The 55,373-nt window shown below is 67.0% G+C and carries 50 protein-coding genes, 7 tRNA genes and 2 pseudogenes (2 of these 59 only partly in view); 30 read left to right on the top strand and 29 right to left on the bottom strand.

The window, feature by feature from the left end:
- From ppsR to AC5P8J_RS06755, 5 genes are all read left to right on the top strand, one after another.
- A protein-coding gene (gene ppsR / locus AC5P8J_RS06775; protein WP_005417170.1) for a posphoenolpyruvate synthetase regulatory kinase/phosphorylase PpsR crosses the window boundary here: on the top strand, positions 1 to 776 show its 3' portion. Its footprint begins 46 nt before the window's first position; only the last 776 of its 822 coding nucleotides appear in the window; its start codon lies off the left edge, out of view; the stop codon is at positions 774 to 776.
- Between the two features lie 168 nt (positions 777 to 944).
- Positions 945 to 1,454, top strand: a complete 510-nt coding sequence (locus tag AC5P8J_RS06770) for a DUF1249 domain-containing protein (protein WP_134730765.1) — start codon at positions 945 to 947, stop codon at positions 1,452 to 1,454.
- A 41-nt stretch (positions 1,455 to 1,495) separates the two neighbouring features.
- The gene (locus AC5P8J_RS06765) at positions 1,496 to 1,984 is read left to right on the top strand and encodes an NUDIX hydrolase (RefSeq protein WP_005410095.1); all 489 of its coding nucleotides are present in this window, start codon (positions 1,496 to 1,498) and stop codon (positions 1,982 to 1,984) included.
- Between the two features lie 143 nt (positions 1,985 to 2,127).
- Positions 2,128 to 2,742 carry a DUF2239 family protein gene (locus tag AC5P8J_RS06760; RefSeq protein ID WP_021202814.1) on the top strand — a complete coding sequence of 205 codons (615 nt, stop codon included), beginning with the start codon at positions 2,128 to 2,130 and terminating at the stop codon, positions 2,740 to 2,742.
- A gap of 117 nt (positions 2,743 to 2,859) precedes the next feature.
- Entirely contained in the window at positions 2,860 to 4,227 is a 1,368-nt protein-coding gene (locus tag AC5P8J_RS06755) for an MATE family efflux transporter (protein WP_111099060.1), read from the top strand.
- Positions 4,228 to 4,346: 119 nt separating this feature from the next.
- Here AC5P8J_RS06755 and AC5P8J_RS06750 read toward each other — a convergent pair whose 3' ends face one another.
- On the bottom strand, positions 4,347 to 4,991 hold the full coding sequence (locus AC5P8J_RS06750; RefSeq protein ID WP_227844450.1) for a class I SAM-dependent methyltransferase: 645 nt from the start codon (positions 4,989 to 4,991) through the stop codon (positions 4,347 to 4,349).
- Positions 4,992 to 5,341: 350 nt separating this feature from the next.
- Here AC5P8J_RS06750 and AC5P8J_RS06745 point away from each other — a divergent pair, with 350 nt between their 5' ends.
- From AC5P8J_RS06745 to AC5P8J_RS06700, 10 genes are all read left to right on the top strand, one after another.
- A complete protein-coding gene (locus AC5P8J_RS06745; protein ID WP_019660264.1) occupies positions 5,342 to 5,956 on the top strand; it encodes a CDP-alcohol phosphatidyltransferase family protein in 615 nt (204 codons plus the stop codon).
- Between the two features lie 22 nt (positions 5,957 to 5,978).
- The gene (phaE, locus tag AC5P8J_RS06740; protein ID WP_058981418.1) at positions 5,979 to 7,043 is read left to right on the top strand and encodes a class III poly(R)-hydroxyalkanoic acid synthase subunit PhaE; all 1,065 of its coding nucleotides are present in this window, start codon (positions 5,979 to 5,981) and stop codon (positions 7,041 to 7,043) included.
- Entirely contained in the window at positions 7,040 to 8,107 is a 1,068-nt protein-coding gene (phaC, locus tag AC5P8J_RS06735; protein ID WP_021202818.1) for a class III poly(R)-hydroxyalkanoic acid synthase subunit PhaC, read from the top strand. Before phaE ends, phaC begins: the two co-directional genes overlap by 4 nt.
- A 33-nt stretch (positions 8,108 to 8,140) precedes the next feature.
- Positions 8,141 to 8,509, top strand: coding sequence for a YfeK family protein (locus AC5P8J_RS06730; protein WP_031269840.1), 369 nt, complete (start codon positions 8,141 to 8,143; stop codon positions 8,507 to 8,509).
- A 64-nt stretch (positions 8,510 to 8,573) separates the two neighbouring features.
- Positions 8,574 to 8,777: a PspC domain-containing protein gene (locus tag AC5P8J_RS06725; protein WP_021202820.1), complete on the top strand. Its 204-nt coding sequence runs from the start codon at positions 8,574 to 8,576 to the stop codon at positions 8,775 to 8,777.
- Entirely contained in the window at positions 8,774 to 9,226 is a 453-nt protein-coding gene (locus AC5P8J_RS06720) for a hypothetical protein (protein ID WP_197575817.1), read from the top strand. The genes AC5P8J_RS06725 and AC5P8J_RS06720 overlap by 4 nt, the downstream gene beginning before the upstream one ends.
- Before the next feature lie 750 nt (positions 9,227 to 9,976).
- Positions 9,977 to 10,192 carry a hypothetical protein gene (locus tag AC5P8J_RS06715; protein ID WP_005410085.1) on the top strand — a complete coding sequence of 72 codons (216 nt, stop codon included), beginning with the start codon at positions 9,977 to 9,979 and terminating at the stop codon, positions 10,190 to 10,192.
- A 207-nt stretch (positions 10,193 to 10,399) separates the two neighbouring features.
- The gene (locus AC5P8J_RS06710; RefSeq protein ID WP_494540147.1) at positions 10,400 to 12,787 is read left to right on the top strand and encodes a Tex family protein; all 2,388 of its coding nucleotides are present in this window, start codon (positions 10,400 to 10,402) and stop codon (positions 12,785 to 12,787) included.
- Between the two features lie 208 nt (positions 12,788 to 12,995).
- A complete protein-coding gene (locus tag AC5P8J_RS06705; RefSeq protein ID WP_111099252.1) occupies positions 12,996 to 15,185 on the top strand; it encodes a PAS domain S-box protein in 2,190 nt (729 codons plus the stop codon).
- A gap of 62 nt (positions 15,186 to 15,247) precedes the next feature.
- Complete coding sequence (locus tag AC5P8J_RS06700) at positions 15,248 to 15,478, top strand: hypothetical protein (protein ID WP_019660256.1); 231 nt, start codon at positions 15,248 to 15,250, stop codon at positions 15,476 to 15,478.
- A 39-nt stretch (positions 15,479 to 15,517) separates the two neighbouring features.
- On the opposite strand, the gene AC5P8J_RS06695 is transcribed toward AC5P8J_RS06700, so the two are convergent.
- Entirely contained in the window at positions 15,518 to 16,606 is a 1,089-nt protein-coding gene (locus AC5P8J_RS06695) for a DUF5694 domain-containing protein (protein WP_134730753.1), read from the bottom strand.
- A gap of 576 nt (positions 16,607 to 17,182) precedes the next feature.
- Between AC5P8J_RS06695 and AC5P8J_RS06690 the strand changes: the two genes are divergently transcribed.
- Entirely contained in the window at positions 17,183 to 19,009 is a 1,827-nt protein-coding gene (locus AC5P8J_RS06690; protein ID WP_495216718.1) for a methyl-accepting chemotaxis protein, read from the top strand.
- Here the strand turns inward: AC5P8J_RS06690 and AC5P8J_RS06685 are convergent.
- Together AC5P8J_RS06685 and AC5P8J_RS06680 are read right to left on the bottom strand one after the other, a co-directional pair.
- Positions 19,006 to 20,442, bottom strand: a complete 1,437-nt coding sequence (locus AC5P8J_RS06685) for a GGDEF domain-containing protein (RefSeq protein WP_495216717.1) — start codon at positions 20,440 to 20,442, stop codon at positions 19,006 to 19,008. The genes AC5P8J_RS06690 and AC5P8J_RS06685 overlap by 4 nt on opposite strands.
- Positions 20,443 to 20,826: 384 nt before the next feature.
- Positions 20,827 to 20,912: transfer RNA gene (locus AC5P8J_RS06680), tRNA-Leu, on the bottom strand.
- A gap of 132 nt (positions 20,913 to 21,044) precedes the next feature.
- Between AC5P8J_RS06680 and AC5P8J_RS06675 the strand changes: the two genes are divergently transcribed.
- A complete protein-coding gene (locus tag AC5P8J_RS06675) occupies positions 21,045 to 21,425 on the top strand; it encodes a response regulator (protein ID WP_021204524.1) in 381 nt (126 codons plus the stop codon).
- Between the two features lie 10 nt (positions 21,426 to 21,435).
- Here the strand turns inward: AC5P8J_RS06675 and AC5P8J_RS06670 are convergent, their stop codons facing one another.
- Positions 21,436 to 22,392, bottom strand: a complete 957-nt coding sequence (locus tag AC5P8J_RS06670; protein ID WP_227853791.1) for an SOS response-associated peptidase family protein — start codon at positions 22,390 to 22,392, stop codon at positions 21,436 to 21,438.
- A gap of 77 nt (positions 22,393 to 22,469) precedes the next feature.
- On the opposite strand from AC5P8J_RS06670, the gene AC5P8J_RS06665 reads away from it, so the two are divergent.
- Complete coding sequence (locus AC5P8J_RS06665; RefSeq protein WP_171952753.1) at positions 22,470 to 22,886, top strand: GNAT family N-acetyltransferase; 417 nt, start codon at positions 22,470 to 22,472, stop codon at positions 22,884 to 22,886.
- A gap of 140 nt (positions 22,887 to 23,026) precedes the next feature.
- Here AC5P8J_RS06665 and AC5P8J_RS06660 read toward each other — a convergent pair.
- The 7 genes from AC5P8J_RS06660 to AC5P8J_RS06630 form a co-directional block, all read right to left on the bottom strand.
- Positions 23,027 to 23,102 (bottom strand) — tRNA-Glu (locus AC5P8J_RS06660).
- 47 nt (positions 23,103 to 23,149) lie between these two features.
- Positions 23,150 to 23,225: transfer RNA gene (locus tag AC5P8J_RS06655), tRNA-Ala, on the bottom strand.
- 46 nt (positions 23,226 to 23,271) lie between these two features.
- Positions 23,272 to 23,347: transfer RNA gene (locus AC5P8J_RS06650), tRNA-Glu, on the bottom strand.
- A 48-nt stretch (positions 23,348 to 23,395) separates the two neighbouring features.
- Positions 23,396 to 23,471, bottom strand: a tRNA-Ala gene (locus AC5P8J_RS06645).
- A gap of 184 nt (positions 23,472 to 23,655) precedes the next feature.
- Positions 23,656 to 23,731: transfer RNA gene (locus tag AC5P8J_RS06640), tRNA-Glu, on the bottom strand.
- Between the two features lie 54 nt (positions 23,732 to 23,785).
- Positions 23,786 to 23,861 (bottom strand) — tRNA-Ala (locus tag AC5P8J_RS06635).
- Between the two features lie 89 nt (positions 23,862 to 23,950).
- Positions 23,951 to 24,364 (bottom strand): heavy metal-responsive transcriptional regulator, encoded by a 414-nt coding sequence (locus AC5P8J_RS06630; RefSeq protein WP_019660249.1) that lies wholly within the window; start codon positions 24,362 to 24,364, stop codon positions 23,951 to 23,953.
- A 183-nt stretch (positions 24,365 to 24,547) separates the two neighbouring features.
- Between AC5P8J_RS06630 and AC5P8J_RS06625 the strand changes: the two genes are divergently transcribed.
- From AC5P8J_RS06625 to AC5P8J_RS06590, 8 genes are all read left to right on the top strand, one after another.
- Positions 24,548 to 25,615: a GlxA family transcriptional regulator gene (locus AC5P8J_RS06625; RefSeq protein WP_019660248.1), complete on the top strand. Its 1,068-nt coding sequence runs from the start codon at positions 24,548 to 24,550 to the stop codon at positions 25,613 to 25,615.
- An 80-nt stretch (positions 25,616 to 25,695) separates the two neighbouring features.
- Positions 25,696 to 26,499, top strand: a complete 804-nt coding sequence (locus AC5P8J_RS06620) for a TlpA disulfide reductase family protein (protein ID WP_021204509.1) — start codon at positions 25,696 to 25,698, stop codon at positions 26,497 to 26,499.
- Between the two features lie 30 nt (positions 26,500 to 26,529).
- Entirely contained in the window at positions 26,530 to 27,372 is an 843-nt protein-coding gene (dsbG, locus tag AC5P8J_RS06615; protein WP_134730743.1) for a thiol:disulfide interchange protein DsbG, read from the top strand.
- A gap of 513 nt (positions 27,373 to 27,885) precedes the next feature.
- Positions 27,886 to 29,334 carry a DcaP family trimeric outer membrane transporter gene (locus AC5P8J_RS06610; protein ID WP_495216716.1) on the top strand — a complete coding sequence of 483 codons (1,449 nt, stop codon included), beginning with the start codon at positions 27,886 to 27,888 and terminating at the stop codon, positions 29,332 to 29,334.
- A gap of 76 nt (positions 29,335 to 29,410) precedes the next feature.
- Positions 29,411 to 30,763, top strand: a complete 1,353-nt coding sequence (gene adiC / locus AC5P8J_RS06605; RefSeq protein ID WP_021204506.1) for an arginine/agmatine antiporter — start codon at positions 29,411 to 29,413, stop codon at positions 30,761 to 30,763.
- A 20-nt stretch (positions 30,764 to 30,783) separates the two neighbouring features.
- A complete protein-coding gene (locus tag AC5P8J_RS06600) occupies positions 30,784 to 33,072 on the top strand; it encodes an Orn/Lys/Arg family decarboxylase (RefSeq protein ID WP_111102486.1) in 2,289 nt (762 codons plus the stop codon).
- A 28-nt stretch (positions 33,073 to 33,100) separates the two neighbouring features.
- The gene (locus tag AC5P8J_RS06595) at positions 33,101 to 34,003 is read left to right on the top strand and encodes a cation diffusion facilitator family transporter (protein ID WP_164145155.1); all 903 of its coding nucleotides are present in this window, start codon (positions 33,101 to 33,103) and stop codon (positions 34,001 to 34,003) included.
- 123 nt (positions 34,004 to 34,126) lie between these two features.
- Entirely contained in the window at positions 34,127 to 34,561 is a 435-nt protein-coding gene (locus tag AC5P8J_RS06590; RefSeq protein WP_019660241.1) for a RidA family protein, read from the top strand.
- Here AC5P8J_RS06590 and AC5P8J_RS06585 read toward each other — a convergent pair.
- The 7 genes and pseudogenes from AC5P8J_RS06585 to AC5P8J_RS06555 form a co-directional block, all read right to left on the bottom strand.
- Entirely contained in the window at positions 34,558 to 35,271 is a 714-nt protein-coding gene (locus tag AC5P8J_RS06585) for an energy transducer TonB family protein (protein ID WP_478405341.1), read from the bottom strand. The two genes, AC5P8J_RS06590 and AC5P8J_RS06585, sit on opposite strands and share 4 nt — an antisense overlap.
- 52 nt (positions 35,272 to 35,323) lie before the next feature.
- Positions 35,324 to 35,434: pseudogene (locus AC5P8J_RS06580) on the bottom strand (ChaN family lipoprotein); the annotation flags it as partial.
- Between the two features lies 1 nt (position 35,435).
- Positions 35,436 to 35,642: pseudogene (locus AC5P8J_RS06575) on the bottom strand (RNA polymerase sigma factor); the annotation flags it as partial.
- A gap of 125 nt (positions 35,643 to 35,767) precedes the next feature.
- Positions 35,768 to 36,274 (bottom strand): hypothetical protein, encoded by a 507-nt coding sequence (locus AC5P8J_RS06570; RefSeq protein ID WP_021204503.1) that lies wholly within the window; start codon positions 36,272 to 36,274, stop codon positions 35,768 to 35,770.
- Between the two features lie 108 nt (positions 36,275 to 36,382).
- Positions 36,383 to 36,607: a hypothetical protein gene (locus tag AC5P8J_RS06565; RefSeq protein WP_005417095.1), complete on the bottom strand. Its 225-nt coding sequence runs from the start codon at positions 36,605 to 36,607 to the stop codon at positions 36,383 to 36,385.
- Positions 36,604 to 37,305, bottom strand: a complete 702-nt coding sequence (locus AC5P8J_RS06560; RefSeq protein ID WP_495216713.1) for a glutamine amidotransferase — start codon at positions 37,303 to 37,305, stop codon at positions 36,604 to 36,606. Before AC5P8J_RS06560 ends, AC5P8J_RS06565 begins: the two co-directional genes overlap by 4 nt.
- On the bottom strand, positions 37,302 to 38,075 hold the full coding sequence (locus AC5P8J_RS06555; protein ID WP_010485014.1) for a YggS family pyridoxal phosphate-dependent enzyme: 774 nt from the start codon (positions 38,073 to 38,075) through the stop codon (positions 37,302 to 37,304). The genes AC5P8J_RS06560 and AC5P8J_RS06555 overlap by 4 nt, the downstream gene beginning before the upstream one ends.
- A 76-nt stretch (positions 38,076 to 38,151) precedes the next feature.
- Here AC5P8J_RS06555 and ptsJ point away from each other — a divergent pair, with 76 nt between their 5' ends.
- Positions 38,152 to 39,438, top strand: coding sequence for a MocR-like B6 salvage transcription factor PtsJ (gene ptsJ, locus AC5P8J_RS06550; RefSeq protein ID WP_134730721.1), 1,287 nt, complete (start codon positions 38,152 to 38,154; stop codon positions 39,436 to 39,438).
- A gap of 102 nt (positions 39,439 to 39,540) precedes the next feature.
- Here ptsJ and AC5P8J_RS06545 read toward each other — a convergent pair whose 3' ends face one another.
- From AC5P8J_RS06545 to AC5P8J_RS06515, 7 genes are all read right to left on the bottom strand, one after another.
- A complete protein-coding gene (locus AC5P8J_RS06545) occupies positions 39,541 to 40,047 on the bottom strand; it encodes a hypothetical protein (RefSeq protein WP_019336451.1) in 507 nt (168 codons plus the stop codon).
- A gap of 81 nt (positions 40,048 to 40,128) precedes the next feature.
- Complete coding sequence (locus AC5P8J_RS06540; RefSeq protein WP_134730719.1) at positions 40,129 to 43,239, bottom strand: error-prone DNA polymerase; 3,111 nt, start codon at positions 43,237 to 43,239, stop codon at positions 40,129 to 40,131.
- 6 nt (positions 43,240 to 43,245) lie between these two features.
- On the bottom strand, positions 43,246 to 44,655 hold the full coding sequence (locus tag AC5P8J_RS06535) for a Y-family DNA polymerase (RefSeq protein ID WP_019660230.1): 1,410 nt from the start codon (positions 44,653 to 44,655) through the stop codon (positions 43,246 to 43,248).
- A gap of 9 nt (positions 44,656 to 44,664) precedes the next feature.
- Positions 44,665 to 45,279: a translesion DNA synthesis-associated protein ImuA gene (imuA, locus tag AC5P8J_RS06530; RefSeq protein ID WP_495216711.1), complete on the bottom strand. Its 615-nt coding sequence runs from the start codon at positions 45,277 to 45,279 to the stop codon at positions 44,665 to 44,667.
- Positions 45,280 to 45,497: 218 nt separating this feature from the next.
- The gene (locus AC5P8J_RS06525; RefSeq protein ID WP_495216709.1) at positions 45,498 to 46,505 is read right to left on the bottom strand and encodes a cyclase family protein; all 1,008 of its coding nucleotides are present in this window, start codon (positions 46,503 to 46,505) and stop codon (positions 45,498 to 45,500) included.
- Entirely contained in the window at positions 46,502 to 47,191 is a 690-nt protein-coding gene (locus AC5P8J_RS06520) for a DsbA family oxidoreductase (protein WP_494540155.1), read from the bottom strand. Before AC5P8J_RS06520 ends, AC5P8J_RS06525 begins: the two co-directional genes overlap by 4 nt.
- 92 nt (positions 47,192 to 47,283) lie before the next feature.
- A complete protein-coding gene (locus AC5P8J_RS06515) occupies positions 47,284 to 48,234 on the bottom strand; it encodes a LysR family transcriptional regulator (protein WP_021204494.1) in 951 nt (316 codons plus the stop codon).
- A gap of 116 nt (positions 48,235 to 48,350) precedes the next feature.
- Between AC5P8J_RS06515 and AC5P8J_RS06510 the strand changes: the two genes are divergently transcribed.
- Positions 48,351 to 49,229 carry a sterol desaturase family protein gene (locus AC5P8J_RS06510; RefSeq protein WP_227844431.1) on the top strand — a complete coding sequence of 293 codons (879 nt, stop codon included), beginning with the start codon at positions 48,351 to 48,353 and terminating at the stop codon, positions 49,227 to 49,229.
- Positions 49,230 to 49,238: 9 nt separating this feature from the next.
- Here AC5P8J_RS06510 and AC5P8J_RS06505 read toward each other — a convergent pair whose 3' ends face one another.
- Both AC5P8J_RS06505 and AC5P8J_RS06500 read right to left on the bottom strand, forming a co-directional pair.
- The gene (locus AC5P8J_RS06505; protein ID WP_346470191.1) at positions 49,239 to 49,943 is read right to left on the bottom strand and encodes an AraC family transcriptional regulator; all 705 of its coding nucleotides are present in this window, start codon (positions 49,941 to 49,943) and stop codon (positions 49,239 to 49,241) included.
- A 370-nt stretch (positions 49,944 to 50,313) separates the two neighbouring features.
- Entirely contained in the window at positions 50,314 to 50,748 is a 435-nt protein-coding gene (locus AC5P8J_RS06500; protein ID WP_134731497.1) for a VOC family protein, read from the bottom strand.
- A 337-nt stretch (positions 50,749 to 51,085) separates the two neighbouring features.
- On the opposite strand from AC5P8J_RS06500, the gene AC5P8J_RS06495 reads away from it, so the two are divergent.
- On the top strand, positions 51,086 to 53,881 hold the full coding sequence (locus tag AC5P8J_RS06495) for a beta-glucosidase family protein (protein WP_164145356.1): 2,796 nt from the start codon (positions 51,086 to 51,088) through the stop codon (positions 53,879 to 53,881).
- Positions 53,882 to 54,013: 132 nt separating this feature from the next.
- Here the strand turns inward: AC5P8J_RS06495 and AC5P8J_RS06490 are convergent, their stop codons facing one another.
- Positions 54,014 to 54,919 carry a LysR family transcriptional regulator gene (locus AC5P8J_RS06490; protein ID WP_495216708.1) on the bottom strand — a complete coding sequence of 302 codons (906 nt, stop codon included), beginning with the start codon at positions 54,917 to 54,919 and terminating at the stop codon, positions 54,014 to 54,016.
- Positions 54,920 to 55,024: 105 nt separating this feature from the next.
- Here AC5P8J_RS06490 and AC5P8J_RS06485 point away from each other — a divergent pair, with 105 nt between their 5' ends.
- Positions 55,025 to 55,373, top strand: partial view of an MFS transporter gene (locus AC5P8J_RS06485; RefSeq protein ID WP_155029748.1) — the beginning only. The gene runs 1,010 nt beyond the window's last position; only the first 349 of its 1,359 coding nucleotides appear in the window; it begins with the start codon at positions 55,025 to 55,027; its stop codon lies off the right edge, out of view.

Here is a 55,373-nt window from a genome sequence, read left to right as displayed (position 1 = left end):
TCACCGCTGAAACCATTGGGCATAGCCTGCTGACCCAGTTCTCCGGATTCAGCTTCATTACCGACCGAATGTCGTTTGTCGACGACCCCGAAAAAGCGCGTGAAGCCTGCGCCCGGATCCAGGCGGCAGGTGAGCGCTACCAGGTCCGGCCGATCGTGGTGAACTCCTGCGTGGACCAGAGCCTGAGCCTGATCCTGGCCGACAGCGGGGCGCTGATGCTGGATGTGTTCGCGCCGTTCATCGAGCCCCTGGAGCGTGAACTGGCCAGCCCGCGCCTGGCCCGGGTCGGCCAGGCCCACGGCATGGTCGATTTCGATACCTACCACCGCCGCATCAACGCGATGAACTTCGCCCTGACCCATGACGATGGCATTGCGGTGAACTACGACGATGCCGACGTGATCCTGGTGGCGGTGTCGCGCGCCGGCAAGACGCCCACCTGCATCTACCTGGCCCTGCATTACGGGGTGCGCGCGGCCAACTACCCGTTGACCGACGAGGACCTGGAAAGCGACCGCCTGCCGCCGCGCCTGCGCAACTACCGGCGCAAGCTTTTCGGGTTGACCATCGACCCGGACCGCCTGCAGCAGATCCGCCAGGAGCGCCGCCCGAACTCGCGCTACGCCAACCTGGACACCTGCAAGCGCGAGGTGGCCGCGGCCGAGACCATGTTCCGGATGGAGCGGATTCCGACCCTGAGCACCACGCATACCTCGATCGAGGAGATTTCCAGCAAGGTGCTGGCCACATTGGGGCTGCAGCGCGAGCTGTATTGATCCGTGCGCCACGACCAACGGTCGTGGCCTACCTCCGGGGTGATGACCCTCCTGCGCTGGGGCATCGACCCTCCTGCACGGTGGGTATCGACCGTTGGTCGATACCGAGCCCCTTTGGTCGGGGTGATCCCGCCCCCACGTTGAAGCACCAACGTGTAGGATCGACCCATGGCCCGAGCCTTGCCCCGTACCGAACGCATTCCCCGCCTGAGCCGGCTGAGCTGGCTCATGGGCCTGTACGCGGAGAACTACCGCCATCTGGTGCGCCTGTTCGAACCGGCTGGACTGATGACGGGCAGCTACGTCTCCTCGGTCGGCGATGGCCTGGACGTTCGCCTGGACGTGATCGAGTGCCACCGCTACACGGTGGAACTGCGGCTGACCTACGACCTGGCCGACCCGGTCACTGGCGAGCCTGATCCATCGGCCTATGTTCGCCTGTACCGTGACGCGCGCCAGGCCGAGACCACCCACTGCTACGTCGGCCGCCGCTGGCAGGACACCATGGGGCTGTACCCGCCGCCGGCGGAGCTGATCAGCCACCGCATGCGGATGAACACCTTCCTCGGCAAGTGGCTGGAGTACCTGGCCGAGCGCGGCCACGGCGTGGCCACGCTGCGCCGCGATGCCGATGGCGTCGCGGCGCCCGCCGAACGCCGCCTGTCGCTGGTGCGCTGATCGGCCATAATCCACGGCTCACCTGCCGCTGGATGCTGCCCATGCCGTACACCCCGATCGTCGCCACCCTGGGCTACGTGCTGTCGCCCGATCGTCGCCAGGTGCTGATGATCCATCGCAATACCCGTCCCGGTGACCATCATCTGGGCAAGTACAACGGGCTGGGTGGCAAGATCGAACCGACTGAAGACGTCGCGGCAGGCATGCGTCGCGAGATCGCCGAGGAAGCCGGCATCGACTGCACCGGCATGCGCCTGCGCGGCACCATCAGCTGGCCGGGATTCGGCAAGCACGGTGAGGACTGGCTGGGCTTCGTGTTCGTCATCGACAGTTTCGAAGGCACCCCGCACGGCGGCAACCATGAGGGCACGCTGGAGTGGGTGGACCTGGACAAGCTGGACACGCTGCCGATGTGGGAGGGCGACCGCAACTTCCTGCCGCTGGTGTTCGACGCCGACCCGCGCCCGTTCCACGGGGTTATGCCGTACAAGGACGGGCGCATGGTCAGTTGGTCCTACAGCCGGCTGTGACCCGGTGAATCGGGGAGGTGGCAACCATTCCGGGGAGTGCCAATCTGGGTTGGCACGCTCTTTTGGTCGATTAATACCCGGGCAATATTGACAGCCATAAATTACCCGGGCAATATTCGCGCATCACCTCTGATGCCATTGCCATGCCTGCGTCCCGACTCCCTCCTTTCAGTTGTTTCGACGGCCATCGCCTTGTTGCCTGCGGCAGCCCGGAAGTGGCGGCACTGGCGCTCAAGCGGCTGCGCGCCGACAACGCTGCCGGACCATTGCTGGTGTTCGACAACGCCACCGGTCGCACCCGCGATTTCGATACGCGCGGCAGTGACGAGGAACTGCTGGCGCGGGTAACCGAAGCGTTTCCCCCCTCTGACGAGGCGGATGCCGAAATCACTGCCGAAGACGCTGCGACCCCGCGTGGCCGTGGCCGCCCCAAGCTGGGCGTGGTCGCCCGTGAAGTGACCTTGCTGCCGCGCCATTGGGCCTGGCTGGCCGAGCAGCCGGGCGGCGCCTCGGTGGCATTGCGAAAACTGGTGGAGACGGCCAGCCGCGCCGGTGCGGACAAGGACCGCCGGCGTCGCGATGCCGAACGCGCCTATCACTTCCTGCAGACCATCGCCGGCGACCTGCCGGGCTTCGAGGAGGCCATCCGCGTGCTGTTCGCGCACGACCGTGCGGGCCTGGAAGCGGTGCTGCATTCCTGGCCCAGGGATGTGCGCGACCACGCCCTGCGTCTGGCGTTCGACAGCGCTGACGGCTGATCCATCGCGCCGTCGTTGAGCGGTGGCGCCACCTGATCGCGGGCCACGGCCCGGTCCCTTGTGCTTGCTTTGCTGGTGGAAACGCCGGGCAGGGTAGCGCCTTGCCCAGAGAACCCCATGAACTCCCCTGTACATCCCACGCCCCTGGTCGCGCCGCCTCTGTGGCGCACCTACCTGGCCCTGCTGCTGCCGATGCTGCTGACCAATGCGCTGCAGCTGGCCGCAGGCACGCTGGACAACATCTACCTCGGCCATCTGCTCGGTACCCAGGCGGTGGCCGTGGCCGCTGCGTTCTTCCCGGTGTTCTTCCTGCTGCTGGCCCTGGTGATGGGCCTGGCGACCGGCGCGATGGTGCTGATCGGGCACGCCTGGGGCGCGGGTCGGCCGCAGCAGGTGCGCGCGGTGGCTGGCAGTGCGGTGGCGCTTGCCCTGCTGTTGTCGCTGCTGGTGATGGGCGTGGGCGGCGTGTTCGCGCCGCAGATGCTGGCGGCACTGGGGACGCCGGCGCCGGTCCTCGGCGAGGCCATCGTCTATGCGCGGGTGCTGCTGCTGAGTGCGCCGGTGTTCTTCCTGCTGTGGCTGGCAACGGCCGTGAGCCGCGCGGTGGGTGACGCAAAGACGCCGCTGCACGCGCTGCTGCTGGCGACCGTGCTCGGCCTGCTGTGCACGCCACTGCTGATCCTCGGCTGGGGCGGCCTGCCGCAGCTGGGCGCGGCCAGTGCCGCGGTGTCGGCAGCATTTGCCTCGCTGCTGGCGTTGGTCTGGTTGCTGTGGAGCTGGCATCGCCTGGGGCATCCGCTGGCACCCGGCCATGAGCTGCTGCGGGCCATCCGTTTCGATGGCGCGATCATTCGTTCGATGCTGCGCATCGGCGTGCCGTCCTCGCTGCAGATGCTCAGCCTGGCCATTGCCGAGATCGTGTTGCTCGGCTGGATCAACCGCTATGGCTACACCGCCACGGCGGCCTACGGTGCGGTCAACCAGTTGATGAGCTGGGTGCAGCTGCCGGCCATGTCGCTGGGCATCACCGCCACCATCCTCGCCGCGCATGCGATGGGGGCAGGACGTGCGGCACGATTGCCCGCCATTGCCCGCACCGGGGTGCTGCTGGGCCTGGCGATGCTGACGGTCGTGGTGCTGCTGGTGATGGCGCTGGCGCCGTGGCTGACCGGCCTGATCCTGGCGGCGCCGGAGGTGCGCGAACTGGCCGCACTTCAGCTGCGCACGGTGGTGTGGGGCGTGCTGGCGATGGGCGGCACCACGGTGCTGGTCGGCGTGATGCGCGGCAGCGGGACTGTGCTGCTGCCGGCGTTGCTGGGCATGACAGCGGTGTTGCTGCTGGAGCTGCCACTGGCGATGTGGCTGCAGGCGCGGCACGGGCTGACCGGCCTGTGGTGGGCGTGGCCGCTGGGACTGGTGGCGATGCTGGTGTTGCAGATGATGTGTTTCGCGAGGTGGCGCAGCCGGTTGCCGGCGGCGGCCTGACCGCAGCGCCATTGCCGGGGCAGCCGACCAGCGGCCGGCTCCACCGCTCGGTCGGATCGCATCCGGCGAAAATCCACGCCGATGCGGGTCGGGTAGCGCCGGGCCATGCCCGGCGGCAATCAGCGCCGATGCGCCAGCAGCAGGTGGAAATGCTTCTCCCGCGTCTGCCCGTCATTGCCGGCAGCAGTTTCGCGATGGCTGCGCCAGGCCGAGATGTTGAATCCCGACACGCGCATCGCCAGCTCAACTGCGTCCAGTTCGTGCAGCTGGAAATCGGCGGCAAACGGCAGGCTGCGCATGAAGGCCGCATCGCCGAACGCCAGGCACAGCCGCCCTCCCCGGCGCAGTACGCGCGCAAGCTCGTCCAGCACCGGGGCCAGGTTGGGCCAGAAGTACAGGGTGTTGACCGCCAGTGCGGCATCCACGGATGCCTCGTCCACCGGCAGCGCATGGGCATCGCCAAGCCGCATCGCGGCCCGGTCGCCCAGGCCGGCACTGGCCAGCCGCCGGTTGCCGGCCTCGACCATGGCGGCGGACAGTTCAACGCCCAGGTACTGGCTGCCCGGCGCTTGCAACAGCTGGGGCGCGAAGGCCGCATTGCCGGGGCCGATCTCCAGGATGCGTTCGCCGGCCGCCACCGCCAGCAGCCCGATCGCGGCCAGGTTCAGGGCGCTGTTGCTGCGGTTCATCGAGTCGGCCACCGCCAGTGCGGCGTCGCCATGGGGCTGCCGCAGCTGCGCGGCCAGGGTGGAAGCATCCAGCATCGTCGTCGTCCATCGAAGAGATTCGGACGTGGCGGCGGCGGGTCCGCCGATGACCATAGCGCTGACCTTGCGGCTTGGGAAGTAGGGAAACCCCGCGTCAGGGTGATGAGGAAATGTCCACCGTCGCAGTCGGTGAGATCTGGTTGTCCACAGGGGGTGTGGATTACGCGTGGGCAACTTTGTGGATAAGCCGCGACAGGCTCCACCCCCCTAGGCTGTCAAGATGGGTGGCGAAAAATTCACCGCCGGTGAGGGTGCGTGAGGGAGCAGTGAAGGCCGCGGCCTGCCGGCGCTGTCGCCGGCAGCGGCGCTCGCGGTAACCTGTGGGCCTCGATGCTCCGTGAGACCCCATGAAACGTCACTTCTCGATGCTGCGCGAATTCCAGCTGGCCGACTGGTTCACCTTGGCCAATGCTTTCTGCGGCACCGGTGCGGTGTTTGCCGCAATGCGCTTCCTGCAGGACGGCGAGCGCGGCTACCTGCTGTTCGGCATGGCGCTGATACCGCTGGCCTTCATCTTCGACGCCCTCGACGGCCGCATCGCGCGCTGGCGCAAGTCCAGCTCCACCCTGGGGCGCGAGCTGGATTCGCTGTCCGACGTGATCTCGTTCGGCGTCGCGCCGGCGGCGCTGGCCTATGCATGTGGCATGCAGGGCGGCTGGGACTGGCTGGTGCTGAGCTATTTCGTCTGCTGTGGCGTCAGCCGCCTGGCGCGCTACAACGTCACCGCCGAGGCAATGACCGGCGACGAGGGCAAGGTCACGTATTTTGAAGGCACCCCTATCCCGACCAGCCTGGTGCTGGTGATCGTGCTGGCGATCGCCGCCGGTACCGATGCCATCGGCCAGAACATCTGGTTCGGCCAGTGGCAGATCGGCCCGTGGCAGCTGCACCCGATGGTGCTGCTGTTCGCCCTGTCCGGGTCGCTGATGATCAGCAAGACCCTGCGCATTCCCAAGCCATGAGCCAGCCCTGCGGAGGCCTGCGATGACCAGCTCGGCCCACGACGCCGGCAGCAGTGATTTCGAGACCCTGGCCCGGCAGTACTTCGGCGCCTGGGGCGATGCCCTGCGCCACGCGGGCACGCCCAGCGCACCGGCGGGCGACGACCCGGGCAGCTGGCAGCGCCTGTTCGACTGGTGGGGCCAGCTGTTGCCGGAACAGGGCCCAGGCGCGCCGGAAGATGCCGTGCGCCGGTTCCGCGAACAGGCCGGGAGCTGGTACGGCACCATGCAGGAGGTCGCCGCTCGGTTTGCCGGCCGCGACGCCAGCAGTGCCGATGTGGCCCAGGCCTGGCGTGAGGCGGTGCAGGGGCAGGGCGATGGCATGCTGCAATGGATGCTGCAAGGGGCCCGTGGCAGCACCCACGCCGGCGCCGCCGTGCCCGAATTCGCCGCATGGCTGCAGCAGTTCCAGCTGCAGGCGGGCCCATGGCTGCAGAGCCCGGCATTCGGCCCCGGCCGCGAGCACCAGGCGCGCTGGCAGGCCCTGCTGCGTGCGCAGGAAGAATACCAGCAGCATTCGCGCGCCTATGTCGACCTGATCAAGCGGGCACTGGACGAGGCCTTTGCGTTGTTCGAGCAGCGCCTGGCCGAGCACGAACAGCCGGGCAGCCAGCTGACCAGCGCCCGCGCGATGTTCGACCTGTGGATCGAAGTGGCCGAGGAGGCCTACGCCAAGGTCGCCATGTCCGAACCGTTCCAGCAGGTGTACGCCTCGCTGGGCAACGCGCAGATGCGCCTGCGTGCCGGCCTGCAGCGCGAGGTGGAACAGATGAGTGAACGTATCGGCCTGCCGACCCGCAGCGAGATGGATGCCGCACACCGCCGTATCGCCGAGCTGGAGCGCAGCCTGCGCCGCCTGCAGGCACAGGTGGCGGCGCTGGCTGGAACTGCCGAGGTGGACCCAGTGGCGCAGCCGGCGCCGGCGAAGGTGAAGCCGGCCGTACGTAAGGCCGCGAAGAAGGCCGCGCCGGCAAAGAAGGCGGCTGCGAAAAAGGCGTCAGCGAAAAAGGCCGCACCTCGCACTTCCACTCGGACGCGTGACCGATGAAGGGGCCGCTGGGCTTCAACGCCGATGACCTGATGCAGGAAACCCTGGCCATGCAGCGCAAGCTGATGGAAGGGCTGAAGCTGCTGCCGCAGGTGGAAGACGTGGACTATGGCGTGACCGCGCGTGAGGAAGTCTGGCGCGACGGCAAGGTGGTGCTGTACCGCTTCGTCGGCGAACAGTCACCGACCCGGCGTACGCCGCTGCTGATCGTCTACGCGCTGGTCAACCGTCCGTACATGGTCGACCTGCAGGCCGACCGTTCGCTGGTGCAGAAGCTGCTGGCGCTGGGCCAGGACGTGTACGTGCTGGACTGGGGCTACCCGGATCGCTCGGAGCGCTTCCAGACCCTGGAGGACTACCTGCTGCGCTACATCGATGGTGCCGTCGATGCGCTGCGTGCGCGCAGTGGTGGCCCGGTCGACCTGCTGGGTATCTGCCAAGGCGGCGTGTTCGCACTCTGCTACGCCGCGTTGCGCCGGCAGAAGCTGGGCAAGCTGATCACCATGGTCACCCCGGTCGATTTCCAGACGGCCGACAACATGCTCTCGCACTGGGCGCGGCAGGTGGATGTGGACCTGCTGGTGGATACGCTGGGCAACATCCCGGCCGACCTGATGAATGCCAGTTACCTGATGCTCAAGCCGTTCCGCCTCAATGTGCAGAAGTACGTGGGCCTGCTCGACATCCTCGATGACAAGGCCGCGCTGGAGGACTTCCTGCGCATGGAGAAGTGGATCTTCGATTCACCGGATCTGGCGGGCGAGGCGTTCCGCGACTTCATCAAGCAGTTCTACCAGGGCAACGGATTGATGAACGGCACGGTGCGGATCGGCGAGGAAGCGGTGGATCTGTCGCAGGTGACGCTGCCGGTGCTGAACATCTATGCAGAACAGGACCATCTGGTGCCACCGGATGCTTCGCGCGCGATGCGTGGGCGCCTGGGTACGGATGACTACACCGAGTCCAGTTTCCGTGGTGGGCATATCGGCATCTACGTTTCCGGCCGTGCGCAGCGCGAAGTGCCGGCCACGATCGATGGCTGGTTGAAGGCGCGTGACCTGTAGAGTCGAGCCATGCTCGACTGACCTGGGGGGATGATGACGTACCGGATTCTGTTGATTCTTGCGGCACTGCTGGCAGCGCCGCTTGCCCACGCCGCACCCAGTGCGGATGCACGGCGGGAGATCGCCCAGCTGATCGCCAGCCTGGACGGCTCCCAATGCCGCTTCCAGCGCAATGGCAGCTGGCACGATGGCAGTGATGCGCGCGCGCACCTGCAGCGCAAGTACGACTACCTGCTGAAGAAGGACATGGTGGACAGCGCCGAGCAGTTCATCGAGCGCGCTGCCAGCCAGAGCAGCATGAGTGGCAAGCCCTACCGCATCCAGTGTCCAGGACAGCCTGAACAGACCGCAGCCGCTTGGTTCGGCGCACGCCTGCAGGCCCTGCGCCACCGCACGCCGTAGACATCGGGGCGGTGTAGAGTCCAGCCATGCTCGACTGCCTTGTCCGTTTCCCGGAGCCGCTGCCATGAACACCACGCCCAAGACGCTGTCGCGCTCATTGAACGATCGCATGATCGCCGGCGTGATGGGCGGCATCGCCCACCGCTTCGGCTGGAACCCCACGCTGGTGCGGATCGTGTTCGTGCTGATATCGATTGGCTCGGCCGCCTTCCCCGGCATCCTGGTCTACCTGATCCTGTGGCTGCTGATGCCGAACGAGGCCGATTGAAGACTGCCCCTGAGCCCTGGCCGATCTGGCTGCGCGCGCTGCAGGTACTGGGCGCGGTGTGGACGTCACCCAATTCCCTGATCGGCCTGATCGGCGGCCTGGCCGGCATGCTCGGCGGCGCGTCATTGCGTTGGAGCGCGCGCGACTGTGCGCTGGTGTTCGACCGCTGGCCGTGGGGGCCAGGCGGGGCGATCACGCTGGGGAACGTGATCCTGCATACCGGCCATGACCTGGGCATTTCCTGCCGCACCTATGCGCATCAGGCGGGGTGGGGCGTGGAACCGCTGATCCGGCTGGATGATCACGAACGTGCGCACGTGTACCAGTACATGGTGCTGGGGCCGCTGTACCTGCCGGTGTACCTGCTGTGCGGCGGGGTGAGTGCGCGCAACCCGTTTGAACGGGCGGCCGATCATTTCGCCCGGTTCGGGCGTGGCTGGTGGCCGTAGTTTCCAGCCAACGGCGCAGCCCCTCGTGGCTTGGTCGCGGAATGCCTGCTTCCTGGGGGCTGGCCGGGTGGGTGGGGCCGGCAGGGACGCCGCGAACCCATCCATGGGGGCTTAGCCGCGGCATCCATGCCGCAGATACCCCGCCAGCCCCACCCACCCGGCCGCTGACAGTTCCCGTGTGCGCCAAGCCACGGAAAAGAAAAAGAACAGCAGAAGCGGGTCGCGCGCTTCGCTTGCTCGTGTAGAGCCGAGCCTGCGCTCGGCTTCGCGGACTGGCCTGAAAGCAGCCGAGCATGGGCTCGGCTCTACAAAAAGCGAGCCGGCCAGGCCGCTTTTGCTTTTGGTCTTTTTTTTCTTTTCCGTGGTTGGACGCGCACGGAACCTGTCAGGGGCAGGGCGGGATGAGGTCGCGGGACCGTTGGCGCCATGGATGGCGCCATCGAGCCCCCATGGATGGGTTTACGGCGTGTCCCGCGACCCCATCCCGCCCTGACCAATCACATGAAACGCACTTCGCGACCAAGCCACGAGGGGCTGCGCCGTTGGCGGGAATCCCGTACTGATTCGTTAGCCGGAAGTTAAAGATCCGTAAGCATTCTGCTGCGATCCCGCCGTCATCTGCATGCAACCGATCGTCATTAGCCTTCGTGACGTTCCAGTCAGGTTCGACGCGGTAAGCTCTCCCTCGATGAGCTCGCAGCATCGCTCATCGAGTGCAGTACGCAGTAGCAATTTGGAGGAATACATCACATGGCAATCGTTCTTTATGTCGGTGGTAGCAAGGATGGCGAGAAGGGCGTGGTGCCCTACGGCTTCAGCAAATCCCGCGCCGACACCGCGCTGGGGCCGGAGTTCTACACGGAGCGGTTCATGGAACTGCAGGGTGTCGGCAAGGTCCGCCTGATGGCCCTGGAAGGCATGCGTGACGAGATCGTCATGCAGCGCGCCGCCCGCCACTACCGCTGACCTTCGTAACACGCGGCAGGGCGCGCCAACCATCGCGCGCCCGCGCCGGCATCCCAGCCCAGGGCCAGTCCGGGCCCGCGCTTTGCCAGGATGCCGGCGTCCAATCCGGCTACGCCGCTGAACCTTGCGCCCTGTCAATGCCTTGTCCGGCTCCGTCGCGGGTTGCCAGAATGGGGTCTTCCCGTAATGCGGCACAGACCTGAAGCAATGCACGACGCCAAGAACGCCCAGAGCGCGCTCGCCCAGCAGATCGCCCAGACCATCGCCGACGAGATCGGTGCCCAGTCCGCCCAGGTGCGCGCCGCCGTCGGCCTGCTCGACGAGGGCGCCAGCGTTCCGTTCATCGCGCGCTACCGCAAGGAAGTGACCGGCGGCCTGGACGACACCCAGCTGCGCAACCTGGAAGTGCGCCTGACCTACCTGCGCGAGCTGGAGGACCGTCGCGCAGCGGTGCTGGCCAGCATCGGCGAACAGGGCAAGCTCAGCGACGAACTGCGCAACGACATCCTGGCCGCCGATACCAAGAGCCGTCTGGAAGACCTGTACCTGCCGTACAAGCCCAAGCGCCGTACCCGCGCCCAGATCGCCCGCGAGGCGGGGCTGGAGCCGCTGGCCGATGGCCTGCTGGTCGACCCGACGCAGGACCCGCAGAGCTTTGCGGCCAGCTTCGTCAATGCTGACAAAGGCGTGGCCGACACCAAGGTTGCGCTGGAAGGTGCGCGCGCGATCCTGATGGAGCGCTGGGGTGAAGACGCCGCGCTGGTCGGCGAACTGCGCACCTGGCTGGGCGAAACCGGCGTGATCCGCGCGCGCGTGGCCGAGGGCAAGGAAACCGAAGGCGCCAAGTACCGCGATTACTTCGATCACGCCGAGTCGTTGGCGAAGATTCCCTCGCACCGGTTGCTGGCGCTGTTCCGTGCGCGCCGCGAGGAGATCCTGTTCCTGGAGCTGGACCCCGGCAGTGATGCCGAGGCCGGCCACCAGTACGCCGAAGGGCGCGTGGCGCGCAGGGCCGGCATCGCCGACCAGGGCCGCGCCGCCGACCGCTGGCTGCTGGACGCCTGCCGGCTCACCTGGCGCGCCAAGCTGCACACGCACCTGCTGCTGGACCTGTTCAACCAGGCCCGCGAGAAGGCCGAAGCCGAGGCCATCGCGGTGTTCGGCGACAACCTGAAGGACCTGTTGCTGGCGGCACCCGCCGGCCCGAAGACCGTGCTCGGACTGGACCCGGGCATCCGCACCGGCTGCAAGATCGCCGTGGTCGATGCCACCGGCAAGCTGGTGGCCACCGACACCATCTACCCGCACGAGCCGCGTCGCCAGTGGGAGCAGTCGCTGCAGACGATCAAGCAGCTGTGCGCCAAGCACAACGTGGAACTGATCGCGATCGGCAACGGCACCGCCAGCCGTGAAACCGACAAGCTGGCCGGCGAAGCGATCAAGGCCGCTGGCAACCCGAAGCTGCAGAAGGTGGTGGTCAGCGAGGCCGGCGCGTCGGTGTACTCGGCGTCCGAGTTCGCGGCCAGGGAGTTCCCGGAGCTGGACGTGTCGCTACGTGGGGCGGTGTCGATCGCCCGCCGCCTGCAGGACCCGCTGGCCGAACTGGTGAAGATCGAACCCAAGGCCATCGGTGTCGGCCAGTACCAGCACGATGTGGACCAGTACCGTCTGGCGCGCGCGCTGGATGCCCGCGTGGAGGACTGCGTGAACGCGGTGGGCGTGTACGTGAACACCGCTTCGGCTGCACTGTTGTCGCGGGTGTCCGGCCTGTCGGCCACGGTGGCCGAGAACATCGTGCGCCACCGTGACGCGAACGGCCCGTTCAAGCGCCGCAAGGACCTGCTGAAGGTGGCGCGCCTGGGCGAGAAGACCTTTGAACAGTGCGCGGGCTTCCTGCGCATTGCCGACGGTGATGAGCCGCTGGATGCTTCGGCGGTACACCCCGAAGCCTACCCGGTGGTCGAGCGCATTGTGGCCAGCACCGCGCGCCCGATCAAGGCGCTGATCGGTGATGGCAGCTTCCTGCGCGGCCTGAAGGCCGAGCAGTTCACCGATGCCACCTTTGGCGTGCCGACCGTGCGTGACATCCTCAAGGAACTGGAGAAGCCGGGCCGAGACCCACGCCCCGAGTTCAAGGCGGCACGCTTCGCCGAGGGCGTCGAGGACATCAAGGATCTGCGCGAGGGCATGGTGCTCGAGGGTGTGGTAAGCAACGTGGCGGCCTTTGGTGCCTTCGTCGATATCGGTGTGCACCAGGATGGCCTGATCCACATTTCGGCCCTGTCCGATACGTTCGTGAAGGACCCGCGCGACGTGGTCAAGGCCGGCGATATCGTCAAGGTGAAGGTGCTGGAGGTGGACGTGGCGCGCAAGCGCATCGCCCTGACCCGGCGCCTGGACGATACCCCCGGCCAAGCCACCAGCCGCCCGGGCCAGCGTGATGAGCGCGGCCATGGGCAGGGTCCGCGCCGCGACGCAGGCGGCCAGAACCGCGGGCCGAACCGGGGCCAGGGCAATGGCGGCCGTCCCGCCGCGTCCGCGCCCCCGGCCAACAACGCCCTGGCCGAGGCCTTCGCCCGCGCCAAGCGCAGTTGAGGACCGTGTTCCCCGTCACGCTTGATTCGTGGCGGGGGACTTGTCGATTTTCCCCGTGATTGCGCACACTTGCGCTTGAGGGGAGGCGTCCGGCCACCCCGCTGTTGCTGGGGAGGGCCATGACGCCAGCAGGACCCGTCGTCTTCGTTGAGGTCTGCAGCGTCGCGCTGCGGCCGCTGCCTCCCTGTGCGGGCCGGGGTACGGGTTGATGGCCGGCCAGGGAACCAACGGCAACGGGTTGCTGGAGCGGCGCCTGCAGGCGCTGGCCGAAGAGCGTCGTCGCCTGGCGATGATCATTGACGGCACCGCCGCCGGCACCTGGGAGTGGAACGTGCAGACCGGCGAGATGCGGGTCAATGCGCGCTGGGCGGAGATCGTCGGTTATCGCCTGGAAGAGCTGGAGCCGGTGTGCCAGAAGACGTTCCTGAAGCTGGTCCATCCCGATGACATCGTCCTGTCCGACGCGGCACTTGAGGATCATTTTGAAGGCCGCAGCGACAACTATGTCTGCCTGCTCCGCATGCGCCACAAGAACGGCCAGTGGATATGGATCCACGACCGTGGCCGCGTGTTCGAATGGGATGGGCAGGGACGACCGCTGTGGATGGCCGGTGCGCATGCCGACGTGACCGAGCTGCAGCAGGCGCGGCAGGACGCCGCCGAAAGCCGGCAGCGGCTGCAGGCCGTGGTCGATGCGTCCGACGAGGTGGCGGTGATCGCGACCGATACCGAAGGCACCATTACCCTGTTCAATACCGGTGCGCAACGTCTGCTGGGATACAGCGCGGAGGAAGTGGTCGGACAGCGGCGACTGGGTGATTTCCACGATCCGGACGAGTTGGCGGCATGGCTGCGCCCGCTGGCGGCTGCGGACGGACGCCTGCCGGGCGCGTTTGAAGCCCTCAGCGCCCGTGCCGATGCGCAGACCTATTCAAGGCAATGGACATTGCGGCGCAAGGACGGCCAGCCACGCCAGGTGCGCCTGTCGATCAGCCGCATGGATGGTGCCGGCGGCGCGCGCATCGGCTACGTCGGCATGTCCATCGACATCACCGAGATCCTGCAGGCACGTGCCGAAGCACGCCTGGCGGCGGAGAAATTCGCCGGTGCGTTCACGTCGGCGGCGCTGGGCATGGCGCTGGTGTCGCTGGAGGGGCGCTGGCTGGACGTCAATGACGCCCTGTGCCGGATCCTGGGCTACCCCCGCGAGGAACTGCTGCAGGTTGATTTCCAACGCCTGACCCACCCCGATGACCTGCAGGCCGACCTGGCCCTGGTGCAGGATCTGCTGGCCGGGCGGCGCAGTCACTATCACCTGGAAAAACGCTATCTCGATCGCGACGGCAAGGTGATCTGGGCGCGGCTATCGGTCTCGCTGGTGCGCAACGAGCATGGCGAGCCGTTGCATTTCGTGTCGCAGATCCAGGACATCAGCGCCCAGCGCAGCAGCGAACAGCGCCTGTTCGAGAGCGAGCAGCGCAGCCGCATCACCCTCGATGCCGTGGCCGATCTGGTGCTCAGCGTCAGTCTGGACGGTCGTATCGATTACGCCAACGCCGCTGCTGTCCGCACCCTCGCCGGTGATGGCGCGCTGTCGCTGGCAGGGCACAACGTGCAGGACGTACTGGCGCTGACCACCGAATACGCGCCCGGCTCGGTGCTTGATGTATCCGTGCTGCTGGACCCGGAAAGCAATGCGGTGGACCTGCATGCCGACCTTCTGCTGCGCCTGGGCACGGCCACGATCCCGGTCGATCTGACCCGCGCCTGGCTGCGCGATGACGAGGGCCATGTGCGCGGCGCGGTGTGGGTGCTGCGCGACGACACCCAGCAGCGGGCGCGGCAGCGCGAAGCCCGCCACCTGGCCGAGATCGATCCGCTGACCGAGCTGAGCAACCGTCGTGGCTTCGAGGTGCATCTGCAGCAGGCGATCACCCGCGTGGAGCGTACCGGCCAGGCCGCCTCGCTGATGTACATCGACCTGGACCGCTTCAAGCCGGTCAACGACACCTGGGGCCATCTGGCCGGTGACGCCGTGCTGTGGGCGGTGGCCAGCGTGCTGCGCCACGGCGTGCGGGATTCGGATGTGGTGGCGCGGCTGGGTGGCGATGAGTTCGCGGTGATCCTGTCCGGTTGCACGCCGCGTCGTGCAGCGCGCATTGGCGGCGAGCTGCTGCACACCCTTGCGTCACTGTCGATTCCGTGGGACCAGGACCGCCTGCATGTGGGCGCCAGCATCGGCATCGCACCCTTGACGGGCGGGATGAGCGTCGACCAGGCCGTGGCGGCGGCCGATGCCCAGTGCTACCGGGCCAAGGCAATGGGCCGAAACAACGTGCAGGTACAGGGCGAGGCGAGTGAGCTGCCGGGCGGCGACATCGATCCGACCGAGGGCTGATCTCAACCTGTGAGAGGGCGTGCGCGAATACTCCGCGCACTTCCCCTCCTACAGGTGGTCCCATGAATGTCTGCAACCCGGTGACGCTGCGTGCCTACGCCCCGGCAATGGTCGGCTGGTGCCTGGCCCTGGCCGCCTGCCTGCGTGCGGAACAGCTGCGCGGCGACCTGCACGCGCAGGCCCTGCTGCCGGTGCTGCAGGGCGGCGCGGTCGCCTTGCTGGTGTTCACGCTGTCCTGCATCGGTGCCGCCAGCATCATGCTGTGGCGGGCGGGCAGGAACGCGGTGGAGTGATGCGGCGGATGGTTACCGCATCCCCCATGCGCAGTTGCGTCAGCGCAGTACTTCATCCGAACTGACCAGCTGCACGTCATGCATCAGGTTGAGGTAAGCCTCGTAATAGCCCTTGTGTGACGCGCCGACGATGGTCAGCATGCGGGTGCCTGGATGCTGGCCGAGCACGTCGCGCATGTTGGCGACCATGCGCAGGTTACGGGTTTCCCAGTAGCCCAGGTAGTTGCGGCCGAAGCCTTCCGGTGAGGGTTCGACAAGTGTCGCGCCGAAGTCGCTGTTGAACGCCACCATCGCGGTCTCGGGTGCGTTGTAGGCGCGATACATCGCGAGCAATCCTTCCGGCTGAACAAGATTGGCTCCGAGCCGTTCATCAGCCGCCCTGCGTGCTTTGACGAAGGCGTTGTCCCAGGCGCCGCGTATGGCGGCAGCGTAGGCCTTCTGCTGCGATTCCGGTGTGGGCGAATCCGCAGTGTGGTCGTCCACCGACCACAGGCGCTCCAGTCCGAGGCGTGCGGCAAGCACGCCGGCCACCAGGACGGCCTCGTTGCGGCGGGTCATGCGCGTGTCGAGGAACTGCACCAGCTCCGGAGTCAGGCTGTCGGCCGCACGGCGCTCTTCCCGGGGCAGCCGCAGCCATTGGACGACTGCCGAGCTGCTCTCGCCCGCAGCCAGGAAGACTGCGGCCAAGCGACGTCGCTGGGCAGCGCTTGGCGCCTTGGGCCAATCTGCAAGCAGGCGTTCCATTTCCACGTTGGCGCTGGGCACGTCCAGACCGGTGGCGGCCTGCGCCGGTGCCGGATCGACGCAGTAGTCCGCGACGCTCTCCGCGTATCGGGCCGGATTGCGGCGCATGAAGTCACACTGCAGGCCGGACACGTTCTCCACGGCGATCGCGGTGGGCCGCCAGGCCTCCAGGCGCTGCAGCAGAGGTTCCAGCATTGCCGGCGTGAAGGCCTCCGGCAGGCTCGACAGGTGCGGGCTGCCCAGCACCAGTACCTGGTTGGGGCGTCCTGCGGGGGGGCCCTTCAGCTGGTCCGGGTGGAAGGCCGGTCGATAGGCGGTGCCGGTCGCCAGCGCATTGCTGCTGCATAGGGCCAGGAGAAGAAGGCTGGCAAAGCGAGGGAACATGCGATCTCCATGTAAATGAGCATCCTGCGGGACCTTCATGCTGGTCGTTTTCCCCTGCGGGCGAACCCCGCATCGGTCATGTAAACCTTTTTTCCTTGAGCTGCATCCTTCTGTCGGCGATGTGGTCGGCTGCCTCCCGGCGCCTGCGCTGTACAGCGTTCCGCCAACCGGTGGCGGAACGGATCCGGTCCAGCCGTTCATTGGCCCAATGCCTTGGTGTGAAGGCGGGGACACGTGAAAAAGGCGTGAAGTACACGGCAATCGTCCACCGCATTCCGCCTGCAATGGACGGAGTTGCGACGGACGTCGCGGAATGCCGCTAAAGCGGCCGACGGCATCGCCGATATCCCCTCTGGATCCCGCTCCAGTCACCCGCCGCAGGACCCCAGGCTGCCTTCGATGGGTGGTCCGCGCAGTGTGCTCCGCCGCCCCAGATGCCGATCGCACCCGCAGCAGACGTTCTTGGCAGTCGCTCGAGAGGTGCCGTGGGCACCTGTAGTCCCTGGCAACTGATGTTGCCGCCGGGCATCCCGCCCGGCGGGTCACAACCGCTTACCGGACACCGAGGATCAGACAATGCTCATTCCAGGCTTCATGGCAGGCGCGCAGGCGCCGGACGAGCTGCATACCCGATGGTCGCCGTGGCGTACGCTGCTTGGCGTGCTGGCGCCGCAGCAACGCACCGGCACAGCGAAGGCGATGACCGACCGCACCGAGCTGGAGGCGCAGGTGGCCGCGCTGCATCGCGTGCAGGCCGTCATCGAGTTCGCGCTCGACGGAACCATCCTGCAGGCCAATGACAATTTCCTGCAGGCGATGGGGTACCGGCTGGAGGAGATCCAGGGCAGGCATCATTCCCTGTTCGTCGACCCCGAGCAGGCGCGCAGCGCCGAGTACCGCGACTTCTGGGCGCGCTTGGGGCGCGGCGAATATGACGCCGGACAGTACCGCCGCTTCGGCAAGGGCCAGCGCGAGATCTGGATCCAGGCCTCGTACAACCCGGTGCTGGACCGCCAGGGGCGGCCGTACAAGGTGGTCAAGTTCGCGACCGCCATCACCGCGCAGAAGCTGCAGGCGGCCGACTCGGCGGGGCAACTGGCCGCGATCGCCAAGTCGCAGGCGGTGATCGAGTTCAGCATGGATGGCCGCATCCTGTCGGCCAACGACAATTTCCTCGCCGCCACCGGCTACAGCCTGGACGAGGTGCGCGGGCAGCACCATTCGTTGTTTGTCGAGCCCGGGCATCGCAGCAGCGTGGAATATCGCCAGTTCTGGGAGAAACTTGGGCGCGGCGAATATGATGCGGGCCAGTATCGGCGCCTGGGCAAGGACGGGCGCGAGGTCTGGATCCAGGCTTCCTACAACCCCATCCTGGACCTCAACGGAAAGCCGTTCAAGGTCGTGAAGTATGCCGCCGACATCACCGCGCAGGTGCACGAGAACCAGGCCATGCAGCGCGCCGTGGCGCAGACCCGAGAGGTGGTGGCTGCCGCCAAGCTGGGTGACTTGACCCAGCGCGTAGCCACCGCCGACAAGAGCGGGCCGATTGCCGAGTTGTGCGAAGGCGTGAATTCGCTGGTCGAGGCGATGGCCGCGATCATCGGCCAGATCAAGTTCGCGGCCGACACCATCGCCGTGGGTGCGACTGAAATCGCGCAGGGCAACAGCGACCTGTCGCAGCGCACCGAGCAGCAGGCGGCCTCGCTGGAGGAGACTGCGGTGTCGATGAAGGGTCTTGCCGAGACGGTGCAGCGCACCGCAACCAATGCCCGCCAGGCCAGCCAGCTGGCCGGTGGGGCAGCCGATGTCGCCGCGCGGGGCGGCAATGTGGTGCATGAGGTGGTCGAGACGATGGCGGTGATCAATGCCTCATCGCGGCGCATCGTCGACATCATCGGGGTGATCGACGGCATCGCCTTCCAGACCAACATTCTTGCGCTGAACGCAGCGGTGGAGGCCGCGCGCGCCGGTGAACATGGTCGTGGCTTCGCCGTGGTTGCCACCGAGATCCGTGAGCTGTCGCAGCGTTCGGCCAGCGCAGCCAAGGAGATCAAGCACCTGATCGATGCGTCGGTGGCCAATGTCGGCGCCGGTACCGCGCAGGTCGAGAGCGCGGGCCGCACCATGGATGAGATTGTGACAAACGTGCGCCGGGTCAGTGACCTGATGAGCGAAATCAGCACGGCCGCGCAGCAGCAGAGCGACGATATCCAGCAGATGAACCAGGCCGTCGATCTGATTGACCAGGGCACCCAGCAGAATGCCGCGTTGGTCGAGGAGGCATCGGCGGCGGCACGCAGCATGGAAGAACAGTCGGCGCAGCTGCTGCAGACCGTGGCCAGCTTCCGCGTGCAGGGCGCGGCAGGGCAGCGGCAGGGAGCGGCGGCGCTGCACGCCGTCTAGGCCCGGCGGTTGCATCTGTCTTCCGTAGTATCTGCGTCGCCATATACGCGGTTGCGCCCGGCGCGTTTGGCCCGATACAGGGCCTGGTCGGCGCGTTCGACCAGGTCGCGCGGATCGTGCTCTTCGCCCGGTGCCTGCCACGCCACGCCGACGCTGATGGTGACGGTGGCCTCGGGGGCGGGCAGGGCAGCCGCTTCGACCGAAGCGCGGACCCGCTCGCCCAGGGCCATGGCGTGGGCGGCATCGGGCGAGGGCAGGGCAGCGATGAACTCCTCGCCGCCATAGCGGGCCAGCAGATCGTCACCCCGTTGCAGGCAGCCATCAAGAATGGCGGCGACCGACTGCAGGCGCTGATCTCCTTCCGGGTGGCCATAGGTGTCATTGAGGCGCTTGAAGTGGTCGATATCGATCATGAGAACGGCCAGGCCCAGACCTTGGCGCCGCGCGCGGCGGTGGGCCGCGCCAAGCGATTCATCGAAGCTGCGTCGGTTGCCCAGGCCGGTCAGTGGATCACGCCGTGCCAGTTTTTCCAGCTCGTCGCGCTGGCGCTGGATCTCCACCTGGCTCAGCACGCTGCGCAGGGCATAGCCGAGCAGGGAGCCGATGAAGCCGACCGTGGCCAGGGTCGGCTGCAGGCGCGCGACCAGAAGCGCCACCAGCATCAGCAGCAATGGCAGCATCAATGGTACGCCGGCATCGATGATGCGCCGCAGGCTGCGGGATACCTCCACTGTCGGGTAGCGACGATGGCTGCCCGCCAGGGTGGCCAGCAGCACGAACAGTCCACTGATCAGCAGGTCGCCCCAACTGCCGTCGGGCACCTGCGGCTGATAGGTATTGATGTAGAAGGCCAGCAGGAAGTAGCCCAGCGCGTAGATCGTCAGCGTCCGGAAAAAATCGCGGCGGTCCGGATCGTCCTCGGCCAGGAAACGGATCAGTGCGAAGCAGAACACCAGGCTGTTCTGCATGCTGCTCATGGTGTTCAGGCACTGCGTCCACAAGGCGGTGTTGAAGTGCGTCATCGCCCGCGTGTGCCCGTAGTACAACAGCCACAGCAACGCGATGATCAGCAGGTCCACCGCGCGGATGCAGCGGTTGCCGCCTCCCGGGCTGGCGGCAACGTAGGTCAGGGGGATGCGGTAGAACACGTACAGGATCAGCGAAGACACGGCCGTCTGCGCGGGATCCAGGCCCGTCACATTGCGGTACAGCAGGGCCAGCAGGGCCAGCGAGAACAGGCCCACGGCCGCGCCCAGCGTCCGCCATTTGCAGGCGGCCTGGTGGCTGTCACGTGCACGCCGCACGCAGGCCAGTGCAGCCAGCAGCGGTGCGGTGATCAGCATCAGGTAGGAGCCGACCGGGTCCTGCGGGCCGATAAAGGCAATGACGAGCGCGTGCGTAACCAGAAAAAACAGCGCCGCACGCAACGTCATGCATTCCCCCACCCCCAGCTCCGGCTGGGATCACGATAGGCAGAAGCACGTGAGGCTTGCAAGAAAAGTGTGCGCTGTGTCTATTTAAATACTTGCCGGAAGTCGCAGTTGCGTTCCTCTGTGTTGGCGCGGAGCCTGTGCCGCGGGCGTTCATCCAGAAGGCACGGGTGTCCCCACGCGGTCGAGGGTGCAGCCGCGCTTGGCCACGCCCGGCAGTGAGAAGCAGCGCGACCAGGGCGTCGTGTCATCCGCGTGAGGTGGACGCAGCCGTGCGGTCGGGATCTCGGGGAGCGAGGGCAGGGCGGGCGTTGGCATCGATCCCAGTTCCGGCGCCCGGCACTGGAAATGCAGAAGGCCAGGTCAGGGACCTGGCCTTTGATGCAGTGGTGCCGGTGAAAGGACTCGAACCTTCATGGGGTTACCCCCGGCTGATTTTGAGTCAGCTGCGTATACCATTCCGCCACACCGGCAGGCAGCGTGCGAGTGTAACCGAGGTCGGCAGGGCTTTCATAGAGGCAAGGCCAATCGGGGCGCTTCCTGTCGGCATCGGCTCTGTGGTGGCTATACTGCGCCGGCTTGAATGCCTCCAGGAGCGGTGCCGGATGACAGTGTTGCAGGACCTGAGGGTGCTGGTGGTCGAGAACGACGAGATGAGCGCAGCCTTGCTGCAGATGCAGCTGGTGCATGCCGGCGCGACCGTGGTCGGGTTGGCGGCGAGCGTGGCTGAAGCATTGCGCATGCTGGAAGACTCGGCCCCGGATGTGGCCCTGCTGGACTATCGCCTGGCCCGCAATGAGACCAGCGAGCCAGTGGCGGCAGCACTGTCGGCGCGCGGCGTACCATTCGTGCTCGCCACCGGAATGCTGGCTGAGCAGCTGCCCGAGTCGATGCTGGCCGGAGTACTGCTGGTCAAGCCGTATCTGTCGGCGGATCTGACCAGGGCGCTGGCCCGTGCGGTGGGTCGTTCCAGCGCAACGGCGTGAGAACGGCGCTTCAGCCGGCCTCCTCGTACACGTAGCGGATGTCCTCGCGGTCGTCGAGGACGCGGTACTGCCCGACCAGGTTGTCCGGATCGGGATTGAGCCACGCATCCAGATGCTCCCTGCGGATCGGTATCACCCCGCGATCGTGACCTGCGGCGGCGACATCGCGTGGCGGGGTGTCGGTGATCGTGGCGAACGAGAGCAGGCGGCCTTCCGGTCCCTCCCATTCCGCCCAAAGGCAGGCCAGCAGCAGGTCACGTGGCGGATCGGGGCGGAACTCGAGCACCACGTCCTGTTCCTTCTCGTCGGCACCCAGCATCCGGCCGGCGATGGCATGGCGTGGGACGTGCTCATAGAACGCCTGCACCACCACGACGCCGTGGCGCAGGCCAAACGCACCGCGCCAATAGCCTTCCAGGCTGTCGCGCCTGGCGTTGTAGGTGCCGGGGTACAGGACATCGTTGCGCGCCGTCTTGTCCGGCAGCCGGCATTGGTAGCGCATCGGCTTGATCACGCGTTTGCCGCCATCGCTGACCATGACCGGTGCATAGGTGCCGGGAAAGATGCGGTTGTCGCGTGGCAGCAGCTGCACCCGGTGCAGGTCTTCCAGTCGGGCTTGCGCGCGGCCGATGCGGTTGCCGGCCACGCGCAGGTCGTTGCGGGCTTTCTGGGTGGGGCGGGTCGCCAGCGTGGCATTGGCGATATCGCGTCGCTCGCGCTGGCGGGCCAGTTCCGCTTCCAGTTGCTGCCGTTCCTGCGCATGCCACTGCTGGATTTTCGCGACGATATCGCGGCCCTGCTCGGTGCGCGCGCCGGCAAAGCCGTCGTCCATGGCCTTCGGGGTCTTCGGTCGCTTCTTGCCGGGATCGTGCGCGTACAGCTCGGCGAACTCTTCCAGCGACAGGATGGCGCCGAATTCGCGCACCAGCTTGGCGTAGTCGGCGCGGATCAGGGCGGAGTAGCACATGGGAACTCTGCAGGCGTGGGTCGCAGCGGCTGCGACATGGATAAGGCAGGATAGCCCGACCTACAGGGAGATAGCGCATGAATGATTTCGTCGCCTGCCAGTTCCGCGACGCCGTGCCCACGGTTGAAGACTATTGCCAGCTGCGTGTACTGGCGGGCCTCAGTGCCAAGAGCCAGGAGGCGGCGGCACGCGCGCTGCCCAATACCCTGTATGGCGTGTGTGCCTACCAGGGCAACGAGCTGGTGGCGATGGGACGCATCGTCGGCGATGGCGGCTGCCACCTGCAGGTCTGCGATATCGCCGTGTTGCCGCGCCTGCAGGGGCAGGGCCTGGGCAAGGAGGTGATGCGTCGCCTGGATGGTTGGATGCAGGCCAACCTGCCGCCATCGGCATATGTCAGCCTTCTGGCAGATGGCGAAGCGCACCGTTTGTACGCGCGGTTTGGTTTCGCTCCCACCGCGCCTGCATCGATCGGGATGTACCGGCGGTTCTGAAGGCGGGTGGCGGTGAGGGCATCCACGCATGGCGTGGATCTACCCGGGCCCTGCAGTAGATCCACGCCATGCGTGGACAGGGCCTTCCCAGGAATCACAGGCAAAGAAAAACCCCGACCAGGGTCGGGGTTTTCAAGAATTGGCGTCCCCACGGGGATTCGAACCCCGGTCGCCACCGTGAAAGGGTGATGTCCTAGGCCTCTAGACGATGGGGACGCACGAAAACTTCAAGTTGTAGATGCTTCGACGGCCTAATGTCGAAGTGGTGGAGCCAAGCGGGATCGAACCGCTGACCTCCTGCATGCCATGCAGGCGCTCTCCCAGCTGAGCTATGGCCCCAGTGAAACTCCGGATGATCTGCCGGGAGCAGAGTCCGTTTTGAAACTGGCGTCCCCACGGGGATTCGAACCCCGGTCGCCACCGTGAAAGGGTGATGTCCTAGGCCTCTAGACGATGGGGACGCACGAAAACTTCAAGTTGTAGAACCTTCGACGGCCTAATGTCGAAAGTGGTGGAGCCAAGCGGGATCGAACCGCTGACCTCCTGCATGCCATGCAGGCGCTCTCCCAGCTGAGCTATGGCCCCGTGTTACCGAGCCGCCTATCATACCTGCGTGTTCACCTTTGTGGAAGCTTTTTTCGAGCTTTTTTCGTTTCGGTTCAACCGCGGCCACGGGGGCAGGGGAACCGCTACGCCACAACCTGAATGCCGGTAGGCGGTGAACAAAAAAGACCCGGTTATCGGCCGGGTCCTCATTGTTCGTGATGAGTGGCGTCCCCACGGGGATTCGAACCCCGGTCGCCACCGTGAAAGGGTGATGTCCTAGGCCTCTAGACGATGGGGACGCAATTCTCATCAATGTTCTTTAGCGACCTTTCGACGGCCTAATGCCGAAAGATTGGTGGAGCCAAGCGGGATCGAACCGCTGACCTCCTGCATGCCATGCAGGCGCTCTCCCAGCTGAGCTATGGCCCCACGTCGCTGAGGAGCGAAATAATAGCCTCGCCCCAGGGGGTTGGCAAGCATTTGTTGCACTTTTCTTCACGCGCGTTGCGACGCCGATATCAGTCCGCTGTCGCCTGCGCAGCGTCGTCGGTCAGCGCCGCCAGGATTGGGCACTGGTCCAGTGTGCCGTGGCCGGGGCAGGCGTCGACCAGCTGCGAAAGTGCGGTGTGCATGCGTTGCAGCTCCGTCATTCGCTGTGAGATGTCCTGCAGGCGTGCCTGCGCGGTATCGCGCACGCTGGCCATGTCCTGTGAGTGGTGATCGCTCAGTGCGAGCAGATCGCCGATCTCTTCCAGGCTGAAGCCCAGTGCCTTGGCGCGGCGGATGAATCGCAGCCGGCGCAGGTCCTGCTCGCCGAAGATGCGGTAACCGCCCGCCGAGCGGGCAGCGGTCGGCAGCAGCTGCTGCCGTTCGTAGTAGCGCACCGTATCGATCGGCACGCCCGCCTGGCGGGCCAGTTGTCCAATGTTCATGACGGATTCCTGCGGATGCTCCGGTCAATTTGAAGGATGGAGTCTGGTCGAGAGTCAAGGCTGGGTCCGGGTGCGCGCATTCAGGGCACTTTGCAACTTTCTTCATAGCCCCGCCGCTGGCCCAGTTCCTACCCTTCGCCTGAACCGGCCGTTCGATGGCCTGCAACGAAGCGAGGAGGGGCTGTGGAAGGATTCAGGAACGAAGGATTCGTCGAGATCGCGGTGGTCGAGTACCCCGGAGGTGATCCGTCCGCCGCCTCCGTTCTGGCCGAAATGGCGCACGTTGCCAATCGCCTGGCCCAGCAGCAGCGTCGGCCGTTCAAGCGGGTGCTGGTCACCCGCTGGATCGTGCCGGCCAGCCAGACCGGTGTGCATCGTATTGCCGGTGCGGAAATGCTTGATGCGGCCATTCCGGCCGTGATTGCGGTTCCCGGCCAGATCAGTGCCGGCGCGTGCCTGCGCGCGGACGAGGTCCTGCTGGACTGGCTGCGCGCACACTACGACGGCGGCAGCCTGCTGGCCGCTGCCAGTGATGGCGTCAGCGTGCTCGCACGGGCAGGGTTGCTGGCGGGACGCACGGTCAGTGGCCCCGATCTGGGGCGCCATCCAGGCCTGCTGGCGCAGGCAGCGAGCTGGGTGCCGAGCGAGCGGGCACTGGTGGATGACGGCGACCTGCTGACGGTCGGTGGGGTCCAGGCCTGGCGCTTCCTGGGGCTGCGCCTGCTGTACCGGCTGCATGGGCAGGGCGTGGCCAGCGCGGTCGCGCAGCAACTGGGCATCACCGTGCCCGCCACGATCCAGCAGGATCTTGAACGCTTCAGTGCCAACTTCGCACATGGCGATCGTGATGTGTTGAAGGCGCAGCGCTGGCTGCACACCACGGCCGCACGCGGCGCCACGCTTGCCGCGATCTGCGAGGTTTCCGGGCTGGAGCCGCGCACGCTGCAGCGGCGGTTCCTCAAGGCCACCGGCCTGCGGCCGATCGAATACTGCCAACGGCTGCGCATCGCCAAGGCCCAGACCCTGTTGCAGCAGGGAGCAGGCATCGACGAGGTGGCCTGGGGCGTCGGCTACGCTGACCAGAGTGCTTTCCGCAGGTTGTTTCTACGCATCGTGGGCATGACGCCAGCCAACTATCGGCGTCACGTCAACAGCAAGCGCCGCGAGCGGCCGTTGATGCCATCGGTGGCGGGCAGCCTGCGTGGGCTGCAATCGCCGTCGGTGATGCAACACGGGCGAAGCGCGGCCTGACGGCGCCAACATCGTCGCGCTTGCAACCGGGGCGCGACACTTCGACCATGCAGTCAGTGGACGATTGAACAGGTGGTTTGATGTCGAGCGTTGGGCCGGTGCCGATGCCGGTGGTGTTGATTCTCGCGTGCGTTTTGCTGGCGATGGCTGTGGCTCGCCTGTGGTCACGCAGGAAGGACGGCATGCCGCTGCCTTCTGCACCCAGCATGGTTCTGGACATGTTGCTGGTCGGCCTGCTGTGCGGCCGCATCAGCTTCGTAGCCTTGAACTTCACGCTGTACCGCGAGGCGCCGTGGGGCATTCTGCAGATTGCCGATGGCGGTTATCACCTGGTGATCGTCCTGGTTGCGGGATTGGCATGGGGGCTGTGGCGACTACGCCCGTGGCGGGCGTTACGCATGCCCGTGCTGGGCGCGTCGTTGGCGGGGGTGCTGCTGTGGGCGGGTGGCAGCCAACTGCTGTCCGCATGGCAGGCGCGGCAGATGCCCCTGCCAGCAGTGCAGGTTGCTGACCTGGAGGGGGGCAGGGTTGATCTGCAGCAGTTCCGTGGCAAGCCACTGGTGTTGAACCTCTGGGCCAGCTGGTGTGGTCCCTGCCGACGCGAGATGCCGGTATTGGCAGCCGCGCAGGAGGCGCATGCGGAGGTGCAGTTCGTGTTCCTCAATCAGGGTGAAACCCTCGACGAGGTCCAGGGTTTTGTTGCGCGCGAACGCCTTATGCTGGACAACGTATTGCTGGACGGCGACGCTGCGGCTTCTACGGCGCTGGGCGTGCAGGCCTATCCCTCGACCCTGTTCTTCGACGCGGAAGGGCGCCTGCGAGAGCTGCACCTCGGCGAACTGACGGCGGCCGGTCTTGAACACAAACTGCGTCGGCTGCGGTAGCCTGCGCGGGCATCTCACTACGGAGTTCCCATGTTGTCGACTTCCCTGCGCGCCGCCCCCGCGGTGCTGTTGCTGCCGGTCCTGCTGGCATTGGCCGCCTGCAGCCAGGCACAGACGCCGCCGGGCAAGAGCGCTGCGCCACCGGCCGCGAGCGCCGCAGCTGCTGCCAACAAGGGCGACCGCCCTGCGGTGCTGAAGGGCATCGAGAAGCACGGTTTCGAGGTCGTTGCCGAGTTCGATGCCCCCGAAGGCCTGCGGGGCTTCGCTGGCGTGGTCGGTGGCCAGCAGCCGGCGGCGGCCTATGTCACTGCCGATGGCAAGCACGTACTGGTCGGCAGTCTGTTCGACGCGGAAGGCAATGATGTAGCCGCAGAGGCGGTTGAGAAGCTGGTCGCCTCGCCGATGTCCGCCAGGATGTGGAGCAAGCTGGAAGCCAGCGCGTGGGTGCCTGACGGCAAGGCCGATGCGCCACGCGTGGTCTACACCTTCAGCGATGCCAACTGCCCTTACTGCCACAAATTCTGGGAGGCGGCGCGTCCGTGGGTGGATGCAGGCAAGGTACAACTGCGCCACATCATGGTCGGCGTCATCCGTGAGGACAGTCCGGCCAAGGCGGCAGCGATCCTCTCCGCGCGTGACCCGAGCGCGGCCCTGCTTCAGAACGAGCACCAGTTCGACCGTGGCGGCATCAAGGCCCTGCCGAGCATCAGCCGCGACATTGCGGGCAAGCTCGACGCCAACCAGGTGCTGATGGTCGAGATGGGGTTCCAGGGCACGCCGGGTATCCTGTTCCAGGATGCGCAGGGCCAGGTGCAGCGCCGCGCCGGTCTGCCGCAGGGGGATGACCTGCAGACGGTGCTCGGCCCGCGCTGATCTGAGCCTGCATCATGATGTCGACCACAGGCCCGCATGGTGACGTGCGGGCCTGTTGCGTTCCAAGCCCCAGGCGAACACAACTGCTTGCGCATGGGCTGTTCGTCGTCACGGCTGAATCGTGACTGAGATCAAACATCACGCCTTGATTCCAATCAAGGCCAAAAACGACAGGCGGACTAGCCTGTGACGCATGGAATACAGCGTCAACGCGCCATGGATGCCGCGCCGCGGCTGCCCGGATGCGGGCAGGTCGGCACAGCCATTCACGACACTCTCACTCCCTGATTGTTACCCAGACTGCTGCGGTCGCCACCTCTCTGGCTGCGCGGCCTTGATGGAAGCGACATGGATAGAGGCAGGGCAGTGTCATTGTCCTGTTGTCTGCCGCGTGCAGGCTGACTGGTGTCGTCGACGCAGTACCCGCATTTCCAGCAACGGCAACGCGAGGCCAGGGCGGCGCATGCGTGCGCTCCGGAACCGTGATGCGAGTGTTCGTCCGGGGAGGATGCAATGCGTATGGCGGTACTGAATCTGGCATGTCTCGGGGCACTGGCGGTCATGCCGGCGTACGCGCAACAGGGTGATGCGCAGGATGCGCAGGCACTGCGGCGTGAGATTGCCGCCATGCGCCAGGCGCTGGAAGGCATGCAGCAGCGGTTGGATCGGCTGGAGCAGCGGGATCATGCGCCTGTGCAGGCGCAGCCGCAGGCACAGGCGAAGCCCGGAGCGTTATCTTTCGCCCCCACAGCGGCCACGACGGGGGTGATCCATCCCACCCAGGTGCCGGGTGTCGCCCAGCCCGTATTGCCACAACGCGATTCGGTCGCCGATCCATCCACGGCGGCATCGCGTCCGGACAGTGCCGCGGGCCCGACCGATCCCGATCTGAAGGGGTTTTTTGCCATTCCCGGCACTGATACGGTGATCCGCATCGGCGGCTATGCCAAGTTGGATGCCATCGCGGATTCCCGCGCAGCCGGTGACGAGGACCAGTTCATTCCTTCGTCGATGCCGGTCGGTGGCAGCCACCGTGACGTGTCCAACTTCAACATCCACGCCAAGCAGACCCGCTTCAGTTTCGAGGCGCGGCGCCCGACCACGCACGGCAACCTCCGCTTCTACCTGGAAAACGACTTCTTCGGCAGCAGCGATGGCTACGAATTCCGGCTGCGTCACGCCTATGGCCAGCTCGGCAACACCTATGCCGGCTATGGCTATTCCAGTTTCATGGATCCGGACAGCCTGCCCGACACGCTGGATTTCGCTGGTCCAGGCGGCGCGGGCTATCTGCTGGTGGCCGGCATCCACCACAGCTTTGCGCTGGGCAAGGGCAACACCCTGACCGTCGCCGCCGAAGATCCGAAGACCGAACTTGCCGGTGCCAGCGAAGAGCGCGCTGCAGTGAACCGTCTGCCGGACGTGACCGTCACTGCGCGCATGGAACGCGACTGGGGCCACCTGCAACTGGGCGCAGTGGCACGCAGCCTGGCATACGACGGTGACAACGAGCGCGACCGGCGCATGGCTGGCGGCGTGCAGTTGAGCGGCTCGGCGTCGGTGGGCGAGCGCGACCTGCTGTTGTTCGGTGCGCTGGGAGGGCGCGGTCTCAGCCGCTATACCGCCGACCTGACCGGCTCCGGGCTGGACGCGGTGGTCGGTGCCGATGGCCGCCTCGACGCGTTGGACCTGCACGGCGGTTTCGTCGGCTATACCCACTACTGGTCCGAGCTGTGGCGATCGAACCTGATCTTCGGCCAGCTGACCCTGGAGCGGAATGCCGCACTGGCGGCCGATGCCTTCCGGCAGAGCCGGTACGGCGTATTCAACCTGATCTGGAGCCCCGCGCCGTCGTGGACGATGGGCATGGAGCTGCTGTACGGCCGCCTGGAACAGCAGGGCGGCGCACGCGGCGACACGGTCCGGGTGCAGGGCAGCCTGCAATACAACTTGATCAAATAGGCGCCAGCGGTCGTAAGCCAGCGCAACCGTCCCCACGCCCGGTGCTGCCGGGCTCATGCCAGTACCGGAGATCGTCATGGCAGAAGCAAAGAAAATCGGGGTGGTCGGAGCCACCTTCCTCGTCGCCGGCAACATGATGGGCTCAGGCGTGTTCCTGCTGCCGTCCAGCCTGGCCAAGATCGGTACCGCCTCGATCTGGGGCTGGCTGATCACCACCGCCGGTGCGCTGCTGCTGGCCTTCGTGTTCGCCAAGCTGGGCAAGCTCGCCCCAAAGGCGGGCGGTCCCTATGCCTACGCGCGCGACTGGTTCGGGCCGTACATGGGCTTCCAGACCAACACCATCTACTGGTTCGCCAACTGGATCGGCAACGTCGCCATCCCGATCGCGGCGGTGGGCTATTTCAGCTATTTCTTCCCGATCCTGTCCGAGCCACTGGTGCGTTGCATCGCGGTACTGGTGCTGGTGTGGGCACTGAGCTTTGCCAACGTGATCGGCCCGGCCTTCGTCAGCCGCGTGCAGACGGTCACCACCAGCTTTGCGTTGGTGCCGATCCTGGGCATCGCCATTTTCGGCTGGTTCTTCTTCGATGCCGACATCTTCAAGGGCGCCTACAACGTGTCTGGCGAGTCGAACTTCGGTGCGATCTCGAGCGCCGCGGCACTGACCCTGTGGGCCTTCATCGGCGTCGAGTCTGCATCGGTGACTGCCGGTGTGGTCGAAAATCCGGAGAAGAACGTCGCCCGCGCGACGCTGGCCGGCGTGTTCCTGGCTGCCATCGCCTACATCGCCAGTTCGTCGGTGATCATGGGCATGGTGCCGAACGCGGAACTGCAGGTGTCCGACGCACCGTTCGCGTTGGCCGCGGCCAAGGCCGTCGGTGGCTGGGGCGGTGCACTGGTCAGCCTGTGCGCGTTCATCGGCGCGGCCGGTTCGCTGGGTGGCTGGATCCTGCTGACCGCGCAGAGTGCCAAGGCGGCCTCCGATGATGGCCTGTTCCCGAGCATCTTCAGCAAGACCAACAAGGACGACGTGCCGGTCAAGGGCGTGCTGATCGTGGCCGTGCTGATGACCCTGGCAGTGCTGGTCACCTCCACCTCGGAAACCGCATCGGCCCAGTTCGACGTGATCACGTCGGCGGCGGTGGTGCTGACCCTGCTGCCCTACATCTACTCGTGCGTGGCCTGCTACTTCGTGGTCGAGCGCTCGCACACCCTGGTCCACACCGGTGCGTTCTGGACGCTCACCAGCCTGACCGTCGTGTACTGCCTGTGGGCGATCTACGGCTCGTCGGGAACCATCGTGCAGTACGCCTTCCTGTTCGTGCTGTTCATCACCGTGTTCTATCCCTTCTTCAGCGAGGAGCGCCGCCAGCAGCGGCAGCGCGCCCGCGAGGCATCGGCCATCAGCGCCGGCGCCCGGCATTCCTGAGTTCGACAAGGAGAATCGACGTGTACTTCAAGTCCCTGGACTATCCGGTCATTGTCATCGACAACGACTACGAGTCGCCGCGCATCGGCGGCATCCTGATCCGTGCGCTGGTGGAAGAGCTGCGCAGCAATGACCAGCGCGTGCTGTGCGGGCTGAACCTGGATGATGCCCGGGCCGGCGCCCGCACCTACGTGGCGGCCTCGGCGGTGCTGATCTCGATCGACGGCAGTGAAGAGGTGGATGGCGAGTTCCAGCGCCTGACCGCTTTCCTGCGCGAGCAGAGCGCGCGCCGCGCCAACCTGCCGGTGTTCCTGTACGGCGAGCGCCGCACCATCGAGAAGGTGCCGAGCAAGCTGCTCAAATACATCCACGGCTTCATCTTCCTGTTCGAAGACACCAAGAGCTTCATCTCGCGGCAGGTGATGCGCGCGGCCGAAGACTACATGAAGAACCTGCTGCCCCCGTTCTTCAAGGCGTTGATCCACCATGCGGCCGAGTCGAACTACTCCTGGCACACGCCGGGCCATGCCGGCGGTGTGGCGTTCACCAAGTCACCGGTGGGCCGTGCATTCCACCAGTTCTACGGTGAGAACACCCTGCGCAGCGATCTGTCGATCTCGGTGCCGGAGCTGGGCTCACTGCTGGATCACACCGGCCCGATCAAGGATGCCGAGGAAGAGGCGGCGCGCAACTTCGGTGCCGACCATACCTTCTTCGTCACCAATGGCACCTCCACCGCCAACAAGATCGTCTGGCATGGCACGGTGGCGCGCGGCGACGTGGTGTTCGTCGACCGCAACTGCCACAAGTCGCTGCTGCATGCGTTGATCATGACCGGCGCGGTACCGGTGTACTTCACCCCCAGCCGCAATGCACACGGCATCATTGGCCCGATCAGCCTGGATCAGTTCACGCCGGAATCGTTGCAGCAGCGCATCGCCGCCAATCCGCTGGCCAGCAAGGCCTATCAGGCTGGCTCCAAGCCGCGCATCGCGGTGGTGACCAACTCGACCTACGACGGCCTGTGCTACAACGCCGAGAAGATTGCCGACGAAATCGGCAGCGCGGTCGACTTCCTGCATTTCGACGAAGCCTGGTACGCCTACGCCGCGTTCCATCCTTTCTACGAGAACCACTACGGCATGGCCAAGGGCAAGCCGCGTGAGCAGGATGCGATCATCTTCACCACGCATTCCACCCACAAGCTGTTGGCGGCGTTCTCGCAGGCGTCGATGATCCACGTGCGCAACTCGGCGCAACGGAACCTGGATGCCGAGCGCTTCAACGAGTCGTTCATGATGCATACCTCGACCAGCCCGCATTACGGGGTGATCGCGGCCTGTGACGTGGCCTCGAAGATGATGGAAGGCGATGCCGGCCGCTCGCTGGTGCAGGAAATGCATGACGAGGCGATTGCCTTCCGCCGCGCGATGCTGCATGTCCGCGATGACCTGGGGCGCGACGACTGGTGGTTCAGCGTATGGCAGCCGACCAGGCTCGAGCGCAGTCTGGACAAGGGCGATACGCCGGCGCCGATGGTGGCCAAGCGCGAAGAGTGGTACCTGCAACCGGACGCACACTGGCACGGCTTCGAGAACCTGGTCGACGACTATGTGCTGATCGACCCGATCAAGGTGACCCTGCTGACCCCAGGCCTGGCGATGGACGGCAGCATGGGCAAGCTGGGCATCCCTGCGGCGGTGCTGAGCAAGTTCCTGTGGGGCCGCGGCATTACCGTGGAGAAGACCAACCTGTACTCGGTGCTGTTCCTGTTCTCGATGGGCATCACCAAGGGCAAGTGGAGCACGCTGGTCACCGAACTGATGGCATTCAAGGAACTGTATGACCGCAACGCGCCGCTGAGCCAGGCACTGCCCACGCTGGCGGCTGATTATCCGAACGCGTACGCCGGTTGGGGCCTGCGCGACCTGTGCGACGCGCTTCATTCGTTCAACCAGGAATTCGCCGTGGCCAAGGTGATGCGCGAGATGTACGTGGATCTGCCGACACCGGTGATGACCCCGGCCGACGCCTACAACCACCTGGTGAAGGGCGAGATCGAGCGGGTCGATATCGAGCAGATCAGTGGCCGTATTGCGGCGACCATGCTGGTTCCGTACCCGCCGGGCATCCCGACCATCATGCCGGGCGAGCGCTTTGGCGACAGCGATGAGCCGATCATCCAGTCGCTGCGCATCGCCCGTGAGCAGAATGCCCGCTTCCCGGGCTTCGAGTCGGACGTGCACGGGCTCATCATCGAGAACGACGGCGATGTGACCTCGTACAAGGTGGAGGTACTGAAGGCCTGACCGGCGACGGTCGGCCCTTCGGCGAACGATGGATACCGCGCGCGAGCAACGCATCCTGAAGTTCTCGATCGGGGTCACCATCGCGGTCAGCGTGGTCGGCTTCAGCGGTGGCCTGCTGGTGGGATCGCAGGCCATCCTGTTCGACGGCGTGTACAGCCTGGTCGACGTTGCCCTGACCCTGGTGTCGCTGTCGGTGCTGCGGCTGGTGGCGCGGGAACAGAGCCCGCGCTTCCAGTACGGCTACTGGCACCTGGAACCGATGGTCGAGGCACTGGGCGGGGTGATCCTGTCGCTGGCCTGCGTGTATGCGCTGGCCAACGCCGTGATCGGATTGACCACGGGCGGGCACGAGGTGAAGTTAGGGCCCGCGCTGTGGTGGGCGGCATTGCTGAGTGCCAGCAACCTGGCGATGGCGGCGTTCGTCGCCCAGCGGGCGCGGCGCCTGCGCTCGGCGCTGTTGTGGCTGGATGTACGGGGCTGGCTGCTGGGTGGGTTGATGAGCCTGGCGGTAGTGCTGGCCTTCATACTGGCCCTGGTCCTGCATGGCGGTGAGTGGCACCACTGGGTGCCGTATCTGGATTCGATCGTGCTGGCGTTGATCAGCCTGGCGGTATTGCCGGTCCCGGCGCGCAGCGCGTGGAACGCCATGCGTGAAGTGCTGCAGGTTGCGCCGGACGATCTGGACCGGCGCGTGCAGCAGGTGATGCAGGCGTTCGTGGCCGAGCGTGGCTACCTCGGTTTCACCAGCCACGTGGCGAAGATGGGGCGGATGCGCTTCATCGAGATCCATGTGCTGGCTGATCCGGCCACGCCGCTCGGCTCAGTGGGGGAGGTCGATGCGATGCGCGACGAGATCGCCGTGCGGCTGGATGCGCGGGGAAGCACGTTCTGGCTGACCATCGATTTCACTGCCGATCCGGCGTGGACGTGAGCCGGGATCTACACGTGGGCGCGATCGTTGCGCGTGGCGGACCGGTCTGTTGCACCGGATCTGTTTGACCTGAACCAATGTTGAGGTCGCAGACTGCCTCGCATCCCCCACGAGGCGCGCGGCATGAACCTGTTGACCACCCCGGGCCTCGGCCATGGCCTGCTGGAACTGTTCAATCCTGCGGGGCTTTACGATCCTTCGGCCAACGGCTACTCGCACGTGGCGGTGGTGCGCCTGCCCGCGCGGGTGATCCATATTGCCGGGCAGGGCGGTGAGGATGCCAATGGCCATCTCTCCCCCGGGTTCGAGGAACAGGTCGGGCAAGCGCTGGACAACCTGGAGATCGCGCTGCGCTCGGCGCAGGCCAGCCTGGCCGATGTCGCACGGTTGCGCATCCTGGTGGTCGACCACGACGAGGACCGGCTGGGCATCATCGCCCATCAGGTGCGGCGGCGCTGGCCGAACCGCTCGGCGCCCACCTGCACGCTGATCCCGGTGCCGCGGCTCGCGCTGGACGGCATGCTGTTCGAGATCGAGGCGGAGGCCTATGCCGCCTAGCGCAGGTAGTACTCCACCGGCACCACCAGTTCCTGGGGGGCCTTCAGTACATCGGGAATGGGCGGCAGCGGCTGCGCGCGACGGAAGGTCTGCAGCGCTGCGTCATCCAGCATCGGCTGGCCACTGGACTGCTCCAACCGCAGGGCCAGCAGGCGTCCCTGGCGATCGATGCTGGCCCTGACCCAGGCAGTGCCCTGCTGGCGCCGTGAGCGGGCCGCAGCAGGGTAGTAGCGATAGCGCTCCAGCCGCGCCATCAGGCGGGCTTCCCACTGGTCGCTGGCGGCGCCGGCCTGGAAGTCCGCCGGTGGGGCGTCGGGAGCGGGCGGCGCGGCCGTGATCGATGCCGGTGCGGGACTTGCATCGGTCGCGGCCGCAGGCGGGGCGACCGGCAGGGCTTGCCGGCCAGCGCCACTGCGTTCGCTGGCGGCCACTTCGCCCTCGCGTGCGGCGGTGGGCTTCGGTGGAGGGGGCGACTTCGTGGGTTGGGATGCGCGCGCCTGCTGCGCCTGGCTGGGGGTGTCGGCCTGGCGTTCTTCCACTGGCTGCGGCGGCGTCGCCGGTGCCAGCAGGCGCAGGCTGATGCGCACGTCCTGCTCGGGCGGCGGCAGCAATGGCGGCGCGGCCACCCAGTGCACCAACAGCAGCAGGGGCAACAGGTGAAGCCCGATGCTGATGGCGATCGCCTGCCAGTGTTGGCCGCGCTCACTCATCGTCCAGCACCCATAGCAGGTCGGCGTCGGCCGCATCGACGGATGCACCGACTTAAGCGAGCGCGATCACCGGCGCTGGTGTGCCCGCTGGCAGGTAGCCCGGCATGCCAGTACCGCGCAGTACATGCCAGCGACCGGCCACCAGCAGCGCGGGTGCCGCGGCTCAGGTTGTGGGCGACGCGGTACAGGTAGGCGCGGCCATTGCTCAGCAGGCCACTGGCGGCGATTCTGACGACGCGCAGCCAGGTCTCCTGGACGACATCATCGGCGTCGCTGCGTTGCGGGAGTTTACGGCGGACATGGGCGTGCAGCGGCTGGTAGTGGGCCGCGCACAGCTGCGCGACATCCGTCGGTTCGACAGGCGTGGACACGGGGCGGGCGACAACTGGGAAAGGGAACAGCCCGCGGCGGCAAGGGCAGCGGCTACACCTTACAGTAAAAGAGAAGCATTTGCATCCGTGAGCACAAGGCACGGCATGCGTGGCCGACTGCGAGGTCAGCGCGGACGATAATCGCAGTGGATCTGCAGGGCTTCGGTGGGGTTGTGATGCAGCTCGAAACCGCAGTGCTGGAGGCTGCGCTTCACCCGGGCGATCGCTTCGGCATGGCGGGCGGTGCGACGCTGCTGCCAGCGCGGCGGGGTGAACACGCCCAGTGGCAGCAGCCGCAGCCGCTTGCCGTGCAATACCACTGAGACATCGATATGACGGCCATCGATGTCGTGGCCGTTGGCGCCGAAGATGGCATCGACTTCATCATGGCGCTGCGGATAGCAGGCGCGGAACACCGCGATGCCGAGCCAACGCACGCCACGACGGAAGCCGCCGAGCCGGCTGTGGCTGGGTTCGAAGCCGCGCGTGACGAGCAGGCCCAGCCCGGCAGGCAGCAATGCCTGCGCGTCGAGCAAACGTTGCAGCACTTCTTCTTCCAGCTGGATGCGGGTAGAGGGCCAGCGCGGTGCGATGAGCAGTCCGTGGTGGCTGCCGCGTTGCAGGGTCAGCATGGGTGAAGCTTCGCACGCGGGCGAACAGCCGGGGTAGTGCCGGCCGCTGGCCGGCAAATCTGTTGCCCGTCGGGTGCCGGCCAGCGGCCGGCACTACCGTGACGATCGTCAGAGGTCGCGGTACTGGATCTGCGAAGCCAGTACGCGCAGGCCATCGGCATTGCTGGACAGGATGCGCTCTTCGCCGATGCCTTTCTGCCGTTTCAGCTGGAAGCCCTGGTCTGCAGGCAGCTGTGCGGCGATGGCGTCCATGCGTTGCATGGCATCGGGGCCGCTGCAGTCGAAGTGGCCCCAGTAGGCGCCATCGCGGTGGATCTGCAATCGGTAGTTCATCGCGGTAGCTCCGGCAGGTCCTGCAGCCAATGGTCGAACATCGCGGTGGCGGCCGCTGCCAGCGGTGCGCCATAGCGACGCGCCTGCGCGCGCAGGTCGTTGGGATCGATGCCGACCTGGGCCAGCTCCAGCGTGTGGCCGATCAGCCAGCGCTCGAACTGGCGGGCGTCCAGTTCCGGATGGCATTGCAGGGCCAATGCGTGGCTGCCGATGGCGAACGCCTGGTGACGGCAGGCCGGCGTACTGGCCAGGCGGCGTGCACCGGCCGGAAGTTCGAACGCCTCACCATGCCAATGCAGTACCGGAATGCCCTGCAGGGACTGCAGCGGAGAACGCTGGCCTTCATCGGTCAGCAGCAGTGGCGCAAAGCCGATTTCCTTGCCACCACTGGGAGCGACACTGGCACCGAGTGCGCGCGCCATCAGCTGTGCACCCAGGCAGATGCCGAGGGTGGGCCGCTGCCGCTGCAGCCGGCGCTGCAGCAGGGCAATGCTGTCGTTGACGAAGGGATAGGTCCCTGTGTCATTGGCACTGATGGGACCGCCCAGCACGACCAGCAGATCGGCGGTTTCGGCGCCATCGAGCACATCGACGCCGGCCTGCAGCACGTGCAGCTGCCAGCCCTGCGCCAGCAGCAACGGTTTCAGGGTGCCAAGGTCTTCAAAGGCAACGTGTTGCAGGACAACCGCGTGCTTCATGCCGGTGCTCCGCTGTTCGGCCAGTAGAAACTGTCCGGGGTGGCACGGGCACCGAAGATGGCCTGGCCGACGCGGACCACGGTGGCACCTTCCTCGATGGCCACTTCGAAATCACCGGACATGCCCATCGACAGCTGCGACAGGTCGAGGCCGGGCGGGGCGGTGCGCTGCAGCTGGTCGCGCAGTTCGCGCAGGCGCACGAAGCAGGCGCGCACGCGCTCGACATCGGGGGTGAAGATGGCCAGGGTCATCAGGCCGCGCACGTGCAGGCGATCGAAGGCCGGCAGCTGCTGCACGAAGGCCTCGACCGCGTCGGGCTCCAGGCCGTACTTGCTCGGTTCGGCCGAGGTGTTGACCTGCACGAATACATCCAGCGTGCGGTCTTCCAGTTGCAGGCGCTGCTGCAGGGCCTCGGCTACGCGCAGGCTGTCCAGCGCCTGGAACTCGCTGGCAAAGCGCGCCACGTAGCGCGCCTTGTTGGTCTGCAGATGGCCGATCACCGACCAGTGCACGCCCAGGTCGGCCATCGTTTCAGCCTTGCGTTGTGCCTCCTGCACCTTGTTCTCGCCCAGTTCGTGGCAGCCTGCGGCTACCGCCATGCGGATGCGGGCGTCATCGACGGTCTTGCTGACCGGCAGCAGGCGCACACTGGCCGGGTCCCGGCCGACGCGGGCGCAGGCATCGGCGATGCGTTGGCGCACCGTGACCAGGTTGGCGGCGATCTGTTCAACGGACTGGGCGACGGGCCAGTCGGCAGCGGCAAGGGGCATGCGGGCACCTCCAATGCAGGGTGGCCAGGGTGGGATACACTGGCACAGGACAAGAGATATTTTGGCATAGGACAAAATGAAAATCACCGGGCATAGCGCCGAGTCGATCTTCGACAGCATCCGCGACGGCATCGGCAAGGGCCGCCTGCAGGCCGGCAGCGTGTTGCCGCCGGTGCGTGAACTGGCCGAGCAGCTGGGAGTGAACCGCAACACCGTGGCTGCTGCCTACAAGCGCCTGGATGCGGCGGGCCTGGCCAGCACGGCGGGCCGCCGCGGCACGGTGGTGCGTGGCCTGCCGCCGCCGCTGGCGCGTGAAGGCAGTACGCCCGGGCTGGCCCTGCAGGACCTGGCCGGTGGCAACCCGGATCCACGCCTGCTGCCGAACCTGCGCCTGGCCCCGGCCGCACCACGGCTGTATGGCGTGGGCACGGTCGAACCGAGGTTGGAGGCGCTGGCACGCGCCTCGCTGGATGCGGACTGCCCCGCGGGTTATGCGCTGGAGCTGACCCATGGCGCGGTCGATGGCATTGAACGTCTGCTGGCGGCGTGGCTGCTGCCGGGGGATCGCATCGCGGTGGAGGATCCGTGCTTCCTCGGCAGCCTCAATGTGCTCAATGCCGTGGGCCACACGCCATTGCCGGTAGCGGTGGATGCGCATGGCATGCAGGTCGAATCACTGCGGCAGGCGCTGGAGGCCGGTGCACGCGCGGTGTTGCTGACCCCGCGGGCGCACAACCCGACCGGGGCCAGCCTGGATGCGAAGCGGGCGCGGGCGTTGCGGCAGCTGCTGGCGGCGTACCCGCAGGTAGCAGTGCTGATCGACGATCACTATGCGCTGCTCTCGCAGCAGGCCTATCACTCGGTGCTGCCGCTGGATGGCCGGCGCTGGGCGCTGCTGCGTTCGTTGTCCAAACCGCTCGGCCCGGACCTGCGGCTGGCCTGGCTGGCCTGCGATGAAGAGACCGCGATGCGGCTGCGGCTGCGATTGGCGTCCGGCACCGGCTGGGTCAGTCACCTGCTGCAGGATGCGGCGACCTCGGTGCTGTCGTCGGCAACGCAGCGGGCGAAGATCGCTTCGGCAGGTGAGCGTTACCAGCAGCGCCTGCGCTCGCTGCAGGAGTTGCTGCATGCGCGTGGCCTGCCGACACCGTTGCCGATGGAAGGATTGAACCTGTGGCTGCCGTTGCAGGCCGACAGCCATCCGCAGGTGCTGGCCCTGGCTTCGCGCGGATGGCATGTGCGCGCGGGCGAAGTGTTCGCGGTGGCAGCGCCGGGGCATGGCCTGCGCATCACCTGCGCTGCGCTGGGGGCAACGCAGCTGCGGCAGCTGGCGGATGACCTGGCGGCGGTGTTCGCTCTGTAGCGTCGAGCCATGCTCGACGTTGCTTCGCCTTTGTAGAGCCGAGCCATGCTCGGCTGCTGTTGATAGAAGCAGTCGAGCATGGCTCGACTCTACACAAGCAGATCAGGGCGCGGCGTTGGCGCCGGGACGCACGTAGTAGGACTGGCCGCTGTCATCAACGAACATCAGCTCCGGCTTGCCCTGCCAGGAGGTGAGCATGGCGCCGGTGTTGTTCTGGTGCTTGACCATCAGGCTGGCGCCGCGGTCCGGGTTGGCGACGACTTTGAATACTTCAGTGGTGCCGGTGGCATCGTCCAGGGTCAGCAGGGCTTCGCCGCCGCGGTCGCTGGTGCCGTAGCCGCCGCGTTCGGAACCATCGGGACCGAGCAGGATAAGGCCTGACAGGGCGGTGGCACGCGGCCCCTGGGTGCGGCCCTGGCTGAGCGGATCGGGAACCGGTGCGCCGAGGATCACCCGCGGCTGGCCGCTTGCATCGTGGATGACCAGCCCGCGCGCCTCGATGATGCGCTGTGGTGATTGGCTGCGATGCAGGCTCCAGGCGGTCCAGCCGGAAACCAGCAGGGCGAGGGTCGAGACCACCAGGGTGGTCAGCAGCAGCGCACGGGGCATCGGGTCGTCCTTCCTTGGATGTGCCGACGATAGCGGATGCGGACCGGCAATGGCCAGTTCGTTGTGTGACGTTGTGTATCGTCAGTGGAAATCGCGGCTGTGGCTGCGCAGTCCCTGCAGCAGTTCATCCAGGCAGTGCATGCGCTGCACGATGACGTGCTGCACGCCATCGACGCGTTCCAGGCGGCCATCGATCTGCATCAGCTGGGTATCGACCAGCACCCGGTGCTGGCGATCGGCCAGGTGTCGCCAGACCACGGCGTTGACCATGCCGGTCTCATCTTCGAGCGTGAGGAAGGTGACGCCGCTGGCGGTCTGCGGGCGCTGGCGCATGCGTACCAGGCCGGCGATGCGCACGCGACGGCCATGGCCATGCCCGGCCAGCTGTGCAGCGTCCAGACAGCCACGGCTGCGCAGTTGCGCGCGCAGGAACGAGATCGGGTGGCGGCCGAGGGTGGTACCGGTGCTGCGGTAGTCGGCCTGCATGTCCGCCCAGGCGCTGGGCAGGGGCAACGGCACGCGGGCTTCGGCAGTGGCACGGGCCTGATCGAACAGCGGCAGCCGGTTCTCTACGCCCGAGATATCCCAGCGTGCACGATGGCGATGGCCGCTGAGCCCGCGCAGTGCCCCAGCATCGGCCAGCAGGCCCTGCTGGCGGCGGTCCAGTGCGGTGCGCTGGCACAGGTCGCCGACGTCGTCGAACGGGCGCCGCGCGCGCTCGCGCATGATGGCCTGCACGGCACCTTCGTTGCAGCCGTCGATCAGGCGCAGGCCCAGGCGGATCGCCGCCGGCCCCCTGCTGAAGTCCAGCGTGCAGTCCCAGTCGCTGTGGCGTACGTCCACGGGAAGAACGGTAATGCCATGCCGCCGCGCGTCCTGCAGCAGCTGGTCGGGGCTGTAGAAACCCAGCGGCTGGCTGTTGATCAGGCTGGCAGTGAATGCGGCCGGGTGGTGGCACTTCAGCCAGCAGCTGTTATAGGTCAGCAGGGCGAAGCTGGCGGCGTGGCTTTCCGGGAAGCCGTAATCGCCGAAGCCCTTGATCTGCTCGAACAGGTGCTCGCCGTATTCGCGGCTGAAGCCGTTCTCCAGCATGCCGGCCAGCAGCTTCTCGCGATGCGGTTCCAGACCGCCACGGCGCTTCCACGCCGCCATCGAGCGGCGCAGGGCATCGGCCTGGCCCGGCGTGTAGCCGGCTGCTTCCACCGCCAGCTGCATCACCTGTTCCTGGAACAGCGGCACGCCCAGCGTGCGTGCGAACACGCGTTCCAGCTGCGGTGGGTAGAGCGGGTTGTCCGGGTCGTTCAACGCGTCCGGGCCTTGTTCGCGCAGGATCCGGCGCCGCTCCAGATAGGGGTGCACCATGTCGCCCTGGATCGGGCCAGGGCGCACGATCGCCACCTCGATCACCAGGTCATAGAACGTGCGTGGCTGCATGCGCGGCAGCATCGCCATCTGCGCGCGCGATTCGATCTGGAACACGCCGATGGTGTCAGCGGCGCAGATCATGTCGAAGGTCTTTGCATCCTTGGGCGGGATGGCGTCCATGCGCCCTTCGTGCAGGCCATGCTGTTTCAGCATCGCCAGGCACTTGCGGATGGCCGTAAGCATGCCCAATGCCAGGCAGTCGACCTTCATCAGGCCGGTGGCATCCAGATCGTCCTTGTCCCACTGGATGACGGTGCGATCGGCCATCGCCGCGTTCTCCACCGGCACCAGGGTCGACAGCGGATGCTCGGAGATGACGAAACCGCCCGGATGCTGCGACAGGTGGCGCGGGAAGTCGATCAGCTCGGCGGTCAGCGCCAGCAGGCGCCGCATCAACGGCGTGTCCGGATCGAAACCGCGCTCGCGCAGGGTTTCCGGCAATGGGATGTTGCCGCCCCAGTGGTCCATGGCCGCGCCCAGTTCGTTGACCTGGTCCATCGGCAGGCCCAGTGCGCGGGCCACGTCGCGGATCGCGCTGCGGCCACGGTAGCTGATCGCCACCGCGGTCAGTGCGGCACGCTCGCGGCCGTAGCGCTTGAACACGTACTGCAGCACCTCCTCGCGACGCTCGTGCTCGAAGTCGATGTCGATATCCGGCGGCTCGTCGCGCTCGGCGGAAATGAAGCGCTCGAACAGCAGGTTGCTGCGTGCCGGGTCGATCTCGGTCACGCCCAGCACGAAGCACACCGCTGAGTTGGCCGCTGAGCCACGGCCCTGGCAGAGGATGTCCTGGCTGCGCGCAAAGCGCACGATGTCCTGCACGGTGAGGAAGTAGGAGGCGTAGTTCTTCTGCTTGATCAGCGCCAGTTCGTGCTCGATCTGCGTGCGTTGCTTCGCTTCGATGCCGCCTTTCCAGCGCCACCGGATGCCGCGCTCGACCAGCACGCGCAGCCAGCTGTCCGGATCGTGTCCTTCGGGCACCAGCTCACGCGGATAGGTGTACTGCAGCTGTTCCAGGGTGAAGTGGCAGCGTTCGGCGATGCGCAGGGTTTCAGCCAGCAGTTCGGGCGGATACAGCTGGGCCAGCGCGGTACGCGGGCGCAGGTGGCGCTCGCCATTGGGAAACAGGCGCCAGCCGGCCTCGGCCACGCTGCAGCGGTGGCGGATCGCGGTCAGTGTGTCCTGCAGGGCACGGCGGCGGCGCACGTGCATATGCACATCGCCACTGGCGACCAGGGGCAGGCGGTGGCGTTCGCCGAAGGCCCGCAGCTGCTGCAGGCGGCGTGCGTCATCGTGTTCACGGTGCAGTTCCACCGCCAGCCACAGCCGATCATCGAAGCCGGTGCGCAGCAACTCGAGATCGGTGGCGGATGGCTGCCGGTCCAGCCACAGGCACAACAAACCGTCGGGCAGGCCGAGCAGATCGTCGCGCAGGCAGCGGTACTCGCCCTTGGCAGCCCGCCGCCGACAGGTCGTGATCAACTGGCACAGCCCGGCATAGGCGGTCTGGTCGGTGCACAGCAGGGCCAGCTTCGGCCCGTCCTCGACCTGGAATTCGGCGCCGACGATCAGTGCCACGCCATGTGTCTTCGCTGCCTGCCAGGCGCGCACGATGCCTGCCAGCGAGCATTCGTCGGTGATCGCCAACGCGCGGTAGCCTTGACCCGCGGCGCGCGCGAACAACTCTTCGGCGATCGAAGCACCGCGCTGGAAACTGAAGGCCGACAGGCAGTGCAGTTCGGCGTAGCCGGGCAGTTCGCTGTGCATGGCGGCTCAGCCGAACCAGCCGTGCAGCATCCACGGCGCATGTGGATTGTTGCGGTCACGGAAAGCCCAGCCGCGCTGGCCATGCGCGGTTTCCACCACGTAGTAGTCGCGGCGCGCGTCGGCCTGGTCCCACCAGCCCGATTCGATCCGCTCCGGTCCGGTGACGATGCGCAGCCTCGGATCACGCAGCGGTTGCGGCGCATCCAGCAACCAGCCGGGGCGCAGTGGCCAGTACGACGGGGGCTTGGCCGGTGGCTGGGTGCCACTGGCGCGTTCGGGACGATGGTCGGCCTGCACTGCCAGCGGCTGCACGGCGTCATCGCCGAGCCGCGCGCGCAGGCGCTCACGTAGCTGGTTCCACGGCATCGCCTGCGCCGGACGGGTATCGAACAGGTCACGCGCGGCGGGTACGAACGGCGGCAGCTGTTCGGCCTGCAGTCGCAGTGCGCGGCTGCCGGCCGGCAGGGCGAACGCTTCCATGCGGTTGCGTGCGATCTCGAACAGCAGCGTGGGATCGCGCTCGGGCGCCAACAGGCCGATGGTCAGCACGCTGGCCGGCAACAGGTCATGCTCGAAATGCAGGTCGAAGCGCTGCACGCCGCCATCGCGCGAGCACAGGAAGGCGGCCAGGTCGAGCAGCAGGCGGCGCAGCGGGAACAGCAGGGCCTGGCTGGATTCGATCTCGTATTCGAATTCGATGCGCGCATCGAAACGGTCCGGTGGCTGGTAGTAGCGCAATGGCGCGGTGGGCAGCCCGCGCAATGCATCCAGCTGCTGCAGGACCTCGGGGGCGAAGCGCCGGGCCAGGCTGTCGCGCGGCAGCTTGAGCACCGCCCCCAGCGTGCGCAGGCCGGAACGGCCAAGCACGGTCACCGCCTCGCTGGGCAGGCCGCAACGTGCCAGGGGCAGCTGCGCCAGCGCCGCCGGCAGCTGCTGCGCATCAAGGCCGAGGCCATCGTGGACGTTGGCCAGCACGCGCGCGGCATGTGGGGTAGGCGCGGCCACCAGGCGGTGGCGGAAGCCGAGTTCGTGCAGTTCGTTGCGCAGGCGCTGCTGGATCGTCAGCCAGTCACCGAACAGGGCGCGGCTGGCACCGATTTCCAGCACCAGCGCATGCGGAAAATCGAGGCTGACCTGCGAGCTGTAGGCATAGGCCCAGCTGGCCAGCAGCTGCCGGGTGTGCTGTTCGGCACTCGGGTCGTAGTCGTGCAGCTGCATGTCCTGCACCAGTACCTGCGCAGCCGAAAGCAGCATGCCCGGGCGCAGCCCTGCTGCACGTGCCGACGGGCTGACCGCGCGCAGCACGCGACGCTGCGCCGGCCCCTGCAGCAGGACCAGCGGCCGCTGCGGATCCGGCTGCAGGCGCAGCACGCTGTCCAGCGCCAGCTGCGGCAACAACAGGCAGGCCCAGTGCATGGCGCGTCCTCAGTGGGCGATGGCCAGCGGCAACGGCTGCGCCGGCGGCAACCCGCCACGGCACTTCAGCACCCGCACCTGGCCGTGGTCGAGCTGCAGGCGCAGGCTGGCCGGGGAGGGATTGCGCGCGGCCTGCGCCTCGCGGAACACGAAGCCCAAGCACTGGCCGCTGTCGGCAGCCACCTGCAGCCGGCGCAGTGAACGGTCGTCGGCCTGGTGCGGCCAGCACAGTACCGCCGCGCAGGCCGCAGAGCGCAGGCACTGTTCGGCGGCCCACAGTGCCTGCTTCGGCGCGGCGTGGATGATCTGCAACTGGCCCAGGTCCAGCCCGGCGGCGGCCCAGGCCGGGGCATGCGGACGGTAGGGCGGAGCGACCAGGACGATCGGGCGGTCGCGCTGGCTCAGCCTGGCCAGTGCCGGCCATACCAGCGCCAGTTCGCCAACGCCGGGCGCCGCCTGCAGCACCTCGCACAGTCCGCTGGCCGGCCAGCCGCCGCCGGGCAGGCGTGCATCCAGTGCCGGATGGCCGCTGGCCAGATGGTCGCTGGCTGGGCCGTGGCGGGCCGGGCCGCGCCACAGCTGGCGCCCGTCCAGCAGCCGGTCGAGGGCAACGACCGCACCCATCAGCCGATCCTCCCGGGGAGGCGCCGGGTGGGCTGGAAACGGCAGGAACGGGCGGAAACGGCGGGCATGGCGCGAGTATCGACGGGCCGGTATCAGGGGCTGAGACCAGACATGCTACTCGCGTTGTAAGTAGAATTACTAATGAAATCCGAGGGCCGGGTTTCAGGTTGCTGAAGGGGGGAGGAGTGCCGGCCAAGGTCGGCACCCACAGGATGCGGTTACGGGTGGACCGGCAACGCCACCGGGCGCAGGGGCGCGGCATCGCCACCGCGGATCTTCAGCGGGCCGCCGATGAAGGCGAATTCGTAGACCTTGTCGCGGGCCAGTTCGTCCAGCGCCACCAGCTCGATGATCGGCGCACCCTGCTGTGCCAGCAGGTAGGTGTGTAGCGGCACGTAGTCGTCGGACACCTCGGAGGGGAAGGTCTCGAAGCTGAGGTTGTCGGCACCGACGATCATCGCGCCGCCGTCCTCGACCAGGAAGCGTGCCGCATCCAGGCCCATGCCCGGCGGGTTGGCCATGTAGGCCCTGGGCTGTTCGAACAGGCGCATGCGGCCGGTGCGGATCAGCACCACGTCGCCCTGCTGCAGTTTCACCTTCTGGCGTGCCAGCGCATCCTTCAGGTCCTGGCGGGTGACGCGATAGCTGTCCGGCAGCATGTCCACGCCCTTGGCGGCGGCCACGTCGATCAGCACGCCACGCGCGATCAGCGGCGGGAACTTCTCGATGCCGGTGACATTCCAGCCACGATCGCCGAGATGCTTGTCGGCCTCGAAGCCGTTCCAGATCTTCCCGTGGATGCCGAAGTGGTTCAGCGCATCGATGTGGGTGCCGGTGTGGCTGTACATCGAGAACGCGGTGCCGGTGTAGCTGCGGGTGAGGTTCATGGTCTCGCCCACGCCCATCGGGTCGTCCATCACCGTGCCGCGCGGGGTGTGGGTCATCCAGAACTGGTAGTGCGGGTCGCCGGCATCCTGCCAACTGGGCATGCCGACGTAGTACTCGGTGGCCAGGTCATAGGCCTTGCCGCCGCTGACCCGCGACAGGATCGCCGCACGCGAGGCGTCGGTGATCAGGTTGAGGCGGCCGATCTCGTCCTTCGGCCCCCAGGGGCTGGTGCCGACCTGCTGGCCGGAGGGGACGCGTTCGTGCGCGGATACGGTGGTGGAAGCTGCGGTGCCGGCCAGCAGCAGGGCCAGCGCGGTGGTCAGGGTACGTGGCGTCATGGGGAAATCTCCTTGCAGAGTGTGGAGGGCGCGGCTCTGGCCGCGACCAGGGGCGCCAGGGCCTGGCGCAGGTGTGGCAGCGGCAGGGTCTGCAGGCGCAGGCCGTTGCCGCCGATAACAGTGGGGATGGAACGGATGCCGAGCGCGGCAGCGTCGGCACGATCGGCCTGCACGCGCTGGCGTACTGCGTCGCTGCGCATGTGGTCAGCGAAGGCGCCACGTGGATGGCCCAGCGATTCAGCGATATCCAGCAGTACTTCGGCGTCGCCGATGTTGCGGTGCTGGTGCAGGTGCGCCCATTGCACGGCATCAAACATCGCGCCATGGGCGTCGTTGCCATCGAGCATGCCAGCGGCCTGGCAGGCTAGTGCGCCGAGCCAGCCGGACGGATACTCGAAGTCCTGTGCGCGCATGCCCTCGATATCGATGCGCGCGGTGTCTTCATGCGCGGCGCAGTCGGTCCAGTGGCGCAGGATGATCGCCTTGGCGCGCTCCATCGAGCCGAACACTTCGACCATCTGCGCGCGCGAGTCCTGCAGCACGAAGCTGCGGTGGCGTACCTGGATGCCGAGTTCGGCGCAGGCCTGCTGCAGGCGCGGGGCCAGCACGAAGCACCAGCCGCAGACCACGTCGTGGAAGAAATCGACCACCGGCGCGGCGGTGGCGGGGGAAGGAACGGAAGACATCTGCCTGCCATCGGTGAGAGGGGAGGCGGCAGAGTAGGCAGCGCGGCGTGGCCGAAACAGCACGCCGCGGGCAGCTCAGTTTTCGCTGGCGGTTACGAATCCAGGCCAGCGCAGCCGGGCAGCTCGGCGTGCAGGAAATCGATGAAGGCACGCACCTTGGGTTGCAGATGGCGCGACGTGGGGTAGACCGCATGCACGAAGCGCGGCGGATAGCGGTGGTCGGGCAGCACCTGCTGCAGTTCGCCACGGGCCAGTGCGGGTGCCGCCAGGAACGAGGGCAGGGCGCCGATGCCCATGCCGGCCACCAGCAGGTCGCGCAGCAGCAGGCTGTTGTTGACGGTGACGCGCGCTGGCAGGGTGATCGTCACCTGGCCATCAGGGCCGAGCAACGGCCAGCTGCCGGGGGAGTCGGACAGGCTGTAGGCCAGCACGCTGTGCGCCTGCAGATCGTTTACCGCCTGCGGTGCCGGATGCTGCCGCAGGTAGGACGGGGCCGCGCACAGCACCTGCTGCAGCGACGCCAGCCGGCGCGCCACCAGGCGTGAATCATCCAGCTCGGCACGCAGCCGCAGCGACACATCGAAACCTTCGCCGACCGCGTCGAGCAGGCGGTCTTCCATCACCAGGTCCAGCGACAGCTGCGGATGCTGCTGCAGGAAGCGGGGCAGCAGCGGCGACAGCGTGCTCAGCGCGAACGACTGCGGTGCATTGACACGCAGGCGCCCGGCCACCTCGCCACGCTGTTCGGCGATGCCACGTTCCAATGCGTCCAGTTCGTCGAGCAGGCGGCAGCATTCGCGGTAATAGGCGTGGCCGGTCTCGGTCAGGCTCATGCGCCGCGTGGTCCGCTGCAGCAGTACCACGCCCAGATGCGCTTCCAGCGTGCGCAGCTGTTTGCTGAGCCCGGCCGGCGACATGCCCAGGTCTTCGGCGGCACGAGCGAGCCCGCCGCGTTCGACGATGCGACGGAAGGCACGCATCAGGTTGAAGGAATCCATGCCGGCCCCGGGCGCGATGAGGGCGCCATTGTAGATCCACGCCATGCGTGGATGTGGGAAGCGTGGTGCCCGCAGGGTTGCGCCGTTTGTTCAAGCCAGCAACCCACACGCCACGCCAGCATGCAGGCCCCTCACTTTCCGGGTTGCCCATGAAGCACTGGATGCTCCGCCTGTATGCCCCGCTGTTCCTGCTTGGATTCGTCGCCACTGCCGTCGTCTGGATCGGCCACTGCCACGGTGACCCGCTGTGGCTGCTGGCCTTGCTGGCGGCCGCCATTGCGGTTTCGTTCGCCGCCGAGCGCGCGTGGCCGTATGACCCCGCGTTCAATCACGACCACGGCGACAGCCTGCGTGACGCCCTGCATGCACTGGTCAATGAAAGCCTGAACCTGCTGTCGATCGCGGCGGTGCCGCTGCTGGCGGCAATCATTCCATGGCAGGCCTGGCCTCTGCAGTGGCCATTCGCGCTACAGGCGCTGCTGGCCATCGTCTGCGCTGATCTCGGTATCACCCTGGTGCACTACGCCAGCCATCGCATCGGCTGGTTGTGGCGGCTGCATGCGGTGCACCACAGCGTCACCCGCATGTACGGCTTCAACGGGCTGATGAAACACCCGCTGCACCAGGCGGCCGAAGCGGTGGGTGGCGTACTGCCGCTGCTGCTGTTGGGCCTGCCGATGCCGGTGGCTGCGGTGCTGGCCTTCGCCATTGCCATCCAGCTGCTGCTGCAGCACTCCAACGTGGACATGCGTCCCGGCGTGCTGGGCCGGGTGATGGCATGGGCGCCGCTGCACCGCTTCCACCACATGCGTTACGGCACCGCCGGCGACGTCAACTTCGGCCTGTTCCTGACCGCATGGGATCACCTGTTGGGGACCGCCTTCGATGCACCGGGCTATCGGCTGCAGCAACGCGACCTCGGCATCGGCAGCCAACCGGACTATCCGCGCGATTATCCGGGGCAGCTGCTGGCGCCGTTCCGCGAACTGCCGCATGGCGAGGTGCCGGAGTTGCCGGAAGGCCTGCGCAGGCGCGAATGATTGAACATGTCAGGCCGCGTGCAGCTGCAGGCCCTGCAGCTGCGCGGCACCGATGCCGAACATGCGGCGCAGGCTGCGCGAGAGATGGGCCAGATCGGCGAATCCAGCGGCATGCGCACTGTCGGTCAGGTTGTGACCGCTCAGATGATGCGTGAGCGCAGTGCGTAGCCGTTGCCACAGCACCCAGCCGCGCAAGGTCACTGCCAGCTCGGACTGGAAGCGCCGGTGCAGCTGGCTGGTCGATAGGTGCGCCGCTTTGGCGATGTCGGCAGCCGGCACCGGGCCAGGCAGGTGCTGGGCGATACGGGCCAGTGCCGCCTGCACGCGGCGGTCCAGCGGTTGCGGGCGGCTCAGCCGTGGCAGCCAGTCGTGCAGCGCCAGCGCGTTACCCGGCAGCGCATGCAGGTGCCGCTGGATCTGTTCGGGATCGGCATGCGCCGGCTCAAGGAACACCGTACAGCCCGCTTCCGGCGCTGACAGGATCGCGTGCGGCTGGAACGAAGGCAGCCATAGCCGTTGGCCCTGCTGCTGCACGCCATCGATCTCGATGTGCCAGGACGTACCGTCGCTCAACAGCAGTTGATGGGCGTAGTGCGCATGCGAAGCGCTGTCACCGGCATGACCCTGCAGTACGGCGGCGTGCGCATCCAGCAGCAACGTGCCGTTCCAGGGCAGGGCGGGGGAAGACATGACGGGATTGTAGATCCACGCCATGCGTGGATGAATCTCCATCGGAATCGAGTAATTCGACAATGAAACGAAGAGCATCCACGCATGGCGTGGATCTACTGCAGGTCGCGAGAGACTGTCGAAGGCGGGGTGGGTCCGGCTGCGGGGGCGTGAGCGCCATGGGCCCGAGGCATGCCTCGGGCGGGTTGGGCAGGACGCCCAACCCCGGTCTTGCCGTGTGCGCAGGACAGCGCACACGAGCAAGCGGCGACCGAGCTTACATGGACGTACTTGCAGCGCCCCCCGCAGCCGGACCCACCCCGCCACCCCACGGATAGCCGCCTTTGCTTTTGAGGTTGCCGGCCAGCGGCCGGCACTACCGCGGGTGCCGGGCGCAGCCCGGCCGTGCGCACCCTCACCGGCCGTGCGGGTCGGGCCGGTGATGCACGTACTCGACCACCGTGCCATCGGGATGCACCGCGTTGAACGCCGCCCCGGTCGGTACCACCTGCAACGGGAAGATGATCTCGGCGCCAGCCGCGACCAGTTTGTCGTGATAGGGCCGAACGTCATCGACCAGCAGTGTCCCCGTGGTCGAAGTGAACGGGGCCAGTGCCGCCTGGCTGCCTTCGATCAGCAGGAAGGCGCCGACCATGGCCAGGCGCAGCCCGGCTTCCGGGAACGGGAAGCCCGCATCGGCCACCACGCCCTGCAACTGCTCGTAGAAGGCCACGCTGCGCTCCAGCTCGCCCGGAGCCACGAACACCCGGATCAGCACGCGCGGTGCGCGCTGGCTGGAGGTGTCACAGCGGTCGCGCCAGAGATGGTCGAAGTCGCGATGTACGTTCATGGGCTCGATTCGTGGCCAGGGACCTGCATTATCGGCAGCCCTGCGCGGCGCGCTGATGACCGCCAGTGATGGCCTGATAACTGCGGGCCAGGTTGCCCCTGTGACTTAGGTCCTGTTGACAGGTGTGAACGCCCTCGCACAATCTTCACAGGATTGGGTCGCCCTGCGCGGCCCGGGCAGGCAGGTTGTCACGCCGGGAGGAGGGTCCCGCGCGCAGACCGGCCCGCCCTTCGGCCTGCGGGACGTTGCCCGGCAACCCCTGCGCGGCATGAACGCTGCACCCTTCGGCGGCACTTTCCCTGGACCGATTGCCTTGGCAACGGAATTACGCCTGCCGATGAAAACGTTTACAAAACCGCTTGCACTGTCTCTGGCCCTGTCTGCCGCACTGGCCGCTCCGGCCTGGGCCGACCCCGCCGCGTTCACTGTGCTGACCCTGGAACAGGCGCCCAACGCCGAGGCGATGCCGGCCCTGGCGGCGCAACTGAAGAGCCTGAAGGTGGACGCGGTGAGCGTGCGCCAGGTGCAGCGCGGCATCGGCCAGGTCGATCCGCTGCAGGTGCTGGCCGACGGCCTGGGCTATGAATACCGCTTCGTTGCCGCCGGCAAGGACGACGGCCAGACCCAGCGCGGCCAGGCCGTGCTGACCCGGCTGCCGATCGCCGCCGAATCCGGCCCCGACCAGCCAGGCCTGAACTACCTGCGCTTGGACGATGGCCGCCATACCGTGGCGGTCTATACCGATGCCGGTGCAGGTGCGGCGCAGCTGCCGGCGCTGGTCACCCGTTCGCGGCTGGGTGCACCGGCGGTGCTGCTCGGTGCGGTGGCCGGTGAATCGGCCAAGGCCGCAGGCTTCGATCCGGCGCGTGTCGCCCTGGAAGCCGATGCCAGCTATTTCAGCGATGGTTTCCAGGCCGCCAGCAGTGCGCCGTTCAAGATGGAGGGCAGCACCCTGCGCGCCACCCTGCTGACCCTGGCCTATGCCGCCGACAAGCACGGCGAAAAGCCATGGATGGACACCGCCCTCAACGCCGATGCGCGCGCTGCGCTGCTGCTGAAGGCGATGACCGAGGATGAGAAGTTCCAGATGCTGCACAGCTACTTCGGGCTGGGCAAAGACGGTGGCCCGCTGCCGGAAGGTGCGGTCGGTTCGGCCGGCTTCGTGCCGGGCGTACCGCGGCTGGGCATCCCGTCGCAGCAGTCGGCCGATGCCGGTGTCGGCGTGACCAATCCGGGCGGCATCCGCCCGGGCGATTTCGCCACCGCAATGCCGTCCGGCCCATCCACCGCCTCCAGCTGGAACCGCGAAGTCGCCTTCGCCGGCGGCGCGACCATGGGCCGCGAGGCATGGCAGCAGCGCTTCAACATCCTGCTGTCGGGCAGCGTCAACCTGCAGCGCGACCCACGCAACGGCCGCAACTTCGAATATGCCGGTGAGGATCCGCTGCTGGCCGGCTCGATGGTTGGCGCGCTGATCCAGGGCGTGCAGAGCCAGCACGTGATCTCCTCGATGAAGCACTTCGCGCTGAACGACATGGAGACCCGGCGCAACTTCCACGACGTGCGCATCGGCGAACAGGCCATGCACGAGTCGGACCTGCTGGCCTTCGAAATCGCGCTCGAAGCCGGCCGCCCGGGCGTGGCGATGTGCTCGTACAACAAGATCAATGGTACCTACGGCTGCGAGAACGGCTACCTGATGAACCAGGTGCTGAAGCAGGAATGGAAGTTCCCCGGCTTCGTGATGTCCGACTGGGGCGGCGTGCACAGCGGCTCGAAGGCGGCGCTGGCCGGCCTGGACCAGCAGTCGGCCGGTGAAGTGTTCGACGCGGCGGTGTTCTTCGATGAGCCGCTGCGCCTGGCCGTGCATGGCGGTGTGGTGCCGCAGGCGCGCCTGAATGACATGGTCGCGCGCATCCTGCGCACCATGTTCCTGCATGGCAACTTCGACAACCCGCCGCAGCACCAGAAGGTGGATGCCGAGGCCGGCTTCGCCGTCGCCCAGCGCACGGTGGAAGAGGGCAGCGTGCTGCTGCGCAATGAAGGCAACCTGCTGCCGCTGGCCGACACGGTGAAGCGCATCGTCATCATTGGCGGCCATGCCGACAAGGGCGTGATCGGTGGCGGTGGTTCGTCGATGGTGGGCGTGACCGCCAAGGGCACCAATGCGGTGCCGGGCGTGCTGCCGACCACCTGGCCGGGCCCGGTGATCTTCCACCCGTCCTCGCCGCTGGAATCGCTGCGCGCAGCGCGTCCGGACGCGACCATCGAGTACGTGGACGGCACCAACGTCGCCGCCGCGGCCAAGGCGGCCGCGCAGGCGGATGTGGCCATCGTGTTCGCCACCCAGTGGGCCGCCGAATCGGTGGATCTGCCGGACATGCAGCTGCCGGACAACCAGGACGCGCTGATCTCGGCGGTGGCCAAGGCCAACCCGAAGACCGTGCTGGTGCTGGAAACCAATGGCCCGGTGCGCACGCCATGGCTGGCGCAGGTGCCGGCGATGCTGCAGGCCTGGTACCCGGGCATCCGCGGTGGCGAAGGCATTGCCGCGCTGTTGACCGGTCAGGTCAATCCGTCCGGCCGCCTGCCGGTGACCTGGGTGGTGGACGAATCGCAGTTGCCGCGCCCGCACATCGACGGCCTCGGCTTCAAGCCGGCCAAGCCGTTCGGTGATGTGTTCGATTTCGATATCGAAGGTGCCAACGTCGGTTACAAGTGGATGGCGGCCAAGGGCCTGAAGCCCACCTTCGCGTTCGGTCATGGCCTGTCCTACACCTCGTTCGCCTATGAAAACCTCAAGGTGAGTGTGGAAGGCTCGCGCCTGGTCGCCAGCGTGGACATTCGCAACACCGGCAAGCGCGCCGGTGCCGACGTGGCCCAGCTGTACCTGAAGCTGCCGGCCGGCAGCACCACGCCGATCCGCCTGATCGGCTATGACAAGGTGACCCTGCAGCCGGGCGAACAGCGCCGCATCCGCATCGAAGCCGAGCCGAAGACGCTGGCGCACTACGATGCGCAGGCCCGCCAGTGGAAGATCGACGGCGGCACCTACCAGGTGCAGCTGTCGCGCAATGCGGCCGAGCCGCTGCAGAGCGTGGACGTGCAGCTGGTGGAGCAGGTGCTGCGCTGATGCCTTGAAGACACGGCCCCGGAAGGGGCCGTGTTTGTTTGTGGGGTACCGCTGCGCTCGCCGGGCGTGGCCCGGCGCTACCAGGGCTGTGGTGATCGGGTAGCGCCGGGCCATGCCCGGCGAGCGCGGAAGTCACACAGGCGCGCTGCCAAACCACCCGCGCAGGAAATCGATCAGCTGCCGCACCTTCGGCGAGGGCTGCGTGCTGTGCGGGTAGACCGCGTACACGCTCTGCTGCGGGAAGCGGTGCTGGCGCAGCACCGGGCGCAGCCGGTCCTGGGCCAGGTCGTCCTCGATCAGCCAGCGTGGCAGCACGGTGACCCCGGCGCCGGCCAGGGCGAACGCGCGCAGGCTGCTGGCACCATCCACGCGTACCACCGCGTTGCCCGGGTTGGTGGCAAACAGGGCGCTGCTGCCATCAGGCGCGATCACCGGCACGTCGGCCAGGCGCGGGTAACCGAGGCGGGGCAGGGCGCCCAGCTGCACGGGGTCGTCGGCAGCATCGGCAGAGGGCAGGCGTGCCAGTAGGGACGGAGCCGCCACGGGGCACAGTGGATGGCGTTCCAGTTCGCTGGCGTGCAGGCCCGAATCCGGCAGGCGGCCAAGACGGATTGCCAGGTCGAACCGCTCGGGAATCAGGTCGGCCGGTGCCGGTGAGGTCGACAGGTGCAGCTGCAGGGCCGGGTGCCGCGCACGAAACGCCTCCAACGCAGCAATCAAGCGTAGCTGGGCGTACTCCGGCGTGGTGGTCAGGCGCAGCACACCCTGCAGCTGGTGCTGGTCGCGGCGCGCGGCATCGATGGCTGCCTGTGCGGCATCCAGTGCCTGCACGCAGTGTTGCAGGAACTGTTCGCCGGCCTCGGTCAGGGCCAGGTGGCGGGTACTGCGCAACAGCAGGGTCACGCCCAGCTCCTGCTCCAGCCGCTTCAGGTTGAAGCTGACCACCGCGCGGCTGAGGCCGAGGCGATCAGCCGCAGCGGTCAGGCTGCCGGCCTCGACCACGGCGCGGAAGATATCGAAGCGATCGAGGCTGACCATGGCAATTCATTGTCAAAGTGGATTTGACAGTGTTGCAGTTGCTGTCGTGTTTTTCCAACAAGGCCCGCACGGCATGCTGGCCGCTTCCCTGTTGGAGCGCCGCCGATGCCGTCTCCCCGCCTGCGCCATGAGGCGATCTTCCTGCTGGTGTTCGCTCTGGATCTGGTCAACATGTTCATCGCCACGGTGGCCTATCCGGTATTGGCAGCGGAGCTGCACGCCGATATCAGCACCCTGGCCTGGGTGGGCACCGCCTACATGCTGGGCCTGAGCGTGGTGATCCCGCTGGCGCCCTGGCTGGCCGCGCGCTGTGGTGAGCGTCGCCTGCTGCTGGTGGCGTTGCTGCTGTTCGCGGTTGCCGCTGCGCTGGCCGGCGCAGCAGCGGGTATTGGCTGGCTGCTGGGCTGGCGCCTGCTGCAGGGCCTGGCCGGTGGCCTGCTGATTCCGGTGGCAC

It is taken from the genome of Stenotrophomonas sp. YJH_SMC_37, from assembly GCF_059370035.1.
This window is presented reverse-complemented; position numbering and strand designations above follow the sequence as displayed.

Bases quoted from the DNA above. Each gene is read 5' to 3' on its own strand.
- AC5P8J_RS06770 (WP_134730765.1), top strand. From the start codon at position 945: ATGGCCCGAGCCTTGCCCCGTACCGAACGCATTCCCCGCCTGAGCCGG.
- AC5P8J_RS06765 (WP_005410095.1), top strand. From the start codon at position 1,496: ATGCCGTACACCCCGATCGTCGCCACCCTGGGCTACGTGCTGTCGCCC.
- AC5P8J_RS06760 (WP_021202814.1), top strand. From the start codon at position 2,128: ATGCCTGCGTCCCGACTCCCTCCTTTCAGTTGTTTCGACGGCCATCGC.
- AC5P8J_RS06755 (WP_111099060.1), top strand. From the start codon at position 2,860: ATGAACTCCCCTGTACATCCCACGCCCCTGGTCGCGCCGCCTCTGTGG.
- AC5P8J_RS06750 (WP_227844450.1), bottom strand. From the start codon at position 4,991: ATGCTGGATGCTTCCACCCTGGCCGCGCAGCTGCGGCAGCCCCATGGC.
- AC5P8J_RS06745 (WP_019660264.1), top strand. From the start codon at position 5,342: ATGAAACGTCACTTCTCGATGCTGCGCGAATTCCAGCTGGCCGACTGG.
- phaE (WP_058981418.1), top strand. From the start codon at position 5,979: ATGACCAGCTCGGCCCACGACGCCGGCAGCAGTGATTTCGAGACCCTG.
- phaC (WP_021202818.1), top strand. From the start codon at position 7,040: ATGAAGGGGCCGCTGGGCTTCAACGCCGATGACCTGATGCAGGAAACC.
- AC5P8J_RS06730 (WP_031269840.1), top strand. From the start codon at position 8,141: ATGACGTACCGGATTCTGTTGATTCTTGCGGCACTGCTGGCAGCGCCG.
- AC5P8J_RS06725 (WP_021202820.1), top strand. From the start codon at position 8,574: ATGAACACCACGCCCAAGACGCTGTCGCGCTCATTGAACGATCGCATG.
- AC5P8J_RS06715 (WP_005410085.1), top strand. From the start codon at position 9,977: ATGGCAATCGTTCTTTATGTCGGTGGTAGCAAGGATGGCGAGAAGGGC.
- AC5P8J_RS06710 (WP_494540147.1), top strand. From the start codon at position 10,400: ATGCACGACGCCAAGAACGCCCAGAGCGCGCTCGCCCAGCAGATCGCC.
- AC5P8J_RS06705 (WP_111099252.1), top strand. From the start codon at position 12,996: ATGGCCGGCCAGGGAACCAACGGCAACGGGTTGCTGGAGCGGCGCCTG.
- AC5P8J_RS06700 (WP_019660256.1), top strand. From the start codon at position 15,248: ATGAATGTCTGCAACCCGGTGACGCTGCGTGCCTACGCCCCGGCAATG.
- AC5P8J_RS06695 (WP_134730753.1), bottom strand. From the start codon at position 16,606: ATGTTCCCTCGCTTTGCCAGCCTTCTTCTCCTGGCCCTATGCAGCAGC.
- AC5P8J_RS06690 (WP_495216718.1), top strand. From the start codon at position 17,183: ATGCTCATTCCAGGCTTCATGGCAGGCGCGCAGGCGCCGGACGAGCTG.
- AC5P8J_RS06685 (WP_495216717.1), bottom strand. From the start codon at position 20,442: ATGACGTTGCGTGCGGCGCTGTTTTTTCTGGTTACGCACGCGCTCGTC.
- AC5P8J_RS06675 (WP_021204524.1), top strand. From the start codon at position 21,045: ATGACAGTGTTGCAGGACCTGAGGGTGCTGGTGGTCGAGAACGACGAG.
- AC5P8J_RS06670 (WP_227853791.1), bottom strand. From the start codon at position 22,392: ATGTGCTACTCCGCCCTGATCCGCGCCGACTACGCCAAGCTGGTGCGC.
- AC5P8J_RS06665 (WP_171952753.1), top strand. From the start codon at position 22,470: ATGAATGATTTCGTCGCCTGCCAGTTCCGCGACGCCGTGCCCACGGTT.
- AC5P8J_RS06630 (WP_019660249.1), bottom strand. From the start codon at position 24,364: ATGAACATTGGACAACTGGCCCGCCAGGCGGGCGTGCCGATCGATACG.
- AC5P8J_RS06620 (WP_021204509.1), top strand. From the start codon at position 25,696: ATGTCGAGCGTTGGGCCGGTGCCGATGCCGGTGGTGTTGATTCTCGCG.
- dsbG (WP_134730743.1), top strand. From the start codon at position 26,530: ATGTTGTCGACTTCCCTGCGCGCCGCCCCCGCGGTGCTGTTGCTGCCG.
- AC5P8J_RS06610 (WP_495216716.1), top strand. From the start codon at position 27,886: ATGCGTATGGCGGTACTGAATCTGGCATGTCTCGGGGCACTGGCGGTC.
- adiC (WP_021204506.1), top strand. From the start codon at position 29,411: ATGGCAGAAGCAAAGAAAATCGGGGTGGTCGGAGCCACCTTCCTCGTC.
- AC5P8J_RS06595 (WP_164145155.1), top strand. From the start codon at position 33,101: ATGGATACCGCGCGCGAGCAACGCATCCTGAAGTTCTCGATCGGGGTC.
- AC5P8J_RS06590 (WP_019660241.1), top strand. From the start codon at position 34,127: ATGAACCTGTTGACCACCCCGGGCCTCGGCCATGGCCTGCTGGAACTG.
- AC5P8J_RS06585 (WP_478405341.1), bottom strand. From the start codon at position 35,271: ATGAGTGAGCGCGGCCAACACTGGCAGGCGATCGCCATCAGCATCGGG.
- AC5P8J_RS06570 (WP_021204503.1), bottom strand. From the start codon at position 36,274: ATGCTGACCCTGCAACGCGGCAGCCACCACGGACTGCTCATCGCACCG.
- AC5P8J_RS06565 (WP_005417095.1), bottom strand. From the start codon at position 36,607: ATGAACTACCGATTGCAGATCCACCGCGATGGCGCCTACTGGGGCCAC.
- AC5P8J_RS06560 (WP_495216713.1), bottom strand. From the start codon at position 37,305: ATGAAGCACGCGGTTGTCCTGCAACACGTTGCCTTTGAAGACCTTGGC.
- AC5P8J_RS06555 (WP_010485014.1), bottom strand. From the start codon at position 38,075: ATGCCCCTTGCCGCTGCCGACTGGCCCGTCGCCCAGTCCGTTGAACAG.
- ptsJ (WP_134730721.1), top strand. From the start codon at position 38,152: ATGAAAATCACCGGGCATAGCGCCGAGTCGATCTTCGACAGCATCCGC.
- AC5P8J_RS06545 (WP_019336451.1), bottom strand. From the start codon at position 40,047: ATGCCCCGTGCGCTGCTGCTGACCACCCTGGTGGTCTCGACCCTCGCC.
- AC5P8J_RS06540 (WP_134730719.1), bottom strand. From the start codon at position 43,239: ATGCACAGCGAACTGCCCGGCTACGCCGAACTGCACTGCCTGTCGGCC.
- AC5P8J_RS06535 (WP_019660230.1), bottom strand. From the start codon at position 44,655: ATGCACTGGGCCTGCCTGTTGTTGCCGCAGCTGGCGCTGGACAGCGTG.
- imuA (WP_495216711.1), bottom strand. From the start codon at position 45,279: ATGGGTGCGGTCGTTGCCCTCGACCGGCTGCTGGACGGGCGCCAGCTG.
- AC5P8J_RS06525 (WP_495216709.1), bottom strand. From the start codon at position 46,505: ATGACGCCACGTACCCTGACCACCGCGCTGGCCCTGCTGCTGGCCGGC.
- AC5P8J_RS06520 (WP_494540155.1), bottom strand. From the start codon at position 47,191: ATGTCTTCCGTTCCTTCCCCCGCCACCGCCGCGCCGGTGGTCGATTTC.
- AC5P8J_RS06515 (WP_021204494.1), bottom strand. From the start codon at position 48,234: ATGGCGTGGATCTACAATGGCGCCCTCATCGCGCCCGGGGCCGGCATG.
- AC5P8J_RS06510 (WP_227844431.1), top strand. From the start codon at position 48,351: ATGCTCCGCCTGTATGCCCCGCTGTTCCTGCTTGGATTCGTCGCCACT.
- AC5P8J_RS06505 (WP_346470191.1), bottom strand. From the start codon at position 49,943: ATGGCGTGGATCTACAATCCCGTCATGTCTTCCCCCGCCCTGCCCTGG.
- AC5P8J_RS06500 (WP_134731497.1), bottom strand. From the start codon at position 50,748: ATGAACGTACATCGCGACTTCGACCATCTCTGGCGCGACCGCTGTGAC.
- AC5P8J_RS06495 (WP_164145356.1), top strand. From the start codon at position 51,086: ATGAAAACGTTTACAAAACCGCTTGCACTGTCTCTGGCCCTGTCTGCC.
- AC5P8J_RS06490 (WP_495216708.1), bottom strand. From the start codon at position 54,919: ATGGTCAGCCTCGATCGCTTCGATATCTTCCGCGCCGTGGTCGAGGCC.